Origin of the sequence: Vibrio sp. Vb0888 (assembly GCF_033338835.1) — a bacterium.
Taxonomy (GTDB): domain Bacteria; phylum Pseudomonadota; class Gammaproteobacteria; order Enterobacterales; family Vibrionaceae; genus Vibrio; species Vibrio alginolyticus.
Genome location: NZ_JAWOTL010000021.1, coordinates 1 through 55,251, shown reverse-complemented (window position 1 = coordinate 55,251; position 55,251 = coordinate 1). Strand labels below are relative to the sequence as shown.

Here is a 55,251-nt window from a genome sequence, read left to right as displayed (position 1 = left end):
CTTCACAACAACTTTGCAATACCTGTGATTATTCGTAGCTTTCTAAATTAGAGAAGGCACTGACAAGGTTTTGTCCATCTTCGAGCCAGCTAGATCTGTGCTGGCTCATTAATTAGATGGTACGCCCCACACCTAACTACACTCAGCTTAGTCGCTGAACTTCAGGAGGTGCCATCATGTCAGTAGTTAAAATAATCGGTATAGATCTTGGTAAGTCGACATTCCATTTAATTGGTCATGATTATTCAGGTCGTGAGCAGTATAGGCACAAGCTTTCTCGAAGCAAAATGATCCAGTTTATATCAACACATGAACCAGTCACGATTGCTATGGAGGCATGCTGTGGTGCTCACTGGTTAGCTCGCAAATGCCAAGAGTTTGGCCATGAGGTCAAACTAATACCAGCCCAGTATGTAAAGCCTTATGTTAAGTCACACAAAAATGACTTCATTGATGCTGATGCTATAGCAGAAGCTGCTACTAGACCTAACATGAGATTCGTGTCTCCAAAGAGTGAAAATGCCCAAGTAGGTGTGGTGATCCGAAGAATCAGGTCTGGGTATATTCGAGAAAGAACATCATGTATGAATAGAATAGGTTCAATTCTATTAGAGTTCGGAGTCAGTTTCCCTAGAGGTCATGCAAATATGAAAAACTTATTCCAGTGGTTAGCTGATAGACAAATATTAGTTCCACCACTCCTGATTCTGGAGTTACGTGACCAACTCGAATACTACAATCAGTTGAACGAACACATTTCAGCTCAAGATCAAAAGCTAGTTCAACTTAATAAAGACAATGAATTGTTTACTCTACTTCAAACGGTGCCTGGCATTGGTCCAATGACAGCCTCTTGCTGTTTGTCTGCGGTAGGAAATGTTAACGACTTCGCGAACGGTCGAAATTTTGCCGCATGGATTGGACTAGTGCCATTTCAGCAGTCTACAGGAGGCAAACCTCGACTTTTGGGGATATCTAAGCGAGGAAACAAAGAACTAAGGGAGTTGTTTGTCCATGCTGCTAGAGCGGTAATGTGGAGAGATTCTTCTGCTGAAAGGTATTTTGGCTCTTGGTTAATTGAACTGAAACGCAGAAAGTCATTCAATGTTGCTGTTGTCGCATTAGCTAATAAGCTAGCCCGTATTGCATGGTCGGTAATGAAATCCCATAAAGAATTTGAAGTAAAAGCATAATTAAGATTTGCATATGATAAATCTAGATGACACAACGGTTAGACCACCAGATTGAAAACCTGCGGGGCATAACAGCAAGTAAATGCTTTCTCGTTTTTGAGGACAATCTGGCGCGGATCTCATCGTAGAGCTGGGACTAATGAAAGTCTCAAATAGACTCTGAATACATTAGCGCAAGCCAACTCCGTTACTTTGGGTTATATCACTTGCAAAACGGGGCGTACCATACATTATGCCCCATTCAAAGTTAGAATTAGGGATCATGCTTGTATCGAATATCTGTTTTGCAATAATTATTTTTAATGATGCTGTTGATTTCAATTCAGCCTTTCACTTTTTATGTCATTGATTTTATGGACAATAAAAATCAATCAAGAAATAGATATCTATTATGTTCATATAGTGTATAGTGTCAGAAGCTCAAACGATGAGCTATTAGTAAAATATTTAGTTCAAGATCTTCTCAGTTTTTATTCGATTAAATTCGTCATATTTATCCTGCGATACCTTTTTCTTCATTCCTTATTTAGTAGCTTTCTTTTTAACTTAATCAATGTATCGAGATATATTATGTCAAATAAATCAACAGGCTTAGTAAAATGGTTTAATGAATCCAAAGGTTTTGGATTTATCACTCCTGATAACGGCGGTTCTGACCTATTTGTTCACTTCAAATCAATTGTTAGTGATGGCTTCAAAACATTATCTGAAGGCCAAAAGGTTTCTTTTGTTGTTGAACAAGGTAACAAAGGTCCTCAAGCGGATAATGTTACGTTAGTGTAAGATATTTATAAAAAGTCTCTTCTGTCGAGGAGACTTTTTTACTTTATTTTTTAATAAAGATTCTGAACGTTCGAAATACGAATAAAATAAATTTTTGGATCGATAAGATAAGAAGCAATATGAGAAAACCAGTAAGAAAATCAAGCAAGAAAACACAGAAAAACAACTTCGAAGAACGATTCGCCGCGATGGTAAAAGAATATCAAGAAGCGAAAGAAATTCTCGACTCTATGACTGAAAGTTCATCAGAATATTTAGCACAGAAAAAAGCATGCGATAAACTTTTTGCAAACGCGGAACGATACATTAATAAGAGATAATGAATTGAAATGGCTTTATTCTAATCTGAATAAAATCATCTTTCTTAGCATCAATAGGATGATATATGAGCAAGTTACCTAAACCGACACAAAAGCAGAAGCAATTTAGTATTAATCAGAAAGGGACTAAACGAATACCAGAAGAGTTGAAAAAAATGGGTGTTCGCAAACGCATAGAAGAGATTGAAGAACAAAAAAAGTGGGATAAAGAGTGGGGACTATGAGTTCACGAAACCTCTCTGAGCTTATCAATACGACACTCCTCTTACATTCCGAAAAGCTGAGCAACTTGGACCGAGACATGCTGACAAGTTTACGAGATCAACTTAATCGTGAGCAAACCTTGTCAGACAAACAATCCAAACTGTGTCAAAGGCTACTACGAAAAACGAATCATGATTGCTAACCAACGTCAGTCTTCACAGCTATCTACCCAGCTATCATCAAGCATCAAGCGTTATTCGACTTAGCATCTGATCCATTAAATCTCTAATCTTAATTAGTATTGCACCCTCTGGCGCATGATGCTCAGCTGAGCGCTTGGCGTTCGTTAGACTTTTCATGAAGATAGTTTCGCTATCCATCACGGTGTGTTTTAGGTCGGCATGGTCCTATTCCTTTTGAGGAGACGTAGTGGTGTGATGCTTTCAATATGGCATTGTTTCACGCTTAAACGTTCGAACTGACTTGGTTTCTGCCTAAAAGCTGGACTGGCAAGCAACTGATTATCAAGGAGTATGGACGGCAAAAAACCATCATAGAATGGTTATTACCTCATCTCACAAACCTGAGCACTACGAGTATGTTTCATCGCTTCTACAGTTTAAGCAACTTAACGTTCCACTTGTCATAATATGATGTGTGCCCCAGATATTTCGTTGTTGCTATTTCCAAAGCTCATCTGTTGAAGAGCATAGTCTTTCTATGAGCAACCTTGTACAAACCTTACATTCAATATAATAAAATTTTTTTAGTGTATGATTCGCACTTTTTTAACTTAAACCAGATCTTCTTTCTACCGTGATTTTTCAAAGTAGTTCCTCCAAAACAACACCAGTCTCACCGTTAGCAATCCTTTGGAGAAGGCTATTCATCTTTATTTTTTTATGTATTGATGTTTCTTTATTTTGAATAGATTTGTTTTTATTATTTCTATTCTCATTATTAAATATTTGATTAGACATATTATGCCCCTTTATAAAAAATTATAATTAAGGTGCACTGAACATAAGTATTTTTAGGATAGGTAATTAAGGAGATTACAGAGAGAAACTTGCTAGGGATTACGCTGGAAAACTATCTTTATATTTTATCTTGAAACAAATCTTTGTCAGAGCAACTACCTCGCCAGGCGTATGACGAGGCAGTGTAAATTCAATTGTAAGACTAAATAGTCGTTACATTTTCTGCTTGAAGGCCTTTAGGACCTTTACCTACAGTAAAGGAAACCTGCTCGCCTTCAATAAGCTTCTTAAAGCCATCGCCTAAAATGCTTCTGAAATGAACAAATAAATCATCGCCATTTTCTTGAGAAATAAAACCAAAACCTTTAGTTTCGTTAAACCACTTTACTGTACCAATTACTTGATTAGACATATTATGCCCCTTATAAAATTAAAATTAAGGTGCACTGAACATAGGTATTATTTTAGGATAGAGCATTAAGGAGATTACAGAGAGAAACTTGCTAGGGATGACGCTGGAAAACTTTCTTTATATTTTATCTTGAAACAACTCTGTGTCAGAGCAAAGACCACTATACAGATTAATTAAAAAAAATATACCTTTATTTTAAATTAATTTTTATATCATCTATTCAAACGCATTTTATCACAAAGGGTTCATCTTGATTCCGACGTTTTGCAGTTGGGAACATTAAGCAATAAATCAATACTGCCAAACGGCCTTTTTTGAGAGAGACTTGCTTGCGGCTGCCAAACTCGCCTTTGTCCAACGGCTTGCTGACGGGGTAGATCATCGTAACGCAAAACTGCACGGACATGATATGGCAGAGGAAGTTGCTGGCGCATTTCCAGATATTGATGAATTAGAAAAAGATGTAGCAGACCTTGATGAGTACTTTACTAACCTGAAAAAACGAAGAAAATAAATGTTTGAATAGGAGACATAGCCCCCTATGTCTCCTGTAATCATATATCTTATCTTGAGCTGCACCAGTATAGTGGCATAGTTAATTTAGTCACTAGAATAGATATCTTGTAATACCATTGGTAATCCATGAAGTGCTAATTTAGGTAAAGGGGTAACTCAGAAATGTCCAAAAAAGAGCTAGCTGCCGTGCCTAGCTCTGTTTTGCACAAAAGCACTTTAGCCCAGGAATACTGCTTGTTGTTACTCCAAGCATTTTTACCTTAGTTAAACTCGAAGAACTAAAAAGCAAAGCCTGCTTTTAGTAATTGTGGGTGTAATGACTACTCATGTATCGGACGACAAACTTGCTATTTTAGCTTGCATGGAGAAAGCTAAATGAGATAAGAATGCATAACTAAACAATGTAAATGCGAAGAATATATTTTTAACAACATGCCACCAAAAACCAAGTTCTTTTGTCAGTAATAACACATATAAAATCAGAGCTACGGAGGCAACTAACCGCAATAAATTTGTAAACAGAACAAAATTATCAGCGTTCTCTCCCTTATAGCCCTTTAAAGCCTCATACCTGGCTGCAAGCTGACCCCACATTATGCATGATGCGATAGCAGGATCTGAGATATAAAAAAGTTCAGTCGCGCTACCTTCTGCTAAACGAAACATCAGCACTGCGATAAAAGGGAGGATTATAAATACTAGCTCATTAATAGCACGGCTAAGCATTCTCTTGATCGTCCATTAACAATTGCATCATTTCTGTGCGAGGAATTACTCCGTGAACGGCCTCAATCTCGTGCCTGACCCGCTTCATTTTGTCGGTCATATACACTCTAAGATCTACTCGTAAGCCATCACCAGGAAGTATTGTTACTTGTCGGTTAAACCAGTTTTCTAGCCAATCTGCGTGTGTGATTTTTGCACTAAATTCTTGTCTACCCGTTACTTTGCAAAGCCACTTAAATCGCCATGTATTCCCACTAAAAGCAGCGTTTACTATTTCTAAAGCAATTTTTTCATGCGGAAAGTCTTTCTCGGAAGAGTATATTTCATCAACACTCTTGCTAATTGAGATACTTTTGCCAATCCTTTTATTTGGCTCTACACTTTTATCACCGATACCAACATATACTTTATCTTGTTCTGTTAGTTGGATTCTTATTGCATTCAGAGCTTTTTCCGCACCTTTAGCTATTCGGTAATCATCTATATGGGTGATTTTTAAAGCAGAGCTGGCATCATTTTCAAATGAATCAACTACTTCTTTATGAAGTTCATTTGCTAGATTCTTAAAAGGTTCTCGAGTGTTATGTTCAGCAGGTTTGCCCAAAAAACTCTCTATCTTCTTTTGAACCTTAAGTAAAAAGTTGTCTTTTTCGTAAGCTGTTCCATCCGTATTTTTTAATGAATTATTTTGAACGCCAACTACAGAACCTTCAATTGTACGAGAGAGCTTAGAAGATAAGCGCAATTGCAAGCCTGTCGAGTCAATAACTGCTTGCTGCATTTCATTTATGCCATCTATGAGGTCTCCCATCGCATGAAAAACACGAGACGAGTTTTCTTCATCTCTCGAGTAGTCTATTTTTATCCCAAACTGTAAGTTGCTCATTTTTTAGCTCTTTATGTCGTTTGTACAAAACGTAGCATATGATGCATGAATCTATCTATCGGCCAATTCAAAAAGCTTCATAACTTTTTGTTCTGAGAAGATCCTCATTCAACATCTTCCTCATATTTTCAGTAAAAATGAAACTAAGCTGTTAGACCTTAGGGCAGAAGCTCCTTGACATCACATTCCAAGGTCTCTGCAATCTTATACAATTTTTCAAGCGTGATATTGATTTTACCGCGTTCGATACGACTCATGTAGCTTCTGTCTATCTCTGCGAGTAGCGCGAGTTTTTCTTGAGGTAAGCCTCTGGATTTTCTAACTTTTACAATACGTTGGCCTACAGCTTCGGCAAGTTTCGTGTTCATGTTTTTTATTTATGAAATTAATTTCTTGAACAATGCATGCTTGCGGCTTATATGACCACGGATTATAATCCTCATAATTGGTGTAATTGATTAATTTTTGATCAGATGAAGATAAAAATCAGAAAAGAGTTATTTCTCGCTATTTATAACAATGAACATTTCTCAGCTAACGACTTAAAGTCCTTTCCATTAGACAGTGATGAAAAAGAATACTTATCGGATGAATACGTCGAAAAAAAATTGAAGGAAATGTCGTTTATCGGCGCAGTCCTTTCGTGCGGTTTCGATAAGCATGGTGATGAGATGTTTTCCAAAGGTTTTATGTTTAACCATATCGACTGGGAGGTTGTTGATTACGACAATTATAGTGAGGATTCGAATTATCTTTCTCTCAAGAGAGAAAGTCTCTTGACGATTTTGCAAGATAAACAGTCAGCTCTGTCAGAGTCCTATTCTCTTCATAAAAGGGCATGGAAGCATTTCAATCAGTTGTGTGCTCAACACTCAGAACTTCGGCCGTGTTTAGACCAATATATATCCGAGCATGACAATTGTAGATTGGATATCAAAGCGGAAATGCTAGCTGTAGAAAATGCCATTACCTTCTACAAAAACATAAAGCAACCAGTAGAGAATGGGAGTTAATTTGTACAACTCTATACTTTACGTATATGCCACAAACAACGGCATGCTCGTTGGGCAGTTCATTCAACAGTCGAAGAACAACTTGTCATTCTCATATTCTGATGAATGGTTAGCACACGATTCAGCCTTCCCGATTTCGCTTAGCCTGCCACTAATAAAAGGTGAGAATTCATCGTTTAATGTATTGAATTTTATAAATAATCTCCTTCCTGACGTAATGGAAGACCGACTAGATCTCGCGCACTCAGTGGGTGTGCAATCCGTCGATGCACTCACTTTACTCTCTAAAATTGGTCACGATTGCATCGGTGGCGTTATGTTTACCGACAGCAAGGAACCTCTAAGCATAGGATGGGAATACCGAGAGATCTCTACAAGTGAGTTAGATGAACTTGTAACTAACCGTAAGTCATTTCTTCCTTTCTTTGTTGATTACCGTCCGTGTATTTCGGGGACACAGAGAAAAACAACACTGATGAAGTTGAATGGCAAATGGTATGTACCCCAAGGTAAATCAATTAGCAGCCACATTATCAAGTATCCGATGGATGCGATTACTCAAAGTAGCTCTGTACTAGATATGAGTAGCAGCATTGAGAACGAATTCATCTGCACTCAAATAGCCAAAGAGCTTGGATTTAAAGTACCCAATGTCGAGATAATAGCGACTGAATCAGGAGCTAAAGCACTTGCTGTCGAGCGGTTTGACAGGAGTTTTGGTGAAAGGAGCGTATCTTGCAGGCATCAAGAAGACTTTTGCCAGATTCTTGGCGTTCCTGAACATCGAAAATATCAATCGGAGAATGGGTTAGGAATCACCAGCATTGCTGATGTTTTAAATTTCTCAGCGGAAAGCAATGTAAATACTCATGATTTTTTTAAGTTTATGATATTACAGTATCTTCTTGGTGCTACCGATGGTCATCTCAAAAACTTTTCAGTGCATATTGATCCAGAAGGACACTATCAGCTTACACCGTTCTACGATTTGCTATCAGCTTATCCTGTTGTAGGTCCCAAAGGATTAAATAAGCGAAAACTAAAGTTATCGATCGGCCTGAAAGCATCTAAAGGATATAAATACAACATCAACAAGATTTACTTACGACATATAGAGCAGACCGCTAGTCAGTTCGATATCAGCAATGATGAATGCCACGAGGTCGTATCTGGCTTTCTCGCTCAATTTAGTAACGCACTCAGCTCAATAGACAAACAGTTTCCAGCAGCGGAATTTGCGTTAGTAAAGGACGCAATATTTCAACATTCCACCGAAAACGTTGAGAAGTTGAACAGAACAATCAAATAAACATCGCGGGTAACAATTGTTACTCTTTTTGCAAACATACTTCCGATCCAATGATGGGGGATATATGACAGGCAGCACTGCTCAAGAAAATAATACGACTCTTGATTTGCAGCAGTCTTTTGCTCTGCTAAGTGTCGATAAGAACGGTATTGTAACTATGAAATTTGGTGATGAAGTAACGGTTTTTATGAACGACAAATGCCCAGCTATCACTACAGATATATTGAAGGTGATTGCATCAATAAAAAACGGGAGTAGTTAGCAATGAAAGATGAGAAAGATGAGAAAGATGAGAAAGATGAGAAAGATAAAAGTAGTGAGCTATCGAAACCTTCTTGTGAGAACCAGACATTGAGCGCTTTCTAAACTCGCTCGAAAAAGACATACAGCAGCATACAGATGAATCAGTCATTACTTCTCAAAAAATGAAAGAATAATTGGATGAGTGAACGTCGGCGACTATTCAGTCGATTTAGATGATAAATTTTAGGAGTGAGGATTGTATGAAGGCAAAAATCGGAATTCTATCAGAAGAGATTGCACGTAATCGAGTGATTCGCATTGCACAAGGAAAAGTGAGGCATGAAGAGTCTTACCCTCTTTTTTTGTTTGAGTCACTAGCTGCGCTTTCACGACTGTTGTCTAACGAAAATATTGAACTACTGAATTTGATTGCTCGCGAAAAACCAAACAGTCTTGATGAACTTGCTGAAATGAGTGGGCGTGCTATCAACGATGTTAACCGTACTCTTGAAGCACTTTCGTCCAAGGGGTTTGCTCATATAGAGAAGAAGGGAAGTCAATCTCGACCGATAGCGTTGTTTACAACGTTCGAGATCGTTATGGGCAGCTCCCTTCAACTTTAAATTACAATTTAATAGCTAGAAATGGAGTGCAACACCAAGAAATCCGACTCACGAGGTAGTCTTCTCAAGTGGGGGGCATTTATAATGCATACAGTTGTATTAAGAAAAATGCGTTGAGATGAATAAATTAAGCATATTGGTGGTTTCAGATTTACATGTAGGGACTAGTCAGGAGCACGAGCTTGATACAAAGCTCATTGTTAACGGTACTCCCAATATCTATGGGCAGGCATTGATAGAGTACTTGAAACAACTTGAAAGAAAAATTGATATCCTTGTATGTGCTGGAGACATCGGTAATAAGGGATGTAAGGAGACGTTTAAAGCTGGATGGAGCTTTCTAAATGCGTTGGCAAGTGAACTTTCTATCGATGATGTATTGTGTGTTCCAGGAAACCATGACCATCAATCCCGTCCATCAGATGAATCAAACCCTAGTGGCTTTTCTCCGAAGCATGAGCTTCAATTCACAGATCCCCCTTTTCCTTTCAATGACTATTATAAAAACACACATTTTTGGGCATGGAACTGGGAGTTGACTCAGTCTGAAAACTATAACTGTATATCAATAAATAGTAGTGCTTATCATGGATTTGGAAGTGAGTTTAGGCACGGGAGAGTTGCTTTAGAGGTTAGCAAACAAATCAAAGATAGGCTTAGTCAAGAAGATGTTAAATCCAAGCCGTTAAATCTTTTAATTTGTCATCATCATCCACAAAAAATGGATTATGTTGATGTAAGCTATGATGGCGAGGCTATGGAAGGAGCCGACTATTTGCTATCAAATATAGAGGCAGCTGACATAGGTCCTTGGTTGATTATACATGGTCATAAACACTATGCGACTATAAGCTACGGAAACTCACGAACTTCTACACCTCCTACCATTTTATCAGCAGGTAGTTTATCTGCGGTTTTATATGACTCAATAGATAGCCGAACATCCAATCAGTTTTACTTGCTTGAAATTGATATCGATAAAAGCAGCCAAAATGGAAAGGTTGTAGGAAGATTTGAAACTTATGAATCGAATAAGTTACATCAATGGCAGCCTTCCAAATCCCATAACCTTCCTGCTTGTGGTGGTTTTGGGTCACTCTATACTCCAGAACAAATATTAAATCACTTGAAGTCAAAAATTAATGAATCTAACTCCTTTCTTGAAGGTGATGAATTAAATGAATTTAGAGATAAAATATTTAATTTACCCCCTTTTGAGTTTAAGCGTTTAGAAAAACTTTTAGAAAAAAATGGTTTTATGATATCTCGTGAATTTTCTGGTGAAATAACTGAAGTTGGTAAGCGTTATGAATAACTATACACCAAGTATAAACGAGTCAATTAATGCGAAAAACACATCTACTGCCGAGTTATGTAATACATTTATTATTAATGAATATTATAATAGATTAGCATCATCTAGCCATACTATTATGATGGGTCCACGAGGAAGTGGTAAAACAACATTAATGAGAATGCTCGAAGTTAGATCTTTGGAGCTATGGGAAAATGAGGTTGCAGAACAATTTAGAAATTTGATTGACTTCTCTGGAGTGTTCATTCCAACAGATCGAGTGTGGAAAACCCAATTTGAAAACACTAGTAAGAGAATTAAATCAAAAGAAGACCTGAGAGTTCTTAATTCTCAGTTTATTTACCATATTCTTCAACAACTAGCAATGACTGTTAGCTTTAGAACTTGCCGTGTTACAGAAAAGAAAAATAAATATAGACATGTGTTTTTGGAAAAGTCTGACGAGTCTGAATTAGTAAAAGAACTATCTACTCTTTGGTGCGTTGAACCTAGAATTAATTCTTTGAAAAGTTTGATTTCTAGTATTGTGATCAAAAAGAATCTTGTTTCTAAGTACCTTAATAACTCTCTAATTGTTGGTTCGAGTGTTCTAAGACCAAATGTTGTTTATGGTGAAATACAAAGTATATTAGATTCATCTATATCTATTATTAATACATATTTAAATGAAGATGGTAAAAAATGGGCATTTTTGTTTGATGAGTTAGAGCTAGCGCCTGACGAAATAGTTCAACCTCTTATAAATAGTATGAGAGGTGGTCATCCAGATATAATTCTTAAGTTAGCATTGTCTCCGTATCATAAAGGAGTTGATGTTACGAACTCGCCAGACAGTTCAATGAAAGATCAAGATTTGAGCTATATTAACTTAACTGAACTTTCTGAAAGTGAAGGTATTAAGTTTTGTAAAGAGCTATGTCTGAATTTGTTTATTAAAAAATCGATATATGAATCGATAGATAGCTGTTTTGAAAAGCCAAAAGATATTGATATTGATGCTGTTTTTGATTCTCTAGTTGCAAAAGATGTTGGGTTTGAACAGTATTTAAATAATCGAAATCTGAATGGGTTAAGCTATATCGAAGCGAAGGAAAAACAATCTCAGTTCAGGAAGATTAAATTTATATCTTATCTTAGAGATCATAGTAAAAAAGAAAATGGTAAATTAAAACCGCGTAGAAGAGCTGCTGACTATTATGCTGGTTTTGAAAATATATGTAAATCTACAGAATATAATCCTAGAATGTTGATAGGGATTATGAATATGTTTATTCCAATAATTAAGGAAAAAGGTTTAGTTTCTATTTCTGAGCAAATATCGGGACTAGAAACATATTTTGATTCATTTAGATCGTTACTAAGTACTATAGCTGTTGATTCGAGTGATGTTCGAGTAAATAATATTTACAATCTTGTAGATTTGATAGCAAACTATTTTAAAGATGAAATATATGGAGAAAGATTTAATCCAGAGCCTAAAGGTATGTTAGTTATTGACGAAAATACACCATCAGATTTAAGAGATGCAATAGGTTTTGCATTGAATGCGGGAGCCATGATTTCGGTAAAAACCCCTGATAATAATGGTATCGGATCTTCGATGGATAAGGTTTTAACATGCAGGCTTTCTTATTTATTTTCTCATCATTATGGGTTGCTACTTACAAAGCAAAAGAAAATTCAATTAAATAAAATAATGGATGTTAATAATATTAGTGCTTCAACAATTACATTAGTTAATGCATATGGTTTTGAGAACTCTAAACAGTTGGGGTTGGACTTGTAATGAAAGTATTAAAAGGAACTACTGTAAACTATTATGATCTAGCTATAGTAGGGCTAGGCTATGAAAGTAGAGCTATTACAACGTGTAATTCTGTTAAAGATAACCTCAACAGTATAATAGCAGTTGGATATAGAGAGCATACATCTGCATACAGTTATAAATCGAACTATAGTTTCTATCAGGAAGTAAATGCTAATATTATCGAAGAAAATGATCAAGAACTTTTTAAGAAGCTCCATTCTATAATTAACACTGATTGGGCAAATAGACAAATAAATTGTTTATTGGATATAACAGTGATGAGTCGCACTCGCTTAGCAACAATTCTTATGTTGTTAATGGAGAATTTAAAGAAAGGTTCTACCATTAGGATTTGTTATGAACTGGCTGAGTATAGTTCTCCATCGAAGGAAATATCACCAATAAGAAAAATTGGTCCTATAATTGAATCATTATCAGGCTCTATGGGCGATATTGAATTACCTAGTTCGATTGTATTAGGATTGGGATATGAACTAGGGAAAGCAATTGGGATCAGCAATTACTTAGATACAGAACAACAATATCTGTTGATTCCTAAGTCTATAGATTCTCGCTTTGAAGATGATATTTATTCAAATAATAAGTCGTTAATTGAAAGTACATCAAAAAACTGCATATTTGAATATGATGTATGTAATCCTTATGTTAGTTATTTAAATCTGAGAGAATTATTAATTGCAATTTCTGAAGTGTCTAGACCTATTGTTGTCCCTTTAGGTCCCAAGATCTTAAGTGCGCTATGTGTTATTCTTAGTAAGGAAATGGATTACTCTTTACCTATTTGGAGAGTATCTTCAGAACACAATGAAGTACCAGTTGATCGTCGCTCTAGTGGGCATATGTATGAACTTAGCTTAAGAATATAAATTAGCATTCTTTGATGTTCAATATTTCGACTACGTCAATATTATTGCAGGCCAAGATTGGCGATCTTGGCCTGCAATAATCATACTGAGAATGGGTAAGCTATTGGTTCGTGATGTTCATAACCTTCTACTTTGAAGTCGTCAAGAGTAACCCACGTTTCTAAGTCCTCTAGAGATTTAATTTCTGGATTGATATGGAATGTTGGCGATTTCAATGGTTTACGTTTAAGTTGTACATCACGCATCAACTCGTATTGGTCTTCGTATATGTGTGCATTTACTATTTTGTGAAAAACTTTTCCCGCTTTTAAGCCTGTAATTTGAGCCATGATCGCTAACAAAAAGTAGCATTGAACCATATTGAAGTTTAGGCCGAGCGGTACATCGCAAGAACGTTGTGTACTGTTTAGATACAGAGTGTCGCCTAAAATTGAGAAATGGTGGCTGTACATACAAGGACGTAAGCAACCTAAATGAAAAGCACCTGGATGATAGAATGTTATTATCTCACTACGGTCATCAATGCCTTTACTAAGGTTATTAACAACTTTTTTTACAAGATCCACATCACCGCCATCAGGTTTCGGGAACGCTCTGGCAACCTTTCCATAAATGAAACCGCAGTCATCTGTCCCTTTTCTATGAGGATTCGCAAGCCAGCTCTCATTTAAATTTGCGTTTGCATCCCATGTTTTGGTGCCTAGTGCTCTAAAATCTGCGGCATTATCGTAACCTCGAAGGTAGCCAATAATTTCTGCGATGGCGCTTTTCCAGTAGCTCTTACGTGTCGTTACTAAAGGAAACTCACCAGAACTGACATCGTAAGTCAAATCTGCATTTATAACTGTTAGGCAACGTTTGCCTGTTCTTTCGTTCTTTACCCAAACGCCTTCATCTATAATACGCTGGCATAAATCTAGATATTGTTTCACTTTTTCATTCCTACATTTCTTTTATTCAATTGTACCAAAGGAACTAACCCTTATTCGAGCAAAATACTCCCAGTTCTTACTCGGTGCTTGATGGTAGACAGAAGTGCTTATGGCTATAATGGATTATGAAAGTCACTTTATGTGATATGGACAACAAAAAGTGACAAAAGGTAAAATGGAGTTCAAGGGCGCGCCTGGGCGAAACCTGATGGTGGTCATGTTGACCAGCTACGTAAGATAGTGGATGACTTAACGCGTGGCGTTGATGACCGCGGTGAAATCTTGAACTTCTACAACCCGGGTGAGTTCCACATGGGGTGCTTGCGTCCTTGTATGTACAGTCACCATTTTTCATTGCTGGATGATACGCTTTACCTGAATAGTACTCAGCGTTCGTGTGATGTACCGCTTGGCTTAAACTTCAATATGGTTCAAGTTTACGTGTTCTTGGCGATTATGGCGCAAATTACGGGCAAGAAACCTGGTCAGGCATTTCATAAGATTGTGAATGCTCACATTTATGAAGACCAGCTTGAACTGATGCGCGATGTTCAGTTGAAACGTGAGCCATTAAAAGCGCCGACGTTCCATATCAACCCAGAGATTAAATCTCTAGAAGATTTGGAAACTTGGGTCACACTGGATGACTTTTGGGTTGAAGGGTACGAGCATCACGATCCTATTCGTTACCCATTCTCAGTGTAACGAGTATCGTTCTTCAAGATATAGAAAAAGCTCCGAATGGAGCTTTTTTCTTTTTTGTACTTAGAAGGTATTATTTTAGTGCACTGACAATATAACGGTGAATTGGGTTGGTCTGCATCGGTGTGGACAGTGCCGGGCTAATAAACTTAGGTTGAGTGAATATTTCTTTACTCACTAATGAGCGGATAAGCTCAAAATACTTCAGCTCCGTTTTCCCGCACAACAATAGTGAAAAGTCATCGCCCAATTTATCATAGGCATTGAGCACCTCTCGGAATCCTCTAAGATACAAGTAATCCTTCGTTAAACCTCCACCTCGATAGACTCGGGCAGTCGTTGTAAATGCTTGAAGATCAGAAGCTTTATACTGTTCTTTTAATAGCATGAACGTATGGCGGAAATCGCGATCCTTGATCATCGACTCTACTGCCAGAACTCGTAAGGCTAAGGTTCTTAGGCGCTTGATACTGAAATGTCCTGACAGATACTCACATAATATAGCCAGCCCTTCTTGAGTGTTGGTATTGGCAGGACAACCTAAGCTCAGGACTTTTAGCGGTTGTTGACGACCGTTAAGCGTAGTCAGGAGATGTACTCCCATTTCATGATGTGCAAGAGCCTCCAGCTCATCAGTGGTGATGTACGCCGCGTGGTTAATTTTGACTCGAGATCCTGAAACTAGTGCGTTTGCTAACATCCCGTCCAACACCTGTATTTCACATTCATACCCATTGCGTTGAGCAAAATTTTGCATGAAACGTGCTATTGCACGGCTATCGTGCTGAGGTTCTTTTTCTTCTTCTGTAGGAAGGTGCAATATGAAATGGGCGTTGGCAATATCTTTGGCGCTCGGTTCCCCATAATAGCGTAAGGAGTTATAAAGAAACTCTTGCGTGCCTATGGTATTCACTTGATCCAGTTTATCTGCATAAGACTGAATTATATCTGCGTACAGCCTCTGCAATTGGGTGTCTTGAATGTTTTCTAGAGGTAGCTCATATAGACGTCGCTTTGCGCTGTGAGTATCTACATTAGTAATTGAATATTGAAAATTAGGCTCTTGAGAATATTTGTTTTTAATGAAACGTTCTCTTTCTTGAGCATAATTAAGAGGATTCACGCTACTGAGGATATCAATATCAGCAACCAGTTGGGTTAGGTTTTCGTCTATTGCGAGTAGCTGATCAGAAATAGCGTCATTAAGCTGCGTCATGTTGTCGACTCCAAATGAGATAGCTCAGCATAAGCATGCTGATGTGGCTCAAATTATCACCGGACAATCGATTTGAACAGTTTAATTATCATAAAAAAGGCTCCACGATGTGGAGCCTAAACAATAAGTGATGGTATGTCGTTGTTGTTACGTTGTTAGGGCTAGAATCGCACCTGGTAGAATAACGAATACTGACATTAGGTAGCCACCAACAACAGCTTTATTCTTAATAGCCATTTCAGAAATCATCTCAGCGCCTTTAACCGGAATCTCACGTAGGAATGGAATTCCAAAGATAAACAGCGTCGCCATGATGTTAAATACTAAGTGGACTAGAGCGATTTGAAGTGCGAATACTGCGAACTCTCCAGATACCGCTGTCGCTGCTAGTAGTGCCGTAATACAAGTACCAATGTTAGCACCCAGAGTGAAAGGGTAGATATCTCGTACTTTCAACACGCCAGTACCAACCAACGGAACCATTAAACTTGTCGTGGTTGAGGAAGATTGTACTAGAACGGTCACGATTGAGCCTGATACGATGCCGTGAATAGGACCACGACCGATGGCGTTTTTCAAAATTTCACGTGCGCGACCAACCATTAGGCTCTTCATTAATTTACCCATCACTGTGATTGCAACGAAGATAGTCGCAATACCCAAAGCAATAAGCATGACGCCGCCAACAGTATCACCGAAGGTAGAAAGTGGCTCTTTAATTGCGCCTACGACTGGCTTTGTAATTGGTTTAATAAAGTTGAAGCCTTTAATGCTCATATCACCAGTAGCAAGCAGTGGAGAAACAAGCCAGTGAGAAACTTTCTCTAAAATGCCGAACATCATTTCCAACGGAAGGAAAATAGCGACAGCAAGCAAGTTGAAGAAGTCGTGAATGGTTGCACTTGCAAATGCACGTTTGAACTCTTCTTTACAGCGCACGTGGCCAAGAGATACAAGCGTATTGGTCACTGTGGTACCAATGTTAGCACCCATCACCATAGGGATAGCGGTTTCTACAGGTAAGCCACCTGCAACCAAGCCTACAATAATAGACGTTACAGTACTTGAAGACTGAATTAAGGCTGTTGCCACCAAGCCGATCATTAGACCTGCAACTGGGTGTGCGGCAAATTCAAATAGCACCTTAGCTTGATCGCCAGTTGCCCATTTAAAGCCACTACCAACCATAGATACTGCTAGAAGAAGCAGATATAACATGAATGCCAAGTTAGCCCAGCGTAACCAACGAGCTGTGCTCGAAATTGGTGCCACTGTTGAAGTAGCTTGGTTCATCATAATTTTCTCCGTTGACCTTTCAGTTCATTTTTCGGTCTGTAGTTGAATCTGCGGGCGATGTTAGAGAATAAATATTTCAGTAATATTACAGATTTCTTGCTGTGAGAGATTTTTATTGTTCTTTTTGATAATGGCGTAAAAGAAGAAGAAAATTAATTTTTAACTTGTTGATTTTAGTGGTTAAATTTTGGTTTCGTTTTGTTTGGTTTTTGCGTTTTTTTTGTAGAGAAAATGCGCCTCAGTTCAACTTTTATGACAGTATTGACTTTATACTTTCGGTAAAACTTATGCTTTTGTAAGGTATTGTATGGTTTTGTCGAGTTTATTGTTTGTCTCTGTCACATTTGGTATAAAAAGTATCACTTTCTTTTCGGGACTCGATCATGTCACATCTAAACTACAACCATCTCTATTATTTCTGGATGGTGTGCAAACAGGGCTCTGTAACTAAGGCGGCTGACGCGCTCTTCCTGACACCGCAAACCGTGACAGGACAGATTAAAGCGCTTGAAGAGCGCATGAAAGGAAAGTTAACCAAGCGCAATGGTCGTACAGTTGAGCCCACTGAGTTAGGTCAGCTTGTGTTTAAGTACGCCGACCGGATGTTCGGTTTGAGCTATGAGATGTTAGATATCGTCAATTACAGCCAGCACTCGAACATTCTATTTGAAGTTGGTGTAGCCGATGCATTATCTAAACGCTTGGTCAGTAAAGTACTGATGACGACCGTCCCGGAAGATAACAGTATTCATTTACGCTGTTATGAATCGACCCACGAACTGCTACTTGAACGCCTTTCTCAGCACAAGCTAGATATGATCCTTTCGGATTGTCCCGTTGATTCTACTCAAAGTCCTGGCCTTTATAGCAAAAAGTTGGGTGAAAGTAGCATGAGCTTTTTTGCTTCTTCTGAAATTGAAAATGTGCGATTCCCTGAGATCTTGGAACAAAAAAAACTTCTGATTCCCGCGAGCCGAACGGCTATGGGGCGTAAAGTTATTCAATGGTTTGATCGTCAAGGCCTTCAACCCAATGTGCTAGGGGAGTTTGATGATGTTGCGTTGATGAAAGCTTTTGCTCGGTACCACGATGATGTGATTTTCTTGGCACCGACCGTATACATGTCGGAGATTGAAGACGACCGAAATTTACAGCTAATTGGCCATGTCGATGGGCTAAAAGAAGAGTACTACGTGATTTTTGCGGAACGAATGATCCAACACCCCGCGGTAAAAAATGTTTGTGATGCTGATTTCAGTCAAATGTTTGAGTAAACCCGTATCGTTGCGTAAATAAATAGATTACTATCAATAAAAATATAATTCTAAATAATATCTAAGTAAGCAAGATACTTGTTTTAGTGAGCAAAACTATTAATTATTGATGGCGCACCAATTAAAATCCTTGGTGGATAATATTGGTGTATCACTAACAACTAAATTAGAGGTTCTAATAATGAAGACTCTGGAAGTGTATCTTGATTTTCTTAGATATATAAATCAGTGCAACACAACAAGCTGGCCAGGGTTGGAATAAGTAAGTTGTAGCTAGAGGTCCAACACATGAATCTACAAGAAATGGAGCAGAACTCCGCAAAAGCCGTCGTGTTGCTCAAAGCGATGGCAAACGAGAGACGCCTACAAATCCTTTGTATGCTGCATAACCAAGAGCTGTCCGTGGGAGAGCTGTGTGCAAAGTTAGAGCTAAGCCAGTCGGCATTATCTCAGCATCTTGCTTGGCTTCGCCGTGATGAGTTAGTCACGACAAGGAAAGAAGCACAGACGGTGTACTACACATTAAAGAGTGATGAAGTGAAAGCGTTAATAAAAACACTGCATAGTCTTTATTGTGCTGAGAGTGCTCAACATTAATTAAATAGTCCTAATATACTGCTCATCTTAGAGTGTGAATCTAACTTGTTGGAATATTTGAGAGTGGCGTTAAACTTTTGATGATAGGGTACTACTCATCGACCAATTTGCTTTGTTCTCAAGTGTTTTATTAGTGCTTTCTAGTTTGAGCGTTATATGGGTAATGAATAAGCTGATGTCTTTAAATGGGACATTCAGAAAAAGAAAAGCTGGCATTGCCAGCTTTTTTTATTAAGAAAACTTTGTAGATATAAAAAAACCGACACAAGGTCGGTTTTTTCTTCACTGTAAAATCAGGACTCTATTAAAGAGCTTTGATTTGTGCAGCGAAACGAGACTTATGGCGAGCTGCTTTATTCTTGTGAATAAGGCCTTTAGTTGCCATGCGGTCTAGGATAGGTGTAACTACAGCGAATGCAGCAGTTGCAGCTTCTTTGTCGCCTGCTTCGATAGCAGCAACAGTTTTCTTCATGTAAGTACGCATCATTGAGCGACGGCTAGCATTGTGCTGACGACGTTTCTCAGCTTGGATAGCGCGCTTCTTAGCAGATTTACTATTTGCCAAGGGTCTAACTCCCAAAAACTTAGTTCTGTGACAATTTAAGGGCGAGGAATATCCCTCATTTGCGCTTAAATGTCAAATGATTTGTGCAAAAACCGATCTAAGCCAAAACAAATTTTGGTAAGAGAGGTTATCGCGGTTAAGATGGCGGGGATTCTAACAGCATTTTTATACCAATGCTAATAATTATCCGCGAAAGGCACACTTATTCCTTACAACCCGCGGATAGATTTTTGACGTCTATTTGCAGCACCTGTCAGAGAAACAGTATAGGGTTAGCTGTCTTATGGTGATATTCCGAGGTTACAGTGAGTAAACGACTACTCAAGTCTGGCATGATCGTCAGTGCTATGACATTTATTTCCCGCGTTCTTGGCCTAGTTCGTGATGTTGTAGTGGCAAATTTAATGGGGGCAGGAGCAAGCGCAGACGTCTTTTTCTTCGCCAATAAAATTCCTAATTTTTTACGACGTTTGTTTGCTGAAGGTGCTTTTTCCCAAGCGTTTGTACCTGTTTTAACGGAAAGCCATGCTCAAGGCGACATGGATAAAACTCGGGAGCTCATTGCTCGTGCGGCGGGTACATTAGGGGTGATAGTCTCAATTGTTACCATCTTAGGTGTTCTAGGTTCCGGAGTGGTGACTGCACTGTTTGGTTTTGGTTGGTTCCTAGACTGGATGCATGGTGGTCCCGCGGCTGAGAAGTTCGAACTTGCTAGCGTGATGCTCAAGATTACCTTTCCTTATTTATGGTTCATCACTTTTGTTGCCCTATCGGGAGCCATTCTCAATACACTAGGTAAGTTTGCGGTTTCTTCGTTTACTCCCGTCTTCCTCAACGTAATGATCATTTTGGCAGCATGGTTTATCTCGCCGCAGATGTCACAGCCAGAGATTGGCCTTGCCATCGGTGTTTTCCTTGGTGGTTTGGTTCAGTTCTTATTTCAAATCCCTTTCCTTATTAAAGCGGGGGTTATGGTTAAGCCGAAATGGGGCTGGCGCGATCCGGGCGTGGTGAAGATCCGAACCTTAATGATTCCTGCTTTGTTCGGTGTGTCGGTAAGCCAAATCAACTTGTTGTTTGATACTTTTATTGCCAGCTTTCTGCAAACCGGTTCGATCAGTTGGTTGTACTATTCAGATCGCTTGTTGGAATTCCCGTTAGGTCTGTTTGGTATTGCTATTGCAACGGTGATTTTACCAGCATTATCACGCAAACATGTTGACGCACAAAATGAAGGATTCGCACAAACCATGGACTGGGGGGTGCGCATGGTGATCTTACTTGGCCTTCCTGCAATGCTTGGTTTGATGGTACTGGCAAAACCTATGTTGATGGTGTTATTCATGCGAGGTGAGTTTTCGCCACAAGACGTACATCAAGCATCATTGTCACTCTTTGCTTACGCTTCAGGCTTGTTGAACTTTATGCTGATTAAAGTGCTCGCTCCGGGTTATTACTCGCGTCAAGACACTAAAACGCCAGTGAAATACGGCATCATTGCGATGGTGACCAACATGGTATTTAATGCAATTTTTGCGTACTTCTATGGCTACGTTGGCTTGGCTATCGCGACGGCACTATCGGCATTTGTGAATATGGCACTGCTGTATCGTGGCCTGCACATCGCAGGGGTATACCAAATCACTAAGCGAACCGTCTTCTTTATTATACGTTTAGCTATTGCTGGCGCGGCGATGGTGGCGGCAATCTTATGGCAACTGGAAGATATGTCAGTATGGCTGGGCTGGAGCTTTGCTCACCGAAGCGCGGTGCTAGGGATGTTGATCGGTTTAGGAGCCGTAGTTTACCTAGTGGTTCTATTTTTAACTGGTGCGCGTTTAAAAGACCTAAAAGCTGGGACAGACTGAGGGTGATTAGTATATAATCCGTCAGTTTCACACAGTGTAAAGTAAAACAGAGGCAGAAAGCAGTATCCAATGGAACTGATTAGAGGCATTCACAATATCAACCCGCGACATCATGGTTGTGTGCTGACTATTGGCAATTTCGATGGTGTCCATAAAGGCCATCAACAAGTATTGCAGCAAGTGTCTGAGCAAGCGGACAGGCTATCCTTGCCTTCTGTTGTGATGACCTTTGAACCTCAGCCGATGGAGCTGTTTGCCAAAGACAAGGCACCTGCAAGGTTGACGCGATTACGCGATAAGTTCGTGCAATTGAGTAAGCTCGATATTGACCGCTTACTGTGTGTCAATTTCAATCGCCATTTTGCAAGTTTAACCGCGGAAGAGTTTATCCGTGACTTGTTGGTCGAGCGTTTGGGTGTTAAGTTTCTTGTCGTTGGTGATGATTTCTGCTTTGGCAAAGGCCGTACAGGTAACTTTGCAATGCTGCAGGAAGCAGGGGAAAAATACGGCTTTGATGTCGTAAGTACCCAGAGCTTTTGTTTACAACAATTACGTGTCAGCAGTACGGCTATCCGTCAAGCGCTGGCGCGTGACGATTTGCATTCCGCGCAACAGATGCTGGGAAGAAACTACAGCATCAGCGGTCGTGTTTCTCACGGAAGAAAGCTAGGTCGAACCATTGGGTTCCCTACTGCAAATATTCCTTTGAAACGCTGTGTTTCTCCGGTTTCCGGAGTCTATGTTGTTCAAGCGCTTGGCTTAGGAAATAAGCCAGTTGGTGGTGTTGCTAATATTGGTCAAAGACCAACCGTCAATGGTGTTCGCCAACAGTTAGAAGTGCACTTATTCGACTTTCATGCCAATTTATATGGCAAGCAACTAGAAGTGGAACTTTTGCATAAACTTCGAGATGAGCAAAAGTTTGAGTCGTTTGAAGCACTTAAACAACAAATCGAATTGGATGCTGAAGCAGCAAGGGTGTGGCTGCGTCAGCTTAAGCGTTGAGCGGTTTATTCCACCGTTCAACATAATGTCTAATTTTCGCCCAATATAACGGAATTAAGAATCGATGAGTGAGTATAAAGATACCCTGAACTTACCTGAAACAGGGTTTCCAATGCGCGGCAACCTGGCCAATCGTGAGCCAGAAATGCTTAAGCGTTGGTACAAAGAAGATCTTTACGGTGAAATCCGTAAAGCTAAGAAAGGCAAAAAGTCATTCGTATTGCACGATGGCCCTCCTTACGCAAATGGTGACATTCATATTGGTCACGCACTAAACAAGATTCTTAAAGACATTATTATTAAATCCAAAACACTTTCAGGTTTTGACGCACCTTACATCCCAGGCTGGGACTGCCACGGTCTACCAATCGAATTAATGGTAGAGAAGAAAGTAGGTAAGCCAGGCCAAAAAGTGACAGCAGCGGAATTCCGCGAGAAATGTCGTGAATACGCAGCAGGTCAGGTTGAAGGTCAGAAAGAGAGCTTCAAACGCCTTGGTATCATGGGTGAGTGGGACAAGCCATACCGCACTATGGATTTCGCAACTGAAGCGAACATTATTCGTGCTCTTGGTAAGATCGCAAGCAATGGTCACCTGCTAAAAGGTTTCAAACCTGTTCACTGGTGTACAGACTGTGGTTCTGCTCTTGCTGAAGCGGAAGTAGAATACAAAGATAAAGTATCGCCATCTATCGACGTTCGTTTTAAAGCGGCTGACGAAGCGGCACTGCTATCTAAATTTGAACTGACAGAAGGTCATGAAGGTCACGGTGACGTATCTATCGTTATCTGGACAACAACACCTTGGACACTGCCTGCAAACCGCGCAGTATGTCTACGTGATGATCTAGAGTACGTGCTTATCCAAACAGAAGGCGACAACGCTGAGCGTATCATCGTTGCTGCTGAGCTAGCGAAAGACGTAATGGACCGTGCGGGTATCGAGCACTTCCACAACCTTGGCTTTGCTAAAGGTGCGGACCTAGAGCTTTCTCAATTCCAACACCCATTCTACGATTTCACTGTACCGGCGATCCTTGGTGATCACGTTACGACTGATTCAGGTACTGGTGTTGTTCACACTGCTCCTGGTCACGGTCAAGAAGACTTCGCGGTTGGTAACAAGTACAACCTAGAAGTAGCAAACCCAGTTGGCTCAAACGGTGTTTACCTACCAGATACAGAGCTATTTGCTGGTCAGCACGTATTTAAAGCGAACGATGCAGTAGTAGAAGTACTAAAAGAAAAAGGTGCACTACTACACCACCACGCTTACGAGCACAGCTACCCACACTGTTGGCGTCATAAGACCCCAATCATCTTCCGTGCTACACCTCAATGGTTCGTTTCTATGGACCAAGCTGGCCTACGTGCTAAAGCATTAGGGTCAATCAAGAATGTAGAGTGGATGCCTGAGTGGGGTCAAAGCCGCATCGAAGGTATGATCGAAGGTCGCCCTGAGTGGTGTATCTCTCGTCAACGTACTTGGGGTGTGCCAATTGCTCTGTTTGTTCATAAAGAAACAGCAGAACTTCATCCAAACACGCTAGAGCTGATCGAGAAAGTCGCTAAGCTGGTTGAAGAGAAAGGCATCCAAGCATGGTGGGATGTAGATGCCGCTGAACTACTAGGTGCTGACGCTGACCAATACGAAAAAGTGCTAGATACGCTAGACGTATGGTTCGATTCAGGTGTCACTCACTTCTCTGTTGTTGATGCTCGTGAAGAGTACAACGGCAACAGTGCGGACCTATACCTAGAAGGTTCTGACCAACACCGCGGTTGGTTCCAATCTTCTTTAATTTCATCTATTGCGATGAAAGACGAAGCACCTTACAAACAAGTACTGACACACGGTTTCGTGGTTGACGGTCAGGGTCGTAAGATGTCTAAATCTATCGGTAACGTGGTTGCGCCAAAAGACGTAACCAACAAGCTAGGTGCTGACATTCTTCGTCTATGGGTTGCTTCTACAGACTACACTGGTGAAGTTGCGGTTTCTGATGAAATCCTAAAACGCAGCGCAGATGCGTACCGTCGTATCCGTAACACAGCGCGTTTCTTCCTAGCTAACTTGAGCGGCTTCAACCCTGAAACAGACATCGTTCCTGTTGAAGAGATGGTTGCGCTAGATCGCTGGGCGGTTGGTCGTGCACTAGCAGCACAAGAAGAGATTGTTAAAGCATACGAAGAGTACAACACACACGGTGTAACTCAGCGTCTAATGCAATTCTGTTCAATCGAAATGGGCTCTTTCTACTTAGACGTAATTAAAGACCGTCAGTACACAGCAAAACGTGGCGGCAACGCTCAACGTAGCTGTCAGACTGCACTTTACTACATCGTAGAAGCGCTAGTTCGTTGGATGGCGCCAATCATGTCGTTCACTGCAGATGAAATCTGGAACGAAATGCCAGGTCAACGCGACAAGTTCGTATTCACTGGTGAGTGGTTCGACGGTCTATTCGGTCTTGCTGAAGGTGAAGAGCTGAACAACGAATTCTGGTCTGAGATCCAAGCGGTTCGTGGTGCGGTAAACAAACTTCTAGAAGATGCGCGTAAAGAGAAAACCATTGGTGGTGCACTACAAGCTGAAGTGACTCTATTTGCTGATGACGCACTAGCGGCGAAGATCAACAAACTTGAAGATGAACTGCGCTTTGTTCTACTAACCTCTGCGGCGAAAGTTAAGCCTCTAGGTGAGAAGACGGATGCAGCACAAGCGACGGATATCGAAGGCTTGTTTGTAGAAGTAGCAGCAGCTGAAGGCGAGAAGTGTGACCGTTGTTGGCACCACACGCCAGACGTAGGCACAATTGAAGGTCACGAGAAGATCTGTGGTCGTTGTGTGTCTAACGTAGACGGCGAAGGTGAAGTACGTAAATTCGCGTAATTGCCTAGAACGACTGAACTTTTTTTAAAATTAACAGCCCCAGTATTTACTGGGGCTGTTTGTAGGTAAAGTAATGAGTGAAAAAGCACTGACGTTAAAGCAATCTGGAGTTCGCTGGCTGTGGTTAGCAATTCTGGTATTTATTGCAGATATTGGCATCAAATTGGTGGTGATGGACAACATGGGCTACGGATGGGCAAACCGAATTGAGGTGTTGCCATTCTTCAACCTACTTTACGTTCATAACTACGGTGCCGCTTTCAGCTTCTTGAGCGATCAAGCTGGTTGGCAGCGTTGGTTATTTACAGGTATCGCGTTTGTTGTGACGGGTCTTTTGACCTACTGGATGAGCAAGCTTCCAGCAAAAGAAAAATGGAACAACATTGCTTATGCACTGATTATTGGTGGTGCAGTGGGCAACGTGTTTGACCGCGTCGTTCATGGCTTTGTTGTTGATTACCTAGACTTCTTCTGGGGTAACTACCACTGGCCAGCATTCAACCTTGCTGACATGGCGATCTGTATTGGTGCGGCAATGATTATTCTGGATGGCTTCCGTAAAAAAGACGCTAACAAGTAACCTTTTGCGATATATCGAATAACCCTAAGCGTCGTCCGTTGATTCGAGCGACGCTTTTTATTATGTTGGAGCGCCAATCAGCATATCAATGTATAAAAAGACCAAGCTGACAGCGTAATAACCCAAGAACAAGGAAGCATTAACGTGACAACAATAACCAATGAATCGGTAGTAACCCTTCACTTTACGATTAAAATGAAAGACGGATCGGTTGCAGATAGTACTCATAACATGGGTAAACCAGCGAAGTTTGTTATGGGTGATGGCAGCTTGAGTGAAAACTTTGAGCAATGCTTGATCGGCCTCGAAACAGGCGCACAAAAAGCGATTGAGCTAAAGGCAGAAGACGCGTTTGGTATGCCAAACCCTGATCATATTCACTATATGGATCGCACTAAATTTGTAGGTGATGCAGAAGTGGAAGTTGGTACAATCATGGCCTTCAGTGGCCCTGATGGCATGGAAATCCCGGGCATTATTACAGAGATTGCAGGCGATTCAGTCACTGTGGACTTCAACCATCCTCTAGCGGGACAAGACGTGACTTTCGAAGTTGAAATTTTGTCAGTAGAATAGCGAACCCAATAAAGATAATTTCCATGAGCAATGAAATGAAAATCCTGTTAGCTAACCCACGTGGTTTCTGTGCTGGTGTTGACCGCGCGATTAGCATCGTAGAGCGTGCGCTAGAGATGTATCAGCCACCTATCTATGTTCGACATGAAGTGGTGCATAACCGTTTTGTGGTTGAAGGTCTAAAACAGCGTGGTGCTATCTTCGTTGAAGAGCTGCATGAAGTGCCAGACAACAACATTGTGATTTTTTCTGCTCATGGTGTATCGCAGGCGGTTCGTCAGGAAGCCAAGCAGCGTGATTTGACCGTATTTGACGCAACGTGTCCTTTAGTAACCAAAGTGCATATGGAAGTGGCGCGTGCGAGCCGTCGTAATATGGAAGTGGTTCTGATTGGTCACGCAGGTCACCCTGAAGTCGAAGGTACGATGGGGCAATACGCCAGTGAAACCGGTGGTATGTACTTGGTTGAAACTCCAGCCGATGTTGAGAAACTGAAGGCGATTGTGAAAGATCCATCCGATCTTCATTACGTAAGCCAAACGACGCTTTCTGTCGATGAAACTGCCGATGTTATCGAAGAGCTACGCCGCGTGTTCCCAGATATCCAAGGTCCACGTAAAGACGATATCTGTTATGCGACACAAAACCGCCAAGATGCCGTACGTGAATTAGCTGGTGACGTAGATGTGATGGTTGTGGTGGGTTCTAAAAACTCATCAAACTCTACACGTCTTAAAGAGCTAGCTGAAAAGCTAGGGACACCTGGCTACTTAACCGACTGTCCGGAAGATATCAAACCTGAGTGGTTCGAAGGCAAAACAAAGGTCGGCGTGACTGCGGGAGCATCTGCTCCGGAAGAGCTCGTTAATCAGATTCTAGAGCGAATCAAAGAACTCGTCGGTGCCGAAGCGGTTGATGAAGTACTTGGCCGTGAAGAGAATATGTTCTTTGAAGTACCTAAAGAACTGCAAATCAAGCAAGTGGATTAGTCTCCATTTATCGAATATTCAAAAGGCGACCTGTGGGTCGCCTTTTTTACATCTCTCTTAACTCATTTAGGTAATCACGAATTTGGTCTTTTCCTAAACCATCGATAATCATATCAGACATCTTCGTGATTCTTCGCTCAAGCGATTGAGCAACCTTTTCGCAATGTGCGTACATGTCTTCATCAGAACCATCGGTCGGAAAAGCATCAACTTGCCAGTTTACTCGAACACCACCTGCAAGCCACTGAGGAGCGGTTTCTTGATGTAAAGAATCACAGAGAATAATAACGATGTCGGGAAGAAACTGAGTTCGCTCCTCCCATGAATGCGTGTGGATATGCGGAATGGGGAGTTGGTGGTCATCTAAATATTTTTGCACCACTGGGTGCACCTTGCCTGTGGGATGTGAGCCTCCACTGGTGACACTAAAATCTGCTGGCAGGATATTGGTTGCGATTGACTCCGCGAGGACGCTTCGTCCAGCGTTGTGCTTACATATGAATAAAACTTTATACATCATCGCCTCGTCTTTTCAGAGCGTCCTATTTATACGCTAGCGGAAACTTAGCGATGATGTGTGAAGTTTTTGTGTTAGTGGCTAATGCCGAGCATCTCTTTGAGCACCTTTAAGTAGCGGCGGCTTACTGGTATCTCAAAGCCTGTTTTGGTGATGATTTCCGCTAACCCATTTTCCAGTAACTTGATTTCGCTAATCGCTTTAATACTGACTAAGTATTGACGATGGCAGCGGACTAGAGGGGTTTTCTCTTCCAACGTTTTTAATGTCAGTTGGGTGCTCGCGGTTTGGCTGGTGGAGCGTACATGCACGCCGCTGATATCACTGTAAGCACATTCCACCGTGTCGGTGGCCATGATAACGATGCGGTTGTGTCCGATGCACGGTATCTGATCCAACGTGTCAGGTGTAATAGCAGACAGTTGTTGCGTTAGGGCGGATTGGCTAATGACTTTGTTTAGTCGTTTGACCGTTTTAGTTAACCTGCATGGGTCGACAGGTTTGAGCAAGTAATCAAAGGCATTGTCTTCAAATGCTTGAATCGCATACTGATCATAAGCCGTGACAAAAACCACATAAGGCATGGTTTCTGGATCAAGCATCCCAAGTAGTTCAATCCCCGTGACTTGAGGCATTTGGATATCGAGAAACACCACATCAGGCTTAAGTTCATTGATTTTTTTTAGGCCAAGGATTGCGTTTGAGGCATCGCCCACGACCTCAACTTGGCCTGTTTCATCCAGTAACTCTGCTAGCTCTTCACGAGCAAACTGTTCATCATCAATGACGAGTGCGGTTAACATCCAACATTACCTTTATTGCTTCAGCGTGCTTTTATGATTTTGGGGGAATGATAAAGCTCATTTTAGTAAATTGATGTGGCTCGCACGTAATTTTTAGCGCTGCATCACGTCCAAATTGATTAGTGAGACGTTTGTCGACAATTTCTAAACCTAGCCCTGAGTGGTTTTCTTTTGGCGGTTCAAAACTGCCTGCGTTGTCTTCGACGGTAATCAAGTGACCTTGTGGGTGTGCTTCGCTGTATATATGAACTTTACCACCTTCAAGCATGTTTGAAATGCCATGCTTAATGGCATTCTCAACCAAAGGCTGGAGTGTAAAGCTTGGTAATTTGATGTCCAGCAATTCAGGTTGAATATCGATTTCAACCTCTAAGCGGTCCGTAAAACGCGCTTTTTCGATGCTCAAGTACGAGTTCACATGTGCAAGCTCTTCCTTTAGCGTCACGGTATTAATGTTCTGCTTTAAATTGCTGCGGAAGAAGTGCGATAAATTTTGGATTAGCTCGCGCGCTTTGTCAGGGTCACGACGAGTAATCGCACTAATAGTATTGAGTGCATTAAACAAAAAGTGTGGATTCACCTGAGCGTGAAGCAATTTTATTTCTGCTTGGGCGAGTAAGGCTTGTTGTTGTTGGTAATCGCCATAAAGGATTTGGCTAGATAGAAGCTGGGCTATTCCTTCCGCCATCGACATGTTGGCCGTCGAGAACAATTTACGCTTCGGTTCATACAGCTTTATGGTACCAATGACCTCTTTCCCTGCACGCAGTGGGATGATCAGCGCAGATCCGAGCTTGCAATCTTTTGCAATGGAGCATTGGTATGGACGCTCCGCACCATCAAGATAAATGATGTCGTTTTTCTCCATGGAGTCTAATGTGCTTTGCGATGAAATCGGCGTGTTCGGTTTATGGTGATCATCGCCAATGCCCACAAACGCCAAGATCTTTTCTTGGTCAGTAATCGCGACAGCGCCCACTTTGGTTTCTTCGTAAATAATACGTGCGATTTTCTCTGCGTTTTCGGTGTTGAAGCCGTTGCTTAGAATTCCCACTGAGCGATCAGCAATGGTGAGCGCTCGACGCGAAAACGTCGCAGAAAACTTTTCAAAGATTGCTTTTCTGTCTTGCAGGATACTCATGAACAACGCTGCACCAAATGAGTTCGCGATGATCATAGGCGCTGCAATAGCGGACACCAGTTCATAGGCTTGATCAAAAGGTTTCGCGACGGCGAGCAGCAAAATCATTTGCACCACTTCTGCAACAAACGTGACGCTGAATACGACGCTTGGATTAAACAGCAATGCGCCTTTATTTCGCTTGATAAGGTAAACGTGGAGCAAGCCACCAATTACGCCCTCGGCGGTGGTTGAAATTGCGCAGGCTAGGTCAGTAAAGCCACCAAGAGAGTATCGATGGATGCCACCAGTAAATCCGACGGCGAAACCTACAACAGGTCCACCAAACAGCCCGCCCATAACTGCGCCGATCGCACGAGTATTGGCAATAGCATCGTTGATGTGCAGACCGAAATAGGTGCCGAGAATACAAAAGCCAGAGAAGAGTACGTAACAAATTAGGCGGTGGCTTAAGCGCGAAGAAATACTCAGCAAAGGTAAGATGATTGGCGTTTTACTTAGCATGTAAGCCAAAACTAAGTACACACACATCTGTTGTAAAAGGGAGATGACCAGTTCCATAGTGAACCTAACCTAGAATCAATGTTGTTATTGTATACCTAAGTAACCTCAAGATGCTTGGCTCAGATAGATAAGAACAGCTAAGTAAATGATGCTGCGCTGTGCTTTCTGAACCTTAAAGTGACTTGGGTATAAAACAAAAAGAGCCTGCAATTGGCAGGCTCCTATCTTAGTCACTCAGATGTGACGAGTATTACGCTGTTTCTGATACGGCTTGTGGTTTCTCTTCGTCAGCCAGTTCAGTTTCACCTTTACCCTTAGAGGTTTTGATAACGTAACCTGTCACAGCTAGGGCAAACACAATACCTACGATAGTTGATAGTTGCATTGGCAGACCAAAACCTAGCGAGCTGTTGTTTAAGATGAACGTGACACATACCGTGGTCATGAAGATAGCTGGGATAGTGGTAATCCAGTGCAGCTTGTTGTGACGCAGTAGGTAAGCGGACGCAGTCCAAAGCATCATTACCGCTGTTGTTTGGTTTGCAAAACCGAAGTAGCGCCAGATAATGCCGAAGTCTACTTGAGTTAAGATACCGCCGATAACGAACAGTGGAAGTGCCATCAGTAGACGGTTACGTAGCGTTTTTTGTTCCATGTTGAAGTATTCAGCAAGGATCAAGCGGCTTGAACGGAACGCTGTATCGCCAGACGTAATTGGTAGGATAACCACACCCAGGAACGCAAGGATACCACCGAACACACCTAGCAGACCAAATGATGCGCTGTATACCACGTTACCAGGACCACCGTTTTTCACAGCTTCGGATAGAGCGTCTAGAGAGCCGAAGAAAGACAGAGCGATAGCACACCAAATTAGCGCGATAACACCTTCACCAATCATTGCACCGTAGAATACGAAGCGACCGTTTTTCTCATTTTCCATACAACGCGCCATCAGTGGAGACTGAGTTGCGTGGAAGCCAGAGATAGCGCCACATGCGATAGTGATGAACAATGCAGGCCATAACGGCATGTCATTTGGGTTGAGGTTAGAGAACATGTCCGAAACTTGGAAGTCACCCATTACTGTGTGTTCGCTAGAGAAAGCAACGGCTGTCATTAGGCCAACAGACATAAAGATAAGTAGGGCGCCAAACAGTGGGTAGAAACGACCAATGATTTTATCGACAGGAACAATCGTCGCAATGATGTAGTAAGCAAAAATAGCAATAACCATTGTAGTCATGCTTACGCTCAAGCTTGTTTGATCATTGATGAGGTTAGTAATCATGCCAGCAGGGGCTGAAACGAACACTACGCCAACTAGAAGCAATAGGACAATGGCAAAAATATTCATAAAGTGTTTTGCGCCATTACCTAGGTAGCGACCTGTAATGGTAGGTACAGATGCACCGCCGTTACGCACTGAAAGCATGCCTGAGAAGTAATCGTGTACTGCACCAGCAAAAATACAACCGACAACAATCCAAAGCATCGCCGCAGGACCGTATAGTGCCCCCATGATCGGGCCAAAAATTGGACCAACACCTGCGATGTTAAGTAGTTGAACTAGGTAAACTTTCTTTGTTGACATTGGAACGAAGTCAACACCGTCCGATTTGGTGTGAGCTGGCGTTTGGCGTTTTTCATTGATGCCGAAAATCTTCTCGACGAAAGCGCCGTAGATGAAGTATCCGCCGATTAGGGCTGCGACACAGGTTAGAAACCACATCATAGCAATTGTCCTTGGTCTTAGTTGGGTAGGGTAATTTTTTAATCTCAGGATGCATGTTATGCGTCACTTGTGTTAAATGCATTCGGTTAGTAGATGAGTGGTCGAATAGAGCACTGAGTGGTCGATATGCTGCTTGAGCGGTTTTTAAAAATGGCGAAAGGTTGATGACAGTCTTGAGTGGCTGATTTGAGTCATCAGTGGTTAAATCTGCAAGCTCAGCGGCAAGCGCCAATAATTAGTGGTAAGCTTATTTTTGAAAACAACTACTTAAGGAAGAACCATGAAAAAGGTAACGGTAGGTCTGGCACTGGCTTTACTTGCAGGATGCACAGCAACGACAGCAGATCTTGCCAAGTCGGGAGATTGGCATCAGATCGGATATCAAGATGGCATAACCGGACACACATCGCGCACGATGAGCGAGCTTCGTGAGTTGGGTAGTGTTAAGCAAAGTGACTACGACCAAGGTTATTTAGAAGGTTTACGTGAGTACTGTAATCCTGCTTTTGCGTATCAAATGGGGTTATCTGGTCAGTATTACGAAGGGGTTTGTGAAGGTACTGAGCAAGCGCAAAAATTCCGCATGGAATGGCAACGTGGTTGGAATGAATACTCAAATTAATAGTCAATAAAGCCGTTGTTACACTGTCTGCATCACATAAATGTGGCAAAATCTTCCTTATTAAACTATGTTCATATTGCTTGATAGTGAGCACAGCAAAAAAAGGAATCACATTATGTCAACGCAAATGGCTGGTGGCTGGAGTCCATTTCATGAACTCACAGCAGAGAATAAAGAAGTATTTGCTAAAGGTATCGAGGGGTTTGTCGGTGTCAAATACTCCCCTTTGGTTGTGGCTACTCAAGTCGTAGCCGGACAAAACTATGCGTTTTTCTGTAATGCAGAAGTTGTCTACCCTGGAGCACAACCATACCCAGCAATGGTTCATATGTTCAGTGACCTTGAAGGTAAAGTCGGTATTACTCACATTGAACGATTGAACTACTAAATTAAGCCATAAAAGGCGCCTGACTTTTAAATAAGTGAGGCGCTTTATTGATTAAGATTGATTAGTTTGCGCGATCACGACTTTTCTTAAATATCCTTGCTTGGCGTTCAGTTGCTCAGTCGCGCTTTCTCTATCCAGCCCGGTTAAAATCATCAAAATCGCTAACTTGGCGTCGTAGTCCGTTTCTTTGAGCGCCGTTTTAGCCTCTTGGTTAGTACAATCTGTTGCTTGCATAACAATACGAGCCGCTCTTGCAACTAGCTTTGCATTCGTCGCTTTCACATCTACCATTAAGTTCTGATAACTTTTGCCCAGGCGAATCATGCTTGCGGTAGTGAGCATGTTTAGTACGAGTTTTTGTGCCGTCCCTGATTTTAAGCGAGTGGATCCCGTTAACGCTTCAGGTCCAACAACGGGGCTAATCGCAATATCAGCAATATCTGCAATCGGAGAGTCAGGGTTACAAGATAGTGCTACAGTGGTGGCACCAAGCTCGTTCGCATACTCTAAGCCACCAATCACGTAAGGTGTTCGTCCACTTGCCGCAATACCAACGACGACATCGCGTTGTGTTAGCGTATTCTCTTTAAGATCTTGCTCGCCTAATGTAGGGTCGTCCTCCGCCCCTTCTTTTGCACGGAACATTGCCTCTTTTCCACCGGCAATAATACCAACGACCATCTCTGGATCTGTGCCAAAAGTTGGTGGGCATTCTGAAGCGTCCAAAACGCCAAGTCGACCACTGGTACCCGCTCCGATGTAAAACAACCGACCTCCGACCTTAAATGCTTCCGTGATCTTATCAACGGCTTCAGCGATCTCAGGCAATACTTTTTCAACGGCAAGAGGAACGAGTTTGTCCTGTTGGTTGATGCGTTGAACAATATCGAGAGAAGGCAGCAAGTCGATGTCCATGGTGTCTGGGTTTCGCCCTTCAGATACCAGATGGGATAAAGCTGCGATAAGTGCATCGTTCGTCATAATGAATTAAGCCTTTTTGTTTAGGATCTATTGCCCTTAATTTTTTGAATAGAGTACACCCAGTGAAGCGAGACGACTTGCCCCCGTAACTTCCGGTAAGTTGCTAGGGAGGCCGTGAATATGGCGCTGCGCAAGCCAAGCAAACGCCATTGCTTCCATGTAGTCGCCATCAACGCCTTTTTCTGCCGTTGTCGCAACGCTCCATTGTGGCAATAACTTAGCTAGTCGCTGCATCAAAAGTGGGTTTCTTGCTCCACCGCCACAGACCAATAGTTGAGGTGTGATGCCATGAGAAAACTTGTCGACTTCGTTGGCAATGGTAATCGCAGAGTATTCGCAGAGTGTACGCTGTACGTCTTCGGTTGGTAAATTGTGATGGGCCAGTTGTTGATGCAGCCAGTCAATATTGAACAGTTCTCGTCCGGTACTTTTAGGGGCTGGCATGGCGAGGTAAGCTTCTTTGAGTAATTGAGTCAACAAAGTAGCGTTTACCGTTCCTTTAAGTGCAAATTGTGCATCTTCGTCGAAGCTTTGCCCAGTATGCAGCGCACACCATGCGTCCATCAACATATTGCCCGGGCCTGTGTCATAGCCAATGACTGGTTGTTCTGGATGCAGTACCGAGATATTGGCAATGCCTCCAATGTTAAGTACCACAGTTGTGGAATCCTGCATCGCAAAAATGCTTTTATGGAAAGCAGGGACGAGTGGGGCACCTTGTCCACCTAGCGCCATGTCTTTACGACGAAAATCCGCTACCGTATCAATGCCTGTCTTGACTGCGATAATGTTTGCATCGCCCAATTGAGTGGTAAACGGCAAGTTTCCGGTAGGCTGATGGAACACTGTTTGACCGTGATTACCAATCGCACGAATTTGCTCTGCGACGTAACCAGACTTATTGAGTAGCTGTAACACAGCATCTGCAAATAGGTGGCCGAGCTGGTGGTCAAGTTCACCTATGGCTTTTAAATTTGTTGCTTGACCGGTACAAACAGATAACAGCATGTCTTTTAGTGCTGCGGGCATTGGGTAGTCGTCGTGCGCAATCAGGCGAACGTGCTCATCGCTTATTTCAACTAGAGCGGTATCAACACCATCCATACTCGTTCCAGACATCACACCAATGTACAGTTCGTTAAATTTCATAGCCGATCTCGTCAATTCTTCATTCACTTATTGTAAAGCAAATCTGAAGCGAATAACCTCATCGAATACGAGATATTCAGCCGATTTTGAGGAGAAAACATGGGACCGTTATGGGTTGACGTTGCGGGGTATGAACTGACCGCTGAAGACAAAGAAATCTTGGAGCATCCTACGGTTGGTGGCTTAATTCTATTTGCTCGCAACTATCATGATAGCGAACAGCTTCAAGCACTTACTCAATCCATCCGAAAGGCGGCTAAGCGCCCGTTTTTGATCGGTGTGGATCAAGAAGGCGGCCGAGTGCAGCGCTTTCGTGAAGGTTTCTCATTAATTCCTGCTGCTGATGAGTACGCTAAACATCAAAATGGTGAAGAGCTTGCTCGTATGGGCGGTTGGTTAATGGCAGCAGAGCTGATTGCCCATGATATTGATTTAAGCTTTGCCCCGGTACTTGACCAAGGCCATCAATGTAAAGCGATCGGTAATCGTGCATTCGGTGAAGATGCCGATACCATTCTTCGCTATAGCACTGCATATATGCAGGGAATGAAGAGTGTTGGCATGGCAACGACAGGCAAGCACTTCCCTGGACATGGTGGCGTGATTGCAGACTCACATCTAGAAACACCATACGACGAGCGCAGTGATATTTTTGAACAAGATATGGCGATCTTCAAAGCGCAAATTGATGCCGGTATTTTAGATGCCATGATGCCTGCTCACGTGATTTTCCCACATTATGATGCTCAACCAGCCAGCGGTTCTGAATACTGGTTAAAACAGGTCCTGCGTCAGCAATTGGGTTTTAAAGGTTTGGTTTTTTCGGATGACTTGACCATGGAAGGCGCTGCGATTATGGGCAGCCCAGCCGAGCGAGGTGCTCAAGCATTGAGAGCTGGTTGCGATATGTTGTTAATGTGTAATAAACGAGAAGCGCACGTTGAGGTATTAGACAACTTACCGGTTTCAACCGTGCCACTCGCGGATGGATTACTGAAAAAACAGTCATTTTCTCCAAGCGAACTTAAGCTATCTCAAGAGTGGAAAGCGGCGAGTGAAGCGATGAAACGCTTGACTAGCTAAACCTCTTGTAAAAGATTCAAAACAGCGATGAGAAGCCAAAGTTAATTATACTTTGGCTTTTTATTTGACTGTAAACATAAGTTTACACTAAATGTTTTTTATTCTGTACGCTTGTTTTTCTTTTTTAGCCTGTTATCTTGTCGTTAAAGCTTAGTTGTCTCACCAAAGGTTTGGTTGGGTGTAAAAATAAATATACAGGTTAGAGTTATGCAGAAAAGTGAGTTGAGCAATATTAATATTATCGAAGAACAGGTTCTTATTACTCCGGAGGAACTAAAAACCAAGCTTCCTTTGAGTGAAAAAGCACGTCGCTTTATTCAAGAGTCTCGTCAAACTATCGCTAATATTATTCACAAGAAGGATCACCGCCTGCTTGTTGTATGCGGTCCATGTTCTATCCACGACGTAGAAGCGGCGAAGGATTACGCAAAGCGACTTAAAGCACTCTCTGAACAACTAAGTGACCAACTGTATATTGTTATGCGTGTTTACTTTGAGAAGCCGCGCACCACGGTCGGCTGGAAAGGCCTGATCAATGACCCACACCTAGACGGCAGTTTCGATATTGAACACGGTCTGCATGTTGGACGCGAACTTCTGGTGGAGTTGGCAGAGATGGAAATCCCGCTCGCGACTGAGGCTCTAGACCCAATTAGCCCACAATACTTGGCGGATACTTTTAGCTGGGCAGCCATCGGTGCTCGTACGACGGAGTCACAAACTCACCGTGAAATGGCAAGCGGCCTGTCTATGCCAATCGGTTTTAAGAATGGCACCGATGGCAGTTTGGCAACCGCAATTAACGCGATGCAAGCTGCGTCCTCTAGCCACCGTTTTATGGGAATTAACCGTGAGGGACAAGTCGCACTGTTAACCACCCAGGGCAATGCTAATGGACATGTGATCTTACGTGGCGGCAAGCAAACTAACTACGATTCGGTATCAGTCACTGAGTGTGAGCAAGAGATGGCGAAATCTGGTCTTGATGCTTCATTAATGGTGGATTGCAGTCACGCCAACTCACGTAAAGATTACCGTCGCCAGCCATTAGTCGCGGAGGATGTGATTCATCAAATCCGTGAAGGCAATAAATCTATTATCGGTCTTATGATTGAAAGCCATATCAATGAAGGAAATCAATCTTCTGACTTAGCTCTTGAAGAGATGAAATACGGTGTATCTATCACTGACGCATGTATCAATTGGGATTCAACTGAGGCACTATTACGTCATGCACATGAAGAGCTAGTGCCTTTCTTAGAAAATCGTCTAAAGGCTAATTAATACAGGATTTAAGGAACATCAATGGCAGTTGAACTTAACGCATTACGCGATCAGATTGATGCAGTCGACAAGCAAATGTTGGAGCTATTGGCTCAGCGTTTAGCGCTCGTAGAGAAAGTTGGGGAAGTAAAAAGCGAACATGGTTTGCCAATTTATGCTCCAGACCGCGAAGCGGCGATGTTAGCTTCTCGTCGCGCTGAAGCTGAAAAAATGGGAATTCCTCCACAGCTTATTGAAGATATTCTGCGTCGAACAATGCGTGAGTCTTATGCCAGCGAGAAAGATTCCGGTTTTAAGTGTTTGAACCCTGATTTACGCTCAGTTGTTATTATTGGTGGTAATGGTCAATTGGGTGGCCTGTTTGGGCGTATGTTTAAATTGTCGGGCTACCAGGTCAAAGTTCTCGGTAGTAAAGACTGGGATCATGCGGATGAGATTCTAGACAACGCGGGTTTAGTCGTGGTCACGGTGCCGATTCATCTAACGGAAGGGGTGATCGAAAAACTGGGGAACTTGCCGCAAGACTGCATTCTGTGTGACCTGACTTCTATCAAGTCGAAGCCTCTGCAAGCAATGTTGAATGTGCACCAAGGTCCTGTAGTTGGTTTACACCCAATGTTTGGCCCAGATGTTCCGAGCCTTGCCAAGCAGGTTATTGTGTACTGTGATGGTCGTGGTCACGAGCATTACCAATGGCTATTGCAACAGTTTGGAATTTGGGGCGCAAGCTTGTGCCAAATCGATGCACAAGAGCACGATCATGGCATGACGTTGATTCAGGCGTTGCGCCACTTCACGTCGTTTGCTTACGGTATGCACCTAAGCAAAGAGAACCCGAACATCGATCAGTTGTTGAAGTTAAGCTCGCCAATCTACCGCCTTGAATTGGCGATGGTGGGACGACTGTTTGGTCAGGATCCGAACTTGTACGGTGATATCATTTTCTCTTCTCAAGAGAATATCGATATGATCAAGCGATTCCATCAGCGTTTAGGTGATGCGGTAGCGATTTTGGATAGCAGAGACAAAGCTCGATTCATCGAAAGCTTTAAGCAGGTGAGTGATTGGTTTGGTACTTATTCTCAACAATTTATGAATGAGAGCCAAAACTTACTCAAACAGGCGAATGATAATATTCATCGCGGCTAATCACGGGTCATTTAGCCGTGCAGAGTCCGAAACAAAAAGAGCAGCGTAAGCTGCTCTTTTTCGTGTTGATGGACAAATCAGTTCGTCGCAGTATTACTCGTATCTTCACTTGATACTGTGTTGATACTGGTATCGCGATAGGGTGAATTGGTTAAATTGACTTGTAGGCGTACAACGTTATCAATCAATTGAACCAAAGGTCCCCATTTCACTTTTTTCTCTTTTTCAAAGACGTCATTGAAGTTTTCTGGCGTCCACTCCATTAAGTATTGAGGGTTGAGTGCTCGTCCGAGGAAGCGTACTTCATAGTGCAAGTGTGGCCCTGTGGAGTTGCCAGAGTTACCGCATTGAGCAATGATGTCGCCTTTACTAACAAACTGACCGCTTTTCACTTTGAAGCGTTGTAGATGAGCAAAGGAGCTCATAAAGCCAAATGAGTGACGAATGGTGACATAGTTACCATAACCACGATTGCTCGGGCGAACGGTTTCCACCACACCGTCAGCCGGTGCCAGGATCTCTTCTCCTCTTTTACAAGTCAGATCGATACCAGTATGAACATGCCTCTTACCTGAAATCGGATTAATACGACTGCCGTAAGAAGAAGAAATACGTTGGTATGTGACTGGACTGTCATTTGGTATCAAACGGAACATCGTCGCGCGAACAGCAGAATCGATAGCGGCTGCGTCAATTCGCTCCTCTAACCCCATGCTGTTCTCATCGATCATCAACTCTTCGTCTGCGAGACCTAAAACCGATTCAACGTCGAATACCCGTTTGCCCAATAGCTGAATTTGATTGTTTTTGTCAGTCAAAGACTGGGAAAGTGAATGATTGGTATCAAGCTGCTCTTCGTAAAGAGCCGTCACTTCGGCCTTTTCACTTTCCAGTTTGGCGATGATTTGTGTTAGTTCGTCTTTATTGTGCATCTGCTGCTGATTAAGGTACCACGCGCCACCAACGACGGCGGGTAATGCCAATACTGAAGCAAATACTGCTAGGACCGAACTGCGGCCCAAATAGAACTGCTGATCGCCGTCTTTCGTCGGGATCTGCATGATGATTTTTTTAGACATAGTTATTGTTACTTAAATAGGCGTTCATTTATTTTTCTCCTAAAAACCTGAGAGGTGCTCTAACTCTCGATTCAGAAGGTCGTTATTGCCTACATTCAATTCTATAAATCGTTTTAGTTGGCTAATGCTTTCGATGTCTATCTTAGCGATCTTCAACCTAATCTCACACTTAGAGACATTCACAATTTGCGCTTTTAACGTAATCACTTGTTCGGATTGATCAAATGAAAAAGTCACATGGACTGGAAGGGTTGGATCCAAAGCCTCAGTCTCTTCCACTTTCATGAGTAAACCATGTAAGGAAAGATCTTGAATCCTAGCTTCAATTGCCAAGTCACGTTGTTCTATCTTAGCTGGAGCTTGATGGAGAATACGTGAAAAGCGTCGTCTCTCTGTCATATGAATATTCTCGTCAGGTCGTCAAACAGAATTGAATAGTATATCAATACGAACAAAAAATGTTCGATTGTTGTTTGAAAAGTGTCGAGGTCGCTACAGAGTGACGTAAGTGCTATGTCATGTTCTTAACGAACGAGACGGGCTAATGAGCTCTTTTTATAACAAAGAAAACAAAGGCCGCTATGATAGCGGCCTTTGTACAAATTACAATCAAACTTTGTGGGTTGCGATTACTTCGCAATACGCTTGTATTTGATACGGTGTGGTTCTGCGGCTTCAGGACCCAATGTTTTCTTCAACCAATCCATGTACTCTGTGTAGTTACCTTCGTAGAAGTTAACTTGGCCTTCGTCACGGTAGTCAATGATGTGGGTTGCGATACGGTCAAGGAACCAACGGTCGTGCGAGATAACCATTGCACAACCAGGGAACTCTAGTAATGCTTCTTCTAGAGCACGCAGTGTTTCAACGTCAAGGTCGTTGGTTGGTTCGTCGAGTAGCAACACGTTACCGCCCGCTTTAAGCAGCTTCGCAAGGTGGACACGGTTACGCTCACCACCCGATAGTTCACCAATAATCTTTTGTTGGTCACTGCCTTTAAAGTTAAAGCGTGAACAGTATGCGCGAGCTGGGATTTCGAAGTTGTTGATCTTAATGATATCAGCACCTTCAGAGATCTCTTGGAATACGGTTTTAGAATCGTCCATGCTGTCACGGAACTGATCGACCGATGCCAGTTTTACTGTATCGCCCATCTCAATTGTGCCCGAGTCTGGTTGTTCAGTACCACTTAACATCTTGAATAGCGTCGATTTACCTGCGCCGTTCGCACCGATGATACCAACAATCGCACCTTTAGGGATGCTGAATGACAGGTCATCAATCAGAACACGACCGTCAAATGACTTGGTCAGGTTCTTCACTTCAATAACCTTATCACCTAGACGCTCACCTGGTGGGATAAACAGTTCATTGGTTTCATTACGTTTTTGGTGATCAGAGCTTTGCAGTTCTTCAAAGCGAGCCATACGTGCTTTTGACTTCGCTTGACGACCTTTAGGGTTTTTACGTACCCACTCAAGCTCTTTCTCGATAGTCTTTTGGCGAGCACTCTCTTGGGAGGCTTCTTGTTGTAGACGAGCGTCTTTTTGCTCCAGCCATGAGGTGTAGTTGCCTTCCCAAGGGATACCTTCACCACGGTCCAGTTCTAAGATCCAGCCCGCAGCGTTATCTAGGAAGTAACGGTCGTGGGTGATGGCCACTACGGTACCTGTGTAATCCACTAAGAAGCGCTCTAGCCAAGCAACTGATTCTGCATCTAGGTGGTTGGTAGGTTCATCAAGCAATAGCATGTCTGGCTTAGAAAGTAGCAAGCGACAAATAGCCACACGGCGGCGTTCACCACCTGATAGGTGCGCAATTTTTTGGTCCCATTCAGGTAAACGTAGTGCGTTTGCTGCACGCTCAAGCGCATTTTCTAGGTTGTGACCATCTTTCGCTTGGATAAGGGCTTCTAGCTCGCCTTGCTCTTTTGCAAGTGCGTCGAAGTCTGCATCTGGTTCAGCGTATGCTGCGTAGACTGCGTCCAAACGTTTCAGAGCGTCAGCAACGTCAGCAACCGCTTCTTCAACAACTTCACGAACGGTTTTTGATTCGTCTAATACTGGTTCCTGAGGTAGGTAACCTACGTTTAGACCAGGTTGTGGACGCGCTTCACCGTCGATATCCGTGTCGATACCTGCCATGATACGTAGCAGTGTGGATTTACCTGCACCGTTCAGACCTAAAACACCGATTTTCGCACCAGGGAAGAAGCTCAGAGAGATGTCTTTAAGAATTTGACGCTTAGGTGGCACAATTTTGCTCACCCGCGACATGGTATATACGTATTCAGCCATTGCCGATCGTTCCTAAATTAACTGTCATTCAAACCCATCATTTTATACCAAGTGCTTTGTTTTTGTTACCGCATTGCAAGAATTTCCCTAACGAATGGATTTCTTATTTTGAGCTGACCGGAAACTTACACGGTTAGGGTATACACTTTTGTTATTCGTTAAGAATGACGAAGTGTTTTCTATGCGAGTTAGAAACGCTTTGTCTCCATCGTCTTAAAAGTTTGACGAGTACAATTTTTAATACACTAAGTTGCTTTACATGGACATCTGCATTCTGTGTAAATAGATGCATGTGTGAAAATTGCCTTAACATCACATGAACTCTAACAAAACTAGGCTTTAGGGCAGTATATGTCTGGGGAAAATGACACAAATGAGATTCAACGTATCTGAATTGGCTAAAAACGTATGCTGCGCCGCCGCGTTGTGTGCTATGAGTTTGAGTGCTAATGCCGCGCTGAGTTTGGAAAAGCAGCGCGAAGTATATGAGCAAGCTCAAGATTTATTAGATAAAAATGACATCGATGGATACCTTTCGATTCGTCCTAAAATTTCTGACTATCCACTAACGCCTTATGTGGATTACCGCACTTTTATTAGACAGTTACCGGAAAAGTCACCACAACAGGTAAACGAGTTTATTTCTGAGCACGAGTCTTTTCCATTTTCTCGTCGAGTTCGCGCTCCATACCTCAATCATCTTTATAAGCAAAAAGATTGGAAAACCATTACTGAGTTTCAAAAAGTCATTCCTAGTGGTGAGCGTTACCAATGTATTTTCTACGTCGCTCAGTTAAAGCAAGGCAAGAAAGTCGCGGCGTTTAAAGGGGCTGAACATATGTGGTTACGTGGCATCAGCATTGCTGATGAGTGTGACCCATTATTTGCAGCATGGGACAAGGCGGGTGAGCGTACCGATGAACTGATTCTACAGCGTATGTTACTGGCGTTTGATGCTCGTAATGGCGGTTTGATGAGTTACTTGCTCAAACTGCCTAAATCAGCGCAGGCAAAGCAACAAGCCAAAGAAATGAAAGCGTTGTTTGATAATCCTGCAAGTGTTGCGGAATTCGCGAAGAAAAAACCTGCGAATGATTTTAATCGAGCGCAAAGTGAATATGCGTTAGAAAAGTTGGCTCGTATGAACACTAGCCAAGCACAAGGTGCGTACGATGCCGTCATTAAAGGACAGAAGTTTTCTCCAGAAAAAGCGCAAGAACTTGCCGACTATATTGCATTTCGATTGACTCGTACGGAGTCTGAGTCATTAGCTAAATGGCGCGATGATAAAACGAAAACCAGTCAGTACTTACCGTTGATTGAAACGCGCATCCGCTTAGCGATTCAAAATGCAGATTGGAAAGGCGTACAAGAGTGGATTGCTGTTCTAAATAAAGAAGAACAAGCCACGCTACGCTGGCAATATTGGCTTGGAAGAAGTGAAATAGCGTTAGGTGATGACATCGCGGGGAAACAGCGTTTAGCAACTCTGCTTGGGCAACGAAACTTCTACAGTGTGGCTGCCGCCAATGCAATCGGACAATCAATCAAATACCCAACGCATACGGTTAAGTTGGATAAGAAAGTTGTTCAACCCTATCAAGACTCGTTAGCTCGTATCGAAGAGTTGATCGCGACGGATAAAATCGCAGCAGCGAAGAGTGAATGGGCACACTTACTGCGCCGCGTAGGAAAAGATGAAAAGGCGATGTTGGCGGCTTATGCATCATTTAAACGTTGGCATCACCTAACGGTGACCGCGAGTATTCAAGCGCAGATGTGGGATAATATCGAACTTAGGTTCCCAATAGCACACCGCTGGTGGTTTAACTTTTATGCGAAAAAGCACAACATTGATCCCGTCACGATGATGTCTCTCGCTCGACAGGAAAGTGCGTTAGATGTTGAAGCCCGCTCTCCAGTTGGCGCTCGTGGTCTTATGCAGATCATGCCTGCGACGGCGAAGTACACGGCACGTAAATATAAGTTGAGTTATCAAGGTACGCAGGATCTCTACAATGTAGGAAAAAATATCGAAATTGGTAGCCATTATTTGCAAGGTTTATTAGAGGATTACGATAATAATCGTATTTTTGCTCTTGCTGCTTATAATGCAGGTCCTAACAGAGTAAAAACGTGGCGAGAGCGTACCCAAGGAAAAGTGGATGCTTATGCCTTTATTGAGGCAATTCCATTTAAAGAGACGCGCGGTTATGTACAAAACATCTTGATGTTTGAAACATACTATCGTGATCTTTTGGGTATCGATGGCGCGTTCTTGAATCAACATGAGATCAATACCAAGTATTGAGTGAGGTAACTTGATGTCGCACGAACCCGAGTACAAAGACTGGCAACAGATTATTGAGCTAATTCGAACAAGTATGGGCACCCAGCAAGATGACATGCTGTTAACTATGCTGATGTCACGTGATGAGAGAGAGTCATTAATATCACGCGTTAATATAATTAACGAACTTCTTAAAGGAGAATTATCTCAACGTCAGATCAGTCAGATGCTTGGTGTGGGCATTGCCACCATTACTCGTGGCTCTAACGAACTAAAGTCGAAATCTGATGAAGAAAAAGACAAGTTGAAAGTCTTGTTAGAACAAGTTGCGGTATCTAAGTAGACAGTATATCCAATTTGCTTTTAGGCCTTGGTGTTACAAGTGACTAAGATAACGTATTACAAAGGGCGGAAATATCCGCCCTTTTGCGTATCTAGAGAATAGGCTGAGTGTTATAAATTTGAAGGAAAGTGCTCAGGGTTTGTGAATGGAATTAAAGCCAGAATCAAGGCTTGGTGATAGACCGAGCTTCGAGTTAGCTGGTTTTGGGTTAGCAGGCTAATAGCGCCACCTTTCTGTTTGATGTTATCAGTACCAAACACTTCGTCCATTACATCTCCCAATTCATTCGCATCCTTGAGTTTTTCCAAGACTTTTGGCGGCAACATTAAGCTTGCAGAACGAGATTCACCGCGGTGAGTCTCTGATTCAACCACCATCCAAGCAAACGTCACGTTTGCTTCAATTCCCGCTTCGAGACCGACATAGTAATCCGCGTTTGGCATCTCTACTTTTGCGTTTTTAACGCGGTTTAGCGCACCACGATGAGTTTCTTCATTCGTCATGGGCTGATCTGCGACCTCACTCGGTACACTGATGCCAACGAAGTTGAATTCTTGATGCGGAAATGCATTACGAAATGCACTTTGAACTGCATTAATTTTGGCTGGGTTTAGCGATGCGATTACGACTTTTTGGGTTGCCATGATCTTTTTACTCACTGGTGTCTATTAACTCAATTTTACTTGCGTAGGCTTTACGTTCTCACTCGGGTAACAGCCTAATACTTTCAAGTGCTTAGTGATTTTTGTCAGCTCTTCAAGTGCCTGTTGCATTTCTGTCGAAGCAAGATGTGATGTCAAGTCTACGTAGAACATCTCTTCCCACGGGTTCCCCATAATTGGGCGTGATTCCAGCTTGGTCATATTGATGCCGTAACGTTGCAGCACTAATAGTGTTTCAACCAATGAACCTGCCTCTTGGGAGGTCGACATGATCAATGTGGTTTTTGCTGGAATCTGAGTAGAAACTTCAACCGGTTTACGAGCAACCACGATAAAGCGAGTATGGTTTTCGGTTTGGTTTGCGATGTTGCCTTGAATTACTTGCAAGCCGTATAGCTTACCGCTTGATGCATTACCAATTGCAGCCACATCATCACGATCCATCTCTTGGACTTTCTGCATTGCATCTGCTGTGCTCGCGCAGGACTCCAGCTTTACCCCTTTCATACGGCTTAAAAACTCACTGCACTGTTGGTGTGGCTGAGGGTGAGAATACAGCGTTTTAATATCTTCCAGACGAATGTCTTTTTTCGCAACCAAGCAGTGTTCGATTGGTTGAGTTAGCTCTCCAACGATGTAAAGCGTCGTGTGTTGTAGTAAGTCATACACTTCATTAATAGAGCCTGAGCTGGTGTTTTCGATTGGCAGAACGCCATAATCAGCATGGCCAGATTCAACCGTTTGAGTCACTTCTTTAAAGTGCTCGCAGTTGAGCTCGATAAGCTCTGTATTTTTACGACTGAAGTATTCGCGACTTGCCAAGTGCGAATAAGAGCCTTTGGCTCCTAAAAAAGCGACGCGAGCAAGTGGCTTACGGCTTTGCTGTGGGTTAACGAGATTTTGCAGATAACTTTGTTGAAGCAGAACTGAGTCTTCAATGATGGTATGGAAAAGCTTGGTGATGTACTGCGCGTCAAGTTCGTATTTATCTTGGCCATTAGAAATCAGCTTGACCAATAATTGCTGTTCACGGACGGCGTCGCGAACAGGCTTTGAGGTTTGTACTTTGCTTTTGGCTACTTCAATGCTGAGTTTACGGCGCTCAGACAATAAGCTGAGAAGTTGGTCATCCAACTCATTCAAGCGTAAACGAATTTCTTCGAGGGAAATAGGTTGGTCAGTCATCAATTCTTTCCTTATAAAAAAGCCTCCCGATTTGGGAGGCTTTCTGTTTGTTTTTGACTTTTCTTTCACAAACGAGTTCGCCCCTCCAACTATGGGAGGAAAAAGAAGTCAAAAATAAACAGTGAGGTTAAATGCATAAATAGTGCTTAATTTATGAGTGTTTAAACACAATAAGCAAGGCTGGGGAGAGCGTCAAGCAAAAAAATAGCGCCTTTCGGCGCTATTTCCTCAATCTGTTCAGTTTACTCTTCTTCTTCCACTAGCTCAGGCTTACTTGCACGTCGAGCTTCAGGTTTGTGGGTCAGCTTGTTCAATTGTCGTTCTAGTTTTTGCTCCACTTCGTTGATAGCTGCGTAAAGATCTTCGTGAGTTGCTGAGGCAATGAGCTGGCCTTTAGGAACTTTGATAACCGCTTCGAATTTCTTCTGTTTGTTTGGTTCCTCACTGAAAGTTGCTTGGCAACCAATTAGGTCTACTTGCCATTTCTCCAGTTTTTTAAATTTGCTCTCAATATGAGCTCGGATTGCAGAGGTGATTTCGATGTTTTTGCCAGTGATATTCATTGTCATAAGTGTTTTTCCTCTGTTGCATCCCTCATGGGTTGAGTTCAGATTACCGCTTTAAGCATAAAAAAATGTGATTCAGATCATTATTTTGCTCGGGTTTTTTATGATGAAAAATGAATGTGATCTCACTCAAGAACTTCTGAGATTTATCGTGAAATTGCTTGTTATCGGTTAGTAAATCCGTAGATTGGATAGAGTACTCAGCTGAAAACGGCCTCGTTTTTAGGGAAGTTTTACGGCCTAATATTTGAGGTGGTTAAAATTTAACTACACGTAAGGTGTGATGACGATCACTGAGTCTTTCCAATGAATCCATTTAAAAAGCCGCTTACTGTACAAGCGGCTTTTTACTGTCTGGAATTTGGCTGACTTTTCGTAGCGGTATCATGAAAATGGGGTCTTTTGGGGCTAGTGAAACCCTTTCTAGACTTTTGACTTGGTCCAAACTTTCTAGTTGTTTGTATATTATGTAGTAGCGATTAATGCTTGTGACGTACCCAACCGTTGAGCTTAAACTTTTCCGCATAACGACTTCCACGTTATTAAACCAAACATTAGGATCGTAACCTTGTTGGGCTGCACGCTTACGAATACGCTCTACATTGCCGGGGCCCGCATTGTAAGCCGCCAATGTAAAGTAGAGTTTATTTTGTGCAGTAATATCAGGATCACTGAAGTACTGCTTACGCAAAAAAGCTAAGTATTTCACTCCAGCATGAATGTTGTTTTCTAATTGTCGAACATTTTTGATATTGATATTCGGATCTTGAGCGGTGCTGGGTAGGACTTGCATTATGCCAACGGCACCTCGGCTTCCAACTAGGTCGTTATTAAATCCTGATTCCTTGTAAGCGATTGCAGCGATCAGTAAATAGTCGATATCGTATTTCTCACCATAGCGTGAAAATAGCGCCGCGAGTTTTTCTAGTTGAGCAATTTTCTTAGGGTTAAGAGCTCTGTTCAACCATCCCGTGTTATCGATGTATTTACCGTAAATAACGTTACCGAGTACTGTCCCAGAGCGAGACTTCTGGATGAACTTATTCACGACGGCTTTTAATTTGGGACTATTTTCTCGCATTGCCCAAGCAATTTTTCCATTTTTGCGGATAGGGATTTTTTTGTGCACCCGAATATCATCCATCACTTTCAGCCAAAGCTTGGCTTTATGGCTATCGAGAACAATGGCTTTGACGTAACCATTGTTGAGCATTCCGACCAGCTCATAATCTTGAAGTGTTTCTTCAATAAAGTGCACGATAACAGGCGGTAAGCCTTTTTTGTTTAGTTTCTTATTTAGTGTCTGAATGCTTTCAAAGTAGCTAGAGCTAGCACGCACCCAAATCTCTTTGCCGCTCAATTGCTCGATTTTCGTCATCGCTGGTGTGCTTTTGTTTGTCACTACCCACTCTTGAATGTCAGTGAGGATGGGTGAACTGAACTCCACTTTCTGTTTGCGCGTGTCGGTAATAGTCAGGTTGGCGACAACTAAGTCACCTGAACCGTTTTCTAAGGCTGGCAGTAGCTGGTCGCGGGCAACAGGAATAATTTGTACGTTAAGCTTTGGTTTGAGTTTACGAAGGTCTTTTTCGAAATGCGCCAGCAATTCCGCGCCTATGCCTTTTGGTGTGCCGCCCTCAATGTAGTAAAAGCCTAAATCAGCAGAAACTAAGACGCGCAGTACATTCTTCTCCTTGATGACATCGAGGTCCCCAGTATAAGGAGGCTGTTTGAGCGGCGAGATTTGCAGTGCGCAAACGGAAGCAGACAATAGGAGCAGCATAACTGCGCAAAGCTTAGATATCGTCACGTTCACATCCTTTTTATAAAGGGGGGAGGAGAACTTTAAGCATATGTGGAGCTAGGAAGATCATCAAGAAAGGGCTGAATACACTATTGAGAGTAATAAAAAACCGCCACGGTAAAAACGGTGGCGGTTCAGTTTAAAGCAAGTTCAATTACTTCACAGGGTTGAGCTCTATAAGCTTTTCAGTTCTTGCTACGGCGTCTTCCAAACCAAGTTGCTTGTAGGCCTCTAGCTGGATAGTCAGTGACTTACGTGCAGCTTCTGTGTCTGGATACGCTTTTTGTAGCTCTTGGCTGCGATTAATAGCAGCGACCCAAGCTTCACGGCGAAGGTAGAAGTCAGCAGTCGCTAAATCATAGTTCGCTAGACGGTTTTTCAGCGCAACCATACGTTTTTGTGAATCTTCTGCATATGGGCTATTCGGGTAGCGTTGAAGTAGTTTTTTGAAGTCATCAAACGCTTTTTTTACCGGTTCAGGATCGCGATCGCTTCGATCTACGCTGAATAAATCATGCATAAAGTTACGATCTTGCGCCATGTGGCTTAGACCTCGCATGTACAGCACCCAATCCATCTTTTCATGGGTTGGGTTTAAACGCATAAAGCGAGAAATGGTTGCCAAGCCCAAAGCAAGGTCGTCGTTTTTGTAGTACGCATAGATTAGGTCAAGCTGCACCTGTTCTGAGTAGGCACCGAATGGGTAACGTGAGTCTAATGCTTCCAGTTTCTCAATTGCAGAAAGCCAATTACCACTTTGAAGAGAAATCTGTGCGTCTGCATACAGTTCCGAAGGCGGCACATCAGGAACGATTTCTTCTTTGCTTGCACATCCAAACAGAAGGGATACCGCTAAAAGGCCTGTTAAAGTCTGACGTTTCATATCAGGAGTCTGTTCCTTGAATCTAAATATTTCTTAAGCTGCCGTTACTTTCTTTCCAGTAACAGATACAATGACGTAATAGTCTATTTTTTCACAGTCGTGAGCATTAGTCTCACAGTTTTTAAAAAAGTTCGATATGGCTCAGCAGATTGTATTAACAAATACCGTAAAAGATAGCCAGTTAGGTCAACGTTTAGACCAAGCTATCGCCGAATTATTCGCGGACTTCTCTCGCTCGCGCCTAAAAGAGTGGCTGCTTGATGGGAAAGTTCAAGTTGATGGTGAAGTTGTCACTAAACCTCGTACCAAAGTAATGGGTGGCGAGGAAATTACATTGCAAGCCGAGTTAGAAGATGAAGAACGCTGGGAAGCGCAAGATATCCCGCTAGATATCGTCTATGAAGATGAAGATATTATCGTTATCAACAAACCTCGTGACTTTGTGGTTCATCCGGGCGCTGGTACGCCTGATGGCACTGTACTTAATGCGTTGTTGCATCATTACCCTGATATTGCAGAAGTACCTCGTGCAGGTATCGTGCACCGTTTGGATAAAGACACCACGGGTTTGATGGTGGTGGCGAAAACCGTTCCTGCACAAACTCGTCTGGTTCGCGCACTGCAAAAACGTAATATTACTCGTGAGTACGAAGCGATCGCTATTGGTCGTATGACTGCGGGCGGCAAAGTGGATCAACCGATTGGTCGTCACTCTACTAAGCGCACGCTTATGGCGGTAGCACCAATGGGCAAACCAGCAGTAACGCACTACCGTGTTGCTGAACGCTTCCGCGAACACACGCGTATTCGCTTGCGTCTAGAAACGGGTCGTACGCACCAGATTCGTGTGCACATGTCTTACCTTCAGCATCCGTTGCTCGGTGATATTGCATATGGTGGACGTGCTCGCATCCCGACAGGTGCGTCTGAAGAGCTAACGGCAATGATCCGGGGCTTCGATCGCCAAGCATTGCACGCAGTAATGCTGCGCTTTGAGCACCCAATTACGGGCGAAGTTCTTGAGTTTCATGCTCCAGTGCCTGATGACATGGTTGTGATGACTGAAGCGCTTCGTCAAGATACAGAAGAGCACGGCTTACCGGAAGAATTCTAATATGAAGACGATCATTCCGAATTGGCCAGCGCCTAAAAATGTCAAAGCTTTCGCCTCAACACGCATAGGCGGATTTTCGACAGGCCCTTACCAAGGGCTAAATTTAGGTACTCACGTTGGGGATGATTTGTCTTTAGTAGAGAAGAACCGAGCTTGGTTGGCGCAACAGGCAAGCATGCCAAATGCGCCAATCTGGTTAAACCAAACGCATTCAACCGTTGTGGCTCAAGCAAATGAACCAACAACACAGGTGCTTGATGCGGATGGTGTATTTACTTCTTCAAGCCATGTTGTTTGTTCAGCGATGACCGCCGACTGTTTACCTGTATTATTGACTAATACACAAGGTACGCAAGTAGCCGCTGTTCACGCAGGTTGGCGCGGCTTAGCAAATGGCATTGTCGAAAATGCGTTAGCGTTGTTTTCTGGTGAAGTGATAGCGTGGCTTGGCCCCGCCATTGGCCCTCAAGCCTTCGAAGTGGGTGAAGATGTTCTGCAAGCTTTTGTTGATTTTGATTCACAGGCGAATCAAGCATTTGCTCCACGCGATATCGACGGTAAATGGTTTGCTGACATGTCGGTGCTGGCAACGCAACGTCTAAACCGGGCTGGTGTGACACAAGTGTTTGATTCTGGACTTTGTACTTACCAAGATAAAGCCTCTTTTTACTCTTATCGCCGTGATGGTAAGACTGGTCGACAAGCAACCTTTATTTGGATCGAAGACTAGCTATAAGCACCAAAGTGCTAAGATGCATACTACTATTTTTGCAAAGCTATCTTTATTCATTCACTCCCTTGAAATTCCCCACCCGAGTATCCATCTTTCTAACTGTCAAAAGAATTTCCTTTAGTTGAGGTTAGGAAGGTAGATATGCGTCTTGATCGATTCACAAGTAAGTTTCAAATCGCTATCTCTGATGCTCAATCACTAGCGTTAGGGCGCGATCATCAATATATCGAGCCAGTTCACCTCATGGTGGCTTTGCTTGATCAAAATGGCAGTCCAATTCGTCCATTGCTTACTATGCTGGATGTGGACGTAACGCATTTACGCTCTAAATTGAGTGAAATGTTAGATCGATTACCAAAAGTCAGTGGCATCGGTGGGGATGTTCAGCTCTCTAGCTCGATGGGCACATTGTTTAACCTGTGTGACAAAGTGGCGCAAAAGCGTCAAGACTCCTATATCTCGTCTGAAGTCTTCCTGCTTGCCGCTTTAGAAGATCGCGGACCATTGGGGCAATTGCTCAAAGAGATCGGCTTAACAGAGCAAAAAGTCAGCCAGGCAATCGAAAAGATCAGAGGTGGTCAAAAGGTCAATGATCCGAATGCAGAAGAGCTTCGTCAAGCATTGGAAAAGTTCACCATAGACCTTACCGAACGTGCAGAGCAAGGTAAATTGGATCCGGTTATCGGCCGTGATGATGAAATCCGTCGTACTATCCAGGTATTGCAGCGTCGTACTAAAAACAACCCTGTGATTATCGGTGAACCAGGCGTAGGTAAGACAGCAATTGTTGAAGGCTTAGCGCAGCGCATAGTTAACAATGAAGTACCTGAAGGTCTGCGTGGTCGCCGTGTGCTATCACTGGATATGGGCGCACTGGTTGCTGGCGCGAAATACCGTGGGGAATTTGAAGAGCGTTTAAAATCAGTATTGAATGAACTTGCTAAAGAAGAAGGCAACGTCATCCTCTTCATTGATGAACTACACACTATGGTCGGTGCTGGTAAAGGTGAAGGCTCAATGGATGCGGGCAACATGCTAAAACCGGCATTAGCTCGTGGTGAGCTGCACTGTGTTGGCGCAACAACATTGGATGAATATCGTCAGTACATCGAAAAAGATGCAGCATTAGAACGTCGTTTCCAAAAAGTGCTGGTGGATGAGCCGACCGTTGAGGATACCGTGGCGATTTTACGTGGCTTGAAGGAACGTTATGAGCTTCATCATCACGTCGAAATTACCGACCCAGCGATTGTTGCTGCGGCGAGTTTGTCACATCGCTATGTCTCCGACCGTCAGTTGCCGGATAAAGCGATCGACTTAATCGACGAAGCGGCTTCAAGCATTCGTTTACAAATTGACTCTAAGCCGGAGTCCTTGGATAAGCTTGAGCGTAAAATCATCCAACTCAAAATTGAGCAGCAAGCACTAAGTAACGAGCACGATGAAGCGAGTGAAAAGCGTTTGAAAGCGCTTAATGAAGAACTCAATGAAAAAGAACGTGAGTACGCTGAACTAGAAGAGGTTTGGAATACAGAAAAAGCAGCTCTTTCTGGTACTCAACATATTAAGTCTGAGCTTGAACAAGCTCGTATGGACATGGAGTTTGCTCGCCGAGCTGGCGATCTAAACCGTATGTCGGAGCTTCAATATGGTCGTATTCCTGAACTTGAGAAGCAGTTAGATCTTGCAACCCAAGCTGAAATGCAGGAAATGACGCTATTGCGTAATAAAGTAACCGACAACGAGATTGCAGAAGTACTTTCTAAGCAAACCGGCATTCCGGTATCCAAGATGCTAGAAGCGGAAAAAGAGAAACTACTTCGTATGGAAGACGTGCTGCATAATCGTGTGGTAGGGCAAAGCGAAGCGGTCTCTGTTGTATCGAATGCCATTCGTCGTAGTCGAGCTGGGCTTTCTGATCCAAACCGACCAATTGGCTCCTTCTTATTCTTAGGTCCAACTGGTGTGGGTAAAACAGAGCTTTGTAAGACACTTGCGAGCTTTATGTTCGACAGTGAAGATGCGATGGTCCGTATCGATATGTCTGAGTTCATGGAGAAACACTCAGTGGCAAGATTGGTGGGTGCGCCTCCAGGCTATGTCGGATATGAAGAGGGTGGTTACTTAACGGAAGCGGTTCGTCGCAAGCCGTATTCGGTAATTTTGTTAGACGAAGTAGAGAAAGCGCATCCGGATGTATTTAACATTCTGCTGCAAGTTCTCGATGATGGGCGTTTAACGGATGGTCAAGGTCGTACTGTTGACTTCCGTAATACGGTTGTGATCATGACATCTAACTTGGGTTCATCTCGTATCCAAGAGAATTTCGCAACATTAGACTATCAAGGTATCAAGAGTGAAGTGATGGATGTGGTTAGCAAACACTTCCGCCCAGAGTTCTTGAACCGTGTTGACGAAATCGTGGTGTTCCATCCACTTGGTCAAGAGCACATTAAGTCCATTGCTTCTATTCAATTGGAACGTTTGGCGAAACGACTAGAGGAGAAAGGCTATCAACTAGAAGTTTCCGACAAAGCACTCGACTTGATCGCTCAAGTTGGTTTCGATCCTGTGTATGGTGCGCGTCCTTTAAAACGTGCAATTCAGCAGAATGTCGAGAACCCGTTAGCCAAATCAATTCTTTCTGGTGAAATCGTTCCAGACAAGACAGTGCAGCTAATTGTTACTAATGACCAAATTTGTGCTCATCAATAATTGTATGGATACAGTAAAATTGAGATAAAAATCACACTAAAGGGGCCGTTTGGCCCCTTTTCTATAGTTTTTTAGAGTCTTTTGTCTGTTTTCTATACGAATAAACTAAAAAGGTGAGTTTTTTTAAAAAATGCACTTGTGTTCTTTAATGAACTCCCTATAATGCGCCTCCGTTGTCATGGGAAAGCAAGTGAAGCGGAACCTAAACAACTACGGTTAGTGAGTTAAAATTAACTCGCAGATAAATAACTTAAAAAAGTGTTTGACACGATAAGTTATCTAGCTAAAATAGCCGTCCACTTTGAAGAGAACTTCGAAGTCTGCTCTTTAAAAATATAGACCTATCAATCTGTGTGGGCACTCGTTGATGATAATCCAATTAGAAGCTTAGGCTTCAAATTAGGTTTCAATGATACGAAGTGACCATTGAATCGAAAGATTCAGCACAGTCAATTCAAACATTACTTTATGTAATGTTCAGTATTCATTGAGCCGACAAAATCTTAAATTGAAG

The 55,251-nt window shown here is 42.5% G+C and carries 53 protein-coding genes, 1 pseudogene and 1 other annotated feature; of the genes and pseudogenes, 31 read left to right on the top strand and 23 right to left on the bottom strand.

The window, feature by feature from the left end; all coding sequences use genetic code 11:
- Positions 1–176 precede the first annotated feature (176 nt).
- The 4 genes from R7P72_RS20635 (at position 177) to R7P72_RS20620 (ending at position 2,520) form a co-directional block, all read left to right on the top strand.
- Positions 177–1,193 (top strand): IS110 family transposase, encoded by a 1,017-nt coding sequence (locus R7P72_RS20635; protein ID WP_318110757.1) that lies wholly within the window; start codon positions 177–179, stop codon positions 1,191–1,193.
- Positions 1,194–1,763: 570 nt separating this feature from the next.
- A complete protein-coding gene (locus tag R7P72_RS20630; protein ID WP_005380667.1) occupies positions 1,764–1,976 on the top strand; it encodes a cold-shock protein in 213 nt (70 codons plus the stop codon).
- A gap of 119 nt (positions 1,977–2,095) precedes the next feature.
- Complete coding sequence (locus R7P72_RS20625; protein ID WP_020196715.1) at positions 2,096–2,296, top strand: hypothetical protein; 201 nt, start codon at positions 2,096–2,098, stop codon at positions 2,294–2,296.
- A gap of 65 nt (positions 2,297–2,361) precedes the next feature.
- Entirely contained in the window at positions 2,362–2,520 is a 159-nt protein-coding gene (locus tag R7P72_RS20620) for a hypothetical protein (RefSeq protein ID WP_020196714.1), read from the top strand.
- An 804-nt stretch (positions 2,521–3,324) separates the two neighbouring features.
- On the opposite strand, the gene R7P72_RS20615 is transcribed toward R7P72_RS20620, so the two are convergent.
- Complete coding sequence (locus R7P72_RS20615; protein ID WP_020196713.1) at positions 3,325–3,480, bottom strand: hypothetical protein; 156 nt, start codon at positions 3,478–3,480, stop codon at positions 3,325–3,327.
- A 202-nt stretch (positions 3,481–3,682) separates the two neighbouring features.
- On the bottom strand, positions 3,683–3,892 hold the full coding sequence (locus R7P72_RS20610) for a cold-shock protein (RefSeq protein WP_005380677.1): 210 nt from the start codon (positions 3,890–3,892) through the stop codon (positions 3,683–3,685).
- Positions 3,893–4,217: 325 nt separating this feature from the next.
- Here R7P72_RS20610 and R7P72_RS20605 point away from each other — a divergent pair, with 325 nt between their 5' ends.
- The gene (locus tag R7P72_RS20605) at positions 4,218–4,406 is read left to right on the top strand and encodes a hypothetical protein (RefSeq protein ID WP_020196712.1); all 189 of its coding nucleotides are present in this window, start codon (positions 4,218–4,220) and stop codon (positions 4,404–4,406) included.
- A 326-nt stretch (positions 4,407–4,732) separates the two neighbouring features.
- On the opposite strand, the gene R7P72_RS20600 is transcribed toward R7P72_RS20605, so the two are convergent.
- The 3 genes from R7P72_RS20600 to R7P72_RS20590 all read right to left on the bottom strand — a co-directional run bounded on the left by R7P72_RS20600 (position 4,733) and on the right by R7P72_RS20590 (position 6,388).
- Positions 4,733–5,134, bottom strand: coding sequence for a hypothetical protein (locus R7P72_RS20600; protein ID WP_020196711.1), 402 nt, complete (start codon positions 5,132–5,134; stop codon positions 4,733–4,735).
- Complete coding sequence (locus R7P72_RS20595; RefSeq protein ID WP_031829691.1) at positions 5,127–6,020, bottom strand: hypothetical protein; 894 nt, start codon at positions 6,018–6,020, stop codon at positions 5,127–5,129. The genes R7P72_RS20600 and R7P72_RS20595 overlap by 8 nt, the downstream gene beginning before the upstream one ends.
- Before the next feature lie 158 nt (positions 6,021–6,178).
- Positions 6,179–6,388, bottom strand: a complete 210-nt coding sequence (locus R7P72_RS20590) for a helix-turn-helix domain-containing protein (RefSeq protein WP_020196709.1) — start codon at positions 6,386–6,388, stop codon at positions 6,179–6,181.
- A 105-nt stretch (positions 6,389–6,493) separates the two neighbouring features.
- On the opposite strand from R7P72_RS20590, the gene R7P72_RS20585 reads away from it, so the two are divergent.
- The 7 genes from R7P72_RS20585 (at position 6,494) to R7P72_RS20555 (ending at position 13,217) form a co-directional block, all read left to right on the top strand.
- Positions 6,494–7,033, top strand: a complete 540-nt coding sequence (locus R7P72_RS20585) for a hypothetical protein (RefSeq protein WP_020196708.1) — start codon at positions 6,494–6,496, stop codon at positions 7,031–7,033.
- A complete protein-coding gene (locus R7P72_RS20580) occupies positions 7,023–8,342 on the top strand; it encodes a HipA domain-containing protein (RefSeq protein WP_020196707.1) in 1,320 nt (439 codons plus the stop codon). Before R7P72_RS20585 ends, R7P72_RS20580 begins: the two co-directional genes overlap by 11 nt.
- 64 nt (positions 8,343–8,406) lie before the next feature.
- Positions 8,407–8,604: a hypothetical protein gene (locus R7P72_RS20575; protein ID WP_020196706.1), complete on the top strand. Its 198-nt coding sequence runs from the start codon at positions 8,407–8,409 to the stop codon at positions 8,602–8,604.
- 241 nt (positions 8,605–8,845) lie between these two features.
- Positions 8,846–9,208, top strand: a complete 363-nt coding sequence (locus tag R7P72_RS20570) for a transcriptional regulator (RefSeq protein WP_020196704.1) — start codon at positions 8,846–8,848, stop codon at positions 9,206–9,208.
- A gap of 118 nt (positions 9,209–9,326) precedes the next feature.
- A complete protein-coding gene (locus R7P72_RS20565) occupies positions 9,327–10,523 on the top strand; it encodes a metallophosphoesterase family protein (RefSeq protein ID WP_020196703.1) in 1,197 nt (398 codons plus the stop codon).
- Entirely contained in the window at positions 10,516–12,309 is a 1,794-nt protein-coding gene (locus R7P72_RS20560) for a hypothetical protein (RefSeq protein WP_020196702.1), read from the top strand. The genes R7P72_RS20565 and R7P72_RS20560 overlap by 8 nt, the downstream gene beginning before the upstream one ends.
- Positions 12,309–13,217: a hypothetical protein gene (locus tag R7P72_RS20555; RefSeq protein WP_020196701.1), complete on the top strand. Its 909-nt coding sequence runs from the start codon at positions 12,309–12,311 to the stop codon at positions 13,215–13,217. Before R7P72_RS20560 ends, R7P72_RS20555 begins: the two co-directional genes overlap by 1 nt.
- An 80-nt stretch (positions 13,218–13,297) precedes the next feature.
- Here the strand turns inward: R7P72_RS20555 and R7P72_RS20550 are convergent, their stop codons facing one another.
- The gene (locus R7P72_RS20550; protein ID WP_020196700.1) at positions 13,298–14,149 is read right to left on the bottom strand and encodes a thymidylate synthase; all 852 of its coding nucleotides are present in this window, start codon (positions 14,147–14,149) and stop codon (positions 13,298–13,300) included.
- A gap of 177 nt (positions 14,150–14,326) precedes the next feature.
- Here R7P72_RS20550 and R7P72_RS20545 point away from each other — a divergent pair.
- Positions 14,327–14,854: pseudogene (locus R7P72_RS20545) on the top strand (thymidylate synthase); the annotation flags it as partial.
- Positions 14,855–14,924: 70 nt separating this feature from the next.
- Here the strand turns inward: R7P72_RS20545 and R7P72_RS20540 are convergent.
- Together R7P72_RS20540 and R7P72_RS20535 are read right to left on the bottom strand one after the other, a co-directional pair.
- A complete protein-coding gene (locus tag R7P72_RS20540) occupies positions 14,925–16,067 on the bottom strand; it encodes a flavohemoglobin expression-modulating QEGLA motif protein (RefSeq protein ID WP_053304357.1) in 1,143 nt (380 codons plus the stop codon).
- Between the two features lie 147 nt (positions 16,068–16,214).
- Positions 16,215–17,360 (bottom strand): Na/Pi symporter, encoded by a 1,146-nt coding sequence (locus R7P72_RS20535; RefSeq protein WP_025768431.1) that lies wholly within the window; start codon positions 17,358–17,360, stop codon positions 16,215–16,217.
- Positions 17,361–17,746: 386 nt separating this feature from the next.
- Between R7P72_RS20535 and nhaR the strand changes: the two genes are divergently transcribed.
- A complete protein-coding gene (gene nhaR / locus R7P72_RS20530; RefSeq protein WP_005381942.1) occupies positions 17,747–18,637 on the top strand; it encodes a transcriptional activator NhaR in 891 nt (296 codons plus the stop codon).
- 288 nt (positions 18,638–18,925) lie between these two features.
- Positions 18,926–19,234 (top strand): ArsR/SmtB family transcription factor, encoded by a 309-nt coding sequence (locus tag R7P72_RS20525; RefSeq protein WP_005381940.1) that lies wholly within the window; start codon positions 18,926–18,928, stop codon positions 19,232–19,234.
- 304 nt (positions 19,235–19,538) lie between these two features.
- Here the strand turns inward: R7P72_RS20525 and rpsT are convergent, their stop codons facing one another.
- Positions 19,539–19,799: a 30S ribosomal protein S20 gene (rpsT, locus tag R7P72_RS20520; protein WP_005381938.1), complete on the bottom strand. Its 261-nt coding sequence runs from the start codon at positions 19,797–19,799 to the stop codon at positions 19,539–19,541.
- A gap of 305 nt (positions 19,800–20,104) precedes the next feature.
- Here rpsT and murJ point away from each other — a divergent pair, with 305 nt between their 5' ends.
- The 6 genes from murJ to ispH all read left to right on the top strand — a co-directional run bounded on the left by murJ (position 20,105) and on the right by ispH (position 27,710).
- A complete protein-coding gene (gene murJ, locus R7P72_RS20515; RefSeq protein WP_213907310.1) occupies positions 20,105–21,667 on the top strand; it encodes a murein biosynthesis integral membrane protein MurJ in 1,563 nt (520 codons plus the stop codon).
- A 69-nt stretch (positions 21,668–21,736) separates the two neighbouring features.
- Complete coding sequence (ribF, locus tag R7P72_RS20510) at positions 21,737–22,672, top strand: bifunctional riboflavin kinase/FAD synthetase (RefSeq protein ID WP_005381933.1); 936 nt, start codon at positions 21,737–21,739, stop codon at positions 22,670–22,672.
- A 64-nt stretch (positions 22,673–22,736) separates the two neighbouring features.
- Positions 22,737–25,565, top strand: a complete 2,829-nt coding sequence (gene ileS, locus R7P72_RS20505) for an isoleucine--tRNA ligase (protein ID WP_005381926.1) — start codon at positions 22,737–22,739, stop codon at positions 25,563–25,565.
- Positions 25,566–25,638: 73 nt separating this feature from the next.
- Entirely contained in the window at positions 25,639–26,145 is a 507-nt protein-coding gene (gene lspA / locus R7P72_RS20500) for a signal peptidase II (protein WP_005381924.1), read from the top strand.
- Positions 26,146–26,289: 144 nt separating this feature from the next.
- Complete coding sequence (gene fkpB / locus R7P72_RS20495; RefSeq protein ID WP_005381922.1) at positions 26,290–26,721, top strand: FKBP-type peptidyl-prolyl cis-trans isomerase; 432 nt, start codon at positions 26,290–26,292, stop codon at positions 26,719–26,721.
- Positions 26,722–26,744: 23 nt separating this feature from the next.
- On the top strand, positions 26,745–27,710 hold the full coding sequence (ispH, locus tag R7P72_RS20490; protein WP_005381920.1) for a 4-hydroxy-3-methylbut-2-enyl diphosphate reductase: 966 nt from the start codon (positions 26,745–26,747) through the stop codon (positions 27,708–27,710).
- A gap of 46 nt (positions 27,711–27,756) precedes the next feature.
- Here ispH and R7P72_RS20485 read toward each other — a convergent pair whose 3' ends face one another.
- The 4 genes from R7P72_RS20485 to R7P72_RS20470 all read right to left on the bottom strand — a co-directional run bounded on the left by R7P72_RS20485 (position 27,757) and on the right by R7P72_RS20470 (position 32,410).
- Positions 27,757–28,230, bottom strand: coding sequence for a low molecular weight phosphatase family protein (locus R7P72_RS20485; RefSeq protein WP_017636163.1), 474 nt, complete (start codon positions 28,228–28,230; stop codon positions 27,757–27,759).
- Between the two features lie 71 nt (positions 28,231–28,301).
- The gene (gene btsR, locus R7P72_RS20480) at positions 28,302–29,030 is read right to left on the bottom strand and encodes a two-component system response regulator BtsR (RefSeq protein ID WP_005381917.1); all 729 of its coding nucleotides are present in this window, start codon (positions 29,028–29,030) and stop codon (positions 28,302–28,304) included.
- A 31-nt stretch (positions 29,031–29,061) separates the two neighbouring features.
- Positions 29,062–30,732, bottom strand: a complete 1,671-nt coding sequence (locus tag R7P72_RS20475; protein WP_005381915.1) for a sensor histidine kinase — start codon at positions 30,730–30,732, stop codon at positions 29,062–29,064.
- Positions 30,733–30,925: 193 nt separating this feature from the next.
- Complete coding sequence (locus tag R7P72_RS20470; RefSeq protein WP_005381914.1) at positions 30,926–32,410, bottom strand: carbon starvation protein A; 1,485 nt, start codon at positions 32,408–32,410, stop codon at positions 30,926–30,928.
- Positions 32,411–32,690: 280 nt separating this feature from the next.
- Here R7P72_RS20470 and R7P72_RS20465 point away from each other — a divergent pair, with 280 nt between their 5' ends.
- Together R7P72_RS20465 and R7P72_RS20460 are read left to right on the top strand one after the other, a co-directional pair.
- Positions 32,691–33,032, top strand: a complete 342-nt coding sequence (locus R7P72_RS20465) for a DUF2799 domain-containing protein (protein ID WP_005381912.1) — start codon at positions 32,691–32,693, stop codon at positions 33,030–33,032.
- Positions 33,033–33,147: 115 nt separating this feature from the next.
- Positions 33,148–33,420 carry a hypothetical protein gene (locus R7P72_RS20460; RefSeq protein ID WP_005381911.1) on the top strand — a complete coding sequence of 91 codons (273 nt, stop codon included), beginning with the start codon at positions 33,148–33,150 and terminating at the stop codon, positions 33,418–33,420.
- Positions 33,421–33,471: 51 nt separating this feature from the next.
- On the opposite strand, the gene murQ is transcribed toward R7P72_RS20460, so the two are convergent.
- Positions 33,472–34,401, bottom strand: a complete 930-nt coding sequence (gene murQ, locus R7P72_RS20455; RefSeq protein ID WP_005381910.1) for an N-acetylmuramic acid 6-phosphate etherase — start codon at positions 34,399–34,401, stop codon at positions 33,472–33,474.
- Positions 34,402–34,437: 36 nt separating this feature from the next.
- The gene (locus R7P72_RS20450; protein WP_005381909.1) at positions 34,438–35,550 is read right to left on the bottom strand and encodes an anhydro-N-acetylmuramic acid kinase; all 1,113 of its coding nucleotides are present in this window, start codon (positions 35,548–35,550) and stop codon (positions 34,438–34,440) included.
- A 99-nt stretch (positions 35,551–35,649) separates the two neighbouring features.
- Here R7P72_RS20450 and nagZ point away from each other — a divergent pair, with 99 nt between their 5' ends.
- The 3 genes from nagZ to tyrA all read left to right on the top strand — a co-directional run bounded on the left by nagZ (position 35,650) and on the right by tyrA (position 39,066).
- The gene (gene nagZ / locus R7P72_RS20445) at positions 35,650–36,633 is read left to right on the top strand and encodes a beta-N-acetylhexosaminidase (protein WP_005381905.1); all 984 of its coding nucleotides are present in this window, start codon (positions 35,650–35,652) and stop codon (positions 36,631–36,633) included.
- A gap of 207 nt (positions 36,634–36,840) precedes the next feature.
- The gene (locus tag R7P72_RS20440) at positions 36,841–37,917 is read left to right on the top strand and encodes a 3-deoxy-7-phosphoheptulonate synthase (protein ID WP_005381904.1); all 1,077 of its coding nucleotides are present in this window, start codon (positions 36,841–36,843) and stop codon (positions 37,915–37,917) included.
- 21 nt (positions 37,918–37,938) lie between these two features.
- Entirely contained in the window at positions 37,939–39,066 is a 1,128-nt protein-coding gene (gene tyrA / locus R7P72_RS20435; protein ID WP_005381901.1) for a bifunctional chorismate mutase/prephenate dehydrogenase, read from the top strand.
- 77 nt (positions 39,067–39,143) lie between these two features.
- Here the strand turns inward: tyrA and R7P72_RS20430 are convergent, their stop codons facing one another.
- The 3 genes from R7P72_RS20430 to ettA all read right to left on the bottom strand — a co-directional run bounded on the left by R7P72_RS20430 (position 39,144) and on the right by ettA (position 42,442).
- Positions 39,144–40,145, bottom strand: coding sequence for a M23 family metallopeptidase (locus tag R7P72_RS20430; RefSeq protein WP_005381900.1), 1,002 nt, complete (start codon positions 40,143–40,145; stop codon positions 39,144–39,146).
- A gap of 39 nt (positions 40,146–40,184) precedes the next feature.
- A complete protein-coding gene (locus R7P72_RS20425; RefSeq protein WP_005381897.1) occupies positions 40,185–40,544 on the bottom strand; it encodes a PilZ domain-containing protein in 360 nt (119 codons plus the stop codon).
- 230 nt (positions 40,545–40,774) lie between these two features.
- Positions 40,775–42,442: an energy-dependent translational throttle protein EttA gene (gene ettA, locus R7P72_RS20420; protein WP_005381894.1), complete on the bottom strand. Its 1,668-nt coding sequence runs from the start codon at positions 42,440–42,442 to the stop codon at positions 40,775–40,777.
- A gap of 364 nt (positions 42,443–42,806) precedes the next feature.
- Here ettA and sltY point away from each other — a divergent pair, with 364 nt between their 5' ends.
- Together sltY and trpR are read left to right on the top strand one after the other, a co-directional pair.
- Positions 42,807–44,753 (top strand): murein transglycosylase, encoded by a 1,947-nt coding sequence (gene sltY / locus R7P72_RS20415; protein WP_031779075.1) that lies wholly within the window; start codon positions 42,807–42,809, stop codon positions 44,751–44,753.
- 13 nt (positions 44,754–44,766) lie between these two features.
- Positions 44,767–45,075 carry a trp operon repressor gene (trpR, locus tag R7P72_RS20410; protein ID WP_005381892.1) on the top strand — a complete coding sequence of 103 codons (309 nt, stop codon included), beginning with the start codon at positions 44,767–44,769 and terminating at the stop codon, positions 45,073–45,075.
- Between the two features lie 110 nt (positions 45,076–45,185).
- Here trpR and yjjX read toward each other — a convergent pair whose 3' ends face one another.
- From yjjX to bamD, 5 genes are all read right to left on the bottom strand, one after another.
- Positions 45,186–45,719: an inosine/xanthosine triphosphatase gene (gene yjjX, locus R7P72_RS20405; protein WP_005381891.1), complete on the bottom strand. Its 534-nt coding sequence runs from the start codon at positions 45,717–45,719 to the stop codon at positions 45,186–45,188.
- Between the two features lie 24 nt (positions 45,720–45,743).
- The gene (gene pheA / locus R7P72_RS20400; protein WP_005381890.1) at positions 45,744–46,922 is read right to left on the bottom strand and encodes a prephenate dehydratase; all 1,179 of its coding nucleotides are present in this window, start codon (positions 46,920–46,922) and stop codon (positions 45,744–45,746) included.
- A gap of 12 nt (positions 46,923–46,934) precedes the next feature.
- Positions 46,935–47,056: a sequence feature (Phe leader region), on the bottom strand.
- A 108-nt stretch (positions 47,057–47,164) separates the two neighbouring features.
- Entirely contained in the window at positions 47,165–47,491 is a 327-nt protein-coding gene (gene hpf, locus R7P72_RS20395; protein WP_005381889.1) for a ribosome hibernation-promoting factor, HPF/YfiA family, read from the bottom strand.
- Between the two features lie 325 nt (positions 47,492–47,816).
- The gene (locus tag R7P72_RS20390; protein ID WP_309474595.1) at positions 47,817–49,298 is read right to left on the bottom strand and encodes a lytic transglycosylase F; all 1,482 of its coding nucleotides are present in this window, start codon (positions 49,296–49,298) and stop codon (positions 47,817–47,819) included.
- Between the two features lie 148 nt (positions 49,299–49,446).
- Complete coding sequence (bamD, locus tag R7P72_RS20385; protein ID WP_005381876.1) at positions 49,447–50,175, bottom strand: outer membrane protein assembly factor BamD; 729 nt, start codon at positions 50,173–50,175, stop codon at positions 49,447–49,449.
- Between the two features lie 136 nt (positions 50,176–50,311).
- Between bamD and rluD the strand changes: the two genes are divergently transcribed.
- From rluD to clpB, 3 genes are all read left to right on the top strand, one after another.
- The gene (gene rluD / locus R7P72_RS20380) at positions 50,312–51,289 is read left to right on the top strand and encodes a 23S rRNA pseudouridine(1911/1915/1917) synthase RluD (protein WP_005381875.1); all 978 of its coding nucleotides are present in this window, start codon (positions 50,312–50,314) and stop codon (positions 51,287–51,289) included.
- Between the two features lies 1 nt (position 51,290).
- Positions 51,291–52,019, top strand: a complete 729-nt coding sequence (gene pgeF / locus R7P72_RS20375; protein WP_005381874.1) for a peptidoglycan editing factor PgeF — start codon at positions 51,291–51,293, stop codon at positions 52,017–52,019.
- A gap of 144 nt (positions 52,020–52,163) precedes the next feature.
- A complete protein-coding gene (gene clpB / locus R7P72_RS20370; protein WP_005381873.1) occupies positions 52,164–54,737 on the top strand; it encodes an ATP-dependent chaperone ClpB in 2,574 nt (857 codons plus the stop codon).
- Positions 54,738–55,251 lie beyond the last annotated feature (514 nt).

Bases quoted from the DNA above. Each gene is read 5' to 3' on its own strand.
- R7P72_RS20635 (WP_318110757.1), top strand. From the start codon at position 177: ATGTCAGTAGTTAAAATAATCGGTATAGATCTTGGTAAGTCGACATTC.
- R7P72_RS20630 (WP_005380667.1), top strand. From the start codon at position 1,764: ATGTCAAATAAATCAACAGGCTTAGTAAAATGGTTTAATGAATCCAAA.
- R7P72_RS20625 (WP_020196715.1), top strand. From the start codon at position 2,096: ATGAGAAAACCAGTAAGAAAATCAAGCAAGAAAACACAGAAAAACAAC.
- R7P72_RS20620 (WP_020196714.1), top strand. From the start codon at position 2,362: ATGAGCAAGTTACCTAAACCGACACAAAAGCAGAAGCAATTTAGTATT.
- R7P72_RS20615 (WP_020196713.1), bottom strand. From the start codon at position 3,480: ATGTCTAATCAAATATTTAATAATGAGAATAGAAATAATAAAAACAAA.
- R7P72_RS20610 (WP_005380677.1), bottom strand. From the start codon at position 3,892: ATGTCTAATCAAGTAATTGGTACAGTAAAGTGGTTTAACGAAACTAAA.
- R7P72_RS20600 (WP_020196711.1), bottom strand. From the start codon at position 5,134: ATGCTTAGCCGTGCTATTAATGAGCTAGTATTTATAATCCTCCCTTTT.
- R7P72_RS20595 (WP_031829691.1), bottom strand. From the start codon at position 6,020: ATGAGCAACTTACAGTTTGGGATAAAAATAGACTACTCGAGAGATGAA.
- R7P72_RS20590 (WP_020196709.1), bottom strand. From the start codon at position 6,388: ATGAACACGAAACTTGCCGAAGCTGTAGGCCAACGTATTGTAAAAGTT.
- R7P72_RS20585 (WP_020196708.1), top strand. From the start codon at position 6,494: ATGAAGATAAAAATCAGAAAAGAGTTATTTCTCGCTATTTATAACAAT.
- R7P72_RS20580 (WP_020196707.1), top strand. From the start codon at position 7,023: ATGGGAGTTAATTTGTACAACTCTATACTTTACGTATATGCCACAAAC.
- R7P72_RS20575 (WP_020196706.1), top strand. From the start codon at position 8,407: ATGACAGGCAGCACTGCTCAAGAAAATAATACGACTCTTGATTTGCAG.
- R7P72_RS20570 (WP_020196704.1), top strand. From the start codon at position 8,846: ATGAAGGCAAAAATCGGAATTCTATCAGAAGAGATTGCACGTAATCGA.
- R7P72_RS20565 (WP_020196703.1), top strand. From the start codon at position 9,327: ATGAATAAATTAAGCATATTGGTGGTTTCAGATTTACATGTAGGGACT.
- R7P72_RS20560 (WP_020196702.1), top strand. From the start codon at position 10,516: ATGAATAACTATACACCAAGTATAAACGAGTCAATTAATGCGAAAAAC.
- R7P72_RS20555 (WP_020196701.1), top strand. From the start codon at position 12,309: ATGAAAGTATTAAAAGGAACTACTGTAAACTATTATGATCTAGCTATA.
- R7P72_RS20540 (WP_053304357.1), bottom strand. From the start codon at position 16,067: ATGACGCAGCTTAATGACGCTATTTCTGATCAGCTACTCGCAATAGAC.
- R7P72_RS20535 (WP_025768431.1), bottom strand. From the start codon at position 17,360: ATGAACCAAGCTACTTCAACAGTGGCACCAATTTCGAGCACAGCTCGT.
- nhaR (WP_005381942.1), top strand. From the start codon at position 17,747: ATGTCACATCTAAACTACAACCATCTCTATTATTTCTGGATGGTGTGC.
- R7P72_RS20525 (WP_005381940.1), top strand. From the start codon at position 18,926: ATGAATCTACAAGAAATGGAGCAGAACTCCGCAAAAGCCGTCGTGTTG.
- ribF (WP_005381933.1), top strand. From the start codon at position 21,737: ATGGAACTGATTAGAGGCATTCACAATATCAACCCGCGACATCATGGT.
- ileS (WP_005381926.1), top strand. From the start codon at position 22,737: ATGAGTGAGTATAAAGATACCCTGAACTTACCTGAAACAGGGTTTCCA.
- lspA (WP_005381924.1), top strand. From the start codon at position 25,639: ATGAGTGAAAAAGCACTGACGTTAAAGCAATCTGGAGTTCGCTGGCTG.
- ispH (WP_005381920.1), top strand. From the start codon at position 26,745: ATGAGCAATGAAATGAAAATCCTGTTAGCTAACCCACGTGGTTTCTGT.
- R7P72_RS20485 (WP_017636163.1), bottom strand. From the start codon at position 28,230: ATGATGTATAAAGTTTTATTCATATGTAAGCACAACGCTGGACGAAGC.
- btsR (WP_005381917.1), bottom strand. From the start codon at position 29,030: ATGTTAACCGCACTCGTCATTGATGATGAACAGTTTGCTCGTGAAGAG.
- R7P72_RS20475 (WP_005381915.1), bottom strand. From the start codon at position 30,732: ATGGAACTGGTCATCTCCCTTTTACAACAGATGTGTGTGTACTTAGTT.
- R7P72_RS20470 (WP_005381914.1), bottom strand. From the start codon at position 32,410: ATGATGTGGTTTCTAACCTGTGTCGCAGCCCTAATCGGCGGATACTTC.
- R7P72_RS20465 (WP_005381912.1), top strand. From the start codon at position 32,691: ATGAAAAAGGTAACGGTAGGTCTGGCACTGGCTTTACTTGCAGGATGC.
- R7P72_RS20460 (WP_005381911.1), top strand. From the start codon at position 33,148: ATGTCAACGCAAATGGCTGGTGGCTGGAGTCCATTTCATGAACTCACA.
- murQ (WP_005381910.1), bottom strand. From the start codon at position 34,401: ATGACGAACGATGCACTTATCGCAGCTTTATCCCATCTGGTATCTGAA.
- R7P72_RS20450 (WP_005381909.1), bottom strand. From the start codon at position 35,550: ATGAAATTTAACGAACTGTACATTGGTGTGATGTCTGGAACGAGTATG.
- nagZ (WP_005381905.1), top strand. From the start codon at position 35,650: ATGGGACCGTTATGGGTTGACGTTGCGGGGTATGAACTGACCGCTGAA.
- R7P72_RS20440 (WP_005381904.1), top strand. From the start codon at position 36,841: ATGCAGAAAAGTGAGTTGAGCAATATTAATATTATCGAAGAACAGGTT.
- tyrA (WP_005381901.1), top strand. From the start codon at position 37,939: ATGGCAGTTGAACTTAACGCATTACGCGATCAGATTGATGCAGTCGAC.
- R7P72_RS20430 (WP_005381900.1), bottom strand. From the start codon at position 40,145: ATGTCTAAAAAAATCATCATGCAGATCCCGACGAAAGACGGCGATCAG.
- R7P72_RS20425 (WP_005381897.1), bottom strand. From the start codon at position 40,544: ATGACAGAGAGACGACGCTTTTCACGTATTCTCCATCAAGCTCCAGCT.
- ettA (WP_005381894.1), bottom strand. From the start codon at position 42,442: ATGGCTGAATACGTATATACCATGTCGCGGGTGAGCAAAATTGTGCCA.
- sltY (WP_031779075.1), top strand. From the start codon at position 42,807: ATGACACAAATGAGATTCAACGTATCTGAATTGGCTAAAAACGTATGC.
- trpR (WP_005381892.1), top strand. From the start codon at position 44,767: ATGTCGCACGAACCCGAGTACAAAGACTGGCAACAGATTATTGAGCTA.
- yjjX (WP_005381891.1), bottom strand. From the start codon at position 45,719: ATGGCAACCCAAAAAGTCGTAATCGCATCGCTAAACCCAGCCAAAATT.
- pheA (WP_005381890.1), bottom strand. From the start codon at position 46,922: ATGACTGACCAACCTATTTCCCTCGAAGAAATTCGTTTACGCTTGAAT.
- hpf (WP_005381889.1), bottom strand. From the start codon at position 47,491: ATGACAATGAATATCACTGGCAAAAACATCGAAATCACCTCTGCAATC.
- bamD (WP_005381876.1), bottom strand. From the start codon at position 50,175: ATGAAACGTCAGACTTTAACAGGCCTTTTAGCGGTATCCCTTCTGTTT.
- rluD (WP_005381875.1), top strand. From the start codon at position 50,312: ATGGCTCAGCAGATTGTATTAACAAATACCGTAAAAGATAGCCAGTTA.
- pgeF (WP_005381874.1), top strand. From the start codon at position 51,291: ATGAAGACGATCATTCCGAATTGGCCAGCGCCTAAAAATGTCAAAGCT.
- clpB (WP_005381873.1), top strand. From the start codon at position 52,164: ATGCGTCTTGATCGATTCACAAGTAAGTTTCAAATCGCTATCTCTGAT.